At 64.7% G+C, this 53659-nt stretch carries 58 protein-coding genes (2 of these 58 cut by a window edge); 27 read left to right on the top strand and 31 right to left on the bottom strand.

What is annotated here, in order from left to right:
* Positions 1-239, top strand: partial view of a hypothetical protein gene (locus AC5STI_RS01070; RefSeq protein ID WP_495445278.1) — the end only. 346 nt of this gene lie to the left of the window's left edge; 239 of the gene's 585 nt are visible here — the last part of the coding sequence; its start codon lies off the left edge, out of view; it ends in the stop codon at positions 237-239.
* Positions 240-598: 359 nt separating this feature from the next.
* Here the strand turns inward: AC5STI_RS01070 and lepA are convergent, their stop codons facing one another.
* Positions 599-2413 carry a translation elongation factor 4 gene (gene lepA / locus AC5STI_RS01065; protein ID WP_495445277.1) on the bottom strand — a complete coding sequence of 605 codons (1815 nt, stop codon included), beginning with the start codon at positions 2411-2413 and terminating at the stop codon, positions 599-601.
* A 539-nt stretch (positions 2414-2952) separates the two neighbouring features.
* Between lepA and AC5STI_RS01060 the strand changes: the two genes are divergently transcribed.
* The 5 genes from AC5STI_RS01060 (at position 2953) to AC5STI_RS01040 (ending at position 6275) form a co-directional block, all read left to right on the top strand.
* A complete protein-coding gene (locus AC5STI_RS01060; RefSeq protein ID WP_495445276.1) occupies positions 2953-4047 on the top strand; it encodes a hypothetical protein in 1095 nt (364 codons plus the stop codon).
* 257 nt (positions 4048-4304) lie between these two features.
* Complete coding sequence (locus AC5STI_RS01055) at positions 4305-4487, top strand: hypothetical protein (protein WP_475050810.1); 183 nt, start codon at positions 4305-4307, stop codon at positions 4485-4487.
* A gap of 161 nt (positions 4488-4648) precedes the next feature.
* Entirely contained in the window at positions 4649-4960 is a 312-nt protein-coding gene (locus tag AC5STI_RS01050) for a hypothetical protein (RefSeq protein ID WP_495445275.1), read from the top strand.
* 18 nt (positions 4961-4978) lie between these two features.
* On the top strand, positions 4979-5140 hold the full coding sequence (locus AC5STI_RS01045; protein WP_495445274.1) for a hypothetical protein: 162 nt from the start codon (positions 4979-4981) through the stop codon (positions 5138-5140).
* Positions 5141-5309: 169 nt separating this feature from the next.
* Positions 5310-6275: a LysR family transcriptional regulator gene (locus AC5STI_RS01040; RefSeq protein WP_490398125.1), complete on the top strand. Its 966-nt coding sequence runs from the start codon at positions 5310-5312 to the stop codon at positions 6273-6275.
* A 1-nt stretch (position 6276) separates the two neighbouring features.
* Here AC5STI_RS01040 and AC5STI_RS01035 read toward each other — a convergent pair whose 3' ends face one another.
* Complete coding sequence (locus AC5STI_RS01035; RefSeq protein WP_495445273.1) at positions 6277-6714, bottom strand: low molecular weight protein-tyrosine-phosphatase; 438 nt, start codon at positions 6712-6714, stop codon at positions 6277-6279.
* A 71-nt stretch (positions 6715-6785) separates the two neighbouring features.
* Between AC5STI_RS01035 and AC5STI_RS01030 the strand changes: the two genes are divergently transcribed.
* On the top strand, positions 6786-7484 hold the full coding sequence (locus AC5STI_RS01030) for an NAD-dependent deacylase (protein WP_495445272.1): 699 nt from the start codon (positions 6786-6788) through the stop codon (positions 7482-7484).
* Between the two features lie 95 nt (positions 7485-7579).
* Here AC5STI_RS01030 and AC5STI_RS01025 read toward each other — a convergent pair whose 3' ends face one another.
* The 4 genes from AC5STI_RS01025 to meaB form a co-directional block, all read right to left on the bottom strand.
* Positions 7580-8068 carry a copper chaperone PCu(A)C gene (locus AC5STI_RS01025; protein WP_495445271.1) on the bottom strand — a complete coding sequence of 163 codons (489 nt, stop codon included), beginning with the start codon at positions 8066-8068 and terminating at the stop codon, positions 7580-7582.
* 57 nt (positions 8069-8125) lie between these two features.
* Positions 8126-8476 carry a DUF2946 family protein gene (locus tag AC5STI_RS01020; RefSeq protein WP_495445270.1) on the bottom strand — a complete coding sequence of 117 codons (351 nt, stop codon included), beginning with the start codon at positions 8474-8476 and terminating at the stop codon, positions 8126-8128.
* 138 nt (positions 8477-8614) lie between these two features.
* Positions 8615-8905, bottom strand: a complete 291-nt coding sequence (gene rpmB, locus AC5STI_RS01015; protein WP_019296104.1) for a 50S ribosomal protein L28 — start codon at positions 8903-8905, stop codon at positions 8615-8617.
* A 215-nt stretch (positions 8906-9120) separates the two neighbouring features.
* Positions 9121-10098 (bottom strand): methylmalonyl Co-A mutase-associated GTPase MeaB, encoded by a 978-nt coding sequence (gene meaB, locus AC5STI_RS01010; RefSeq protein ID WP_495445269.1) that lies wholly within the window; start codon positions 10096-10098, stop codon positions 9121-9123.
* Between the two features lie 355 nt (positions 10099-10453).
* Between meaB and hrpB the strand changes: the two genes are divergently transcribed.
* The 3 genes from hrpB (at position 10454) to AC5STI_RS00995 (ending at position 15242) form a co-directional block, all read left to right on the top strand.
* Complete coding sequence (gene hrpB / locus AC5STI_RS01005; RefSeq protein ID WP_495445268.1) at positions 10454-12901, top strand: ATP-dependent helicase HrpB; 2448 nt, start codon at positions 10454-10456, stop codon at positions 12899-12901.
* A gap of 310 nt (positions 12902-13211) precedes the next feature.
* Entirely contained in the window at positions 13212-13670 is a 459-nt protein-coding gene (locus AC5STI_RS01000) for an NUDIX hydrolase (protein ID WP_475050795.1), read from the top strand.
* 90 nt (positions 13671-13760) lie between these two features.
* Positions 13761-15242: an inorganic phosphate transporter gene (locus AC5STI_RS00995; RefSeq protein ID WP_490398131.1), complete on the top strand. Its 1482-nt coding sequence runs from the start codon at positions 13761-13763 to the stop codon at positions 15240-15242.
* Between the two features lie 65 nt (positions 15243-15307).
* On the opposite strand, the gene AC5STI_RS00990 is transcribed toward AC5STI_RS00995, so the two are convergent.
* The 3 genes from AC5STI_RS00990 to AC5STI_RS00980 all read right to left on the bottom strand — a co-directional run bounded on the left by AC5STI_RS00990 (position 15308) and on the right by AC5STI_RS00980 (position 18472).
* The gene (locus AC5STI_RS00990) at positions 15308-16027 is read right to left on the bottom strand and encodes an SDR family NAD(P)-dependent oxidoreductase (protein WP_495445267.1); all 720 of its coding nucleotides are present in this window, start codon (positions 16025-16027) and stop codon (positions 15308-15310) included.
* 265 nt (positions 16028-16292) lie between these two features.
* A complete protein-coding gene (gene argF, locus AC5STI_RS00985) occupies positions 16293-17219 on the bottom strand; it encodes an ornithine carbamoyltransferase (RefSeq protein ID WP_495445266.1) in 927 nt (308 codons plus the stop codon).
* 77 nt (positions 17220-17296) lie between these two features.
* A complete protein-coding gene (locus AC5STI_RS00980; protein WP_495445265.1) occupies positions 17297-18472 on the bottom strand; it encodes an aspartate aminotransferase family protein in 1176 nt (391 codons plus the stop codon).
* Positions 18473-18911: 439 nt separating this feature from the next.
* Here AC5STI_RS00980 and AC5STI_RS00975 point away from each other — a divergent pair, with 439 nt between their 5' ends.
* Positions 18912-19823: a DMT family transporter gene (locus AC5STI_RS00975; RefSeq protein ID WP_495445264.1), complete on the top strand. Its 912-nt coding sequence runs from the start codon at positions 18912-18914 to the stop codon at positions 19821-19823.
* 36 nt (positions 19824-19859) lie between these two features.
* Here the strand turns inward: AC5STI_RS00975 and AC5STI_RS00970 are convergent, their stop codons facing one another.
* Positions 19860-20672, bottom strand: a complete 813-nt coding sequence (locus tag AC5STI_RS00970) for an ABC transporter permease (protein WP_495445263.1) — start codon at positions 20670-20672, stop codon at positions 19860-19862.
* A 162-nt stretch (positions 20673-20834) separates the two neighbouring features.
* Between AC5STI_RS00970 and AC5STI_RS00965 the strand changes: the two genes are divergently transcribed.
* Positions 20835-21431: a GcrA family cell cycle regulator gene (locus AC5STI_RS00965; protein WP_027234793.1), complete on the top strand. Its 597-nt coding sequence runs from the start codon at positions 20835-20837 to the stop codon at positions 21429-21431.
* A gap of 298 nt (positions 21432-21729) precedes the next feature.
* Here the strand turns inward: AC5STI_RS00965 and AC5STI_RS00960 are convergent, their stop codons facing one another.
* The 5 genes from AC5STI_RS00960 to AC5STI_RS00940 all read right to left on the bottom strand — a co-directional run bounded on the left by AC5STI_RS00960 (position 21730) and on the right by AC5STI_RS00940 (position 27084).
* Complete coding sequence (locus AC5STI_RS00960; protein ID WP_495445262.1) at positions 21730-22560, bottom strand: metallophosphoesterase; 831 nt, start codon at positions 22558-22560, stop codon at positions 21730-21732.
* A gap of 64 nt (positions 22561-22624) precedes the next feature.
* Positions 22625-23872, bottom strand: a complete 1248-nt coding sequence (locus tag AC5STI_RS00955) for an ABC transporter substrate-binding protein (RefSeq protein WP_495445261.1) — start codon at positions 23870-23872, stop codon at positions 22625-22627.
* A gap of 110 nt (positions 23873-23982) precedes the next feature.
* Complete coding sequence (locus tag AC5STI_RS00950; RefSeq protein WP_495445260.1) at positions 23983-24945, bottom strand: carbohydrate ABC transporter permease; 963 nt, start codon at positions 24943-24945, stop codon at positions 23983-23985.
* Positions 24942-25904: a carbohydrate ABC transporter permease gene (locus tag AC5STI_RS00945; protein ID WP_495447714.1), complete on the bottom strand. Its 963-nt coding sequence runs from the start codon at positions 25902-25904 to the stop codon at positions 24942-24944. Before AC5STI_RS00945 ends, AC5STI_RS00950 begins: the two co-directional genes overlap by 4 nt.
* Positions 25905-25926: 22 nt before the next feature.
* Entirely contained in the window at positions 25927-27084 is a 1158-nt protein-coding gene (locus tag AC5STI_RS00940) for an ABC transporter ATP-binding protein (RefSeq protein WP_495445259.1), read from the bottom strand.
* Positions 27085-27194: 110 nt separating this feature from the next.
* On the opposite strand from AC5STI_RS00940, the gene AC5STI_RS00935 reads away from it, so the two are divergent.
* Positions 27195-28058, top strand: coding sequence for a LysR family transcriptional regulator (locus AC5STI_RS00935; protein ID WP_495445258.1), 864 nt, complete (start codon positions 27195-27197; stop codon positions 28056-28058).
* Between the two features lie 149 nt (positions 28059-28207).
* On the opposite strand, the gene AC5STI_RS00930 is transcribed toward AC5STI_RS00935, so the two are convergent.
* The gene (locus AC5STI_RS00930; protein ID WP_495445257.1) at positions 28208-28726 is read right to left on the bottom strand and encodes a YHS domain-containing (seleno)protein; all 519 of its coding nucleotides are present in this window, start codon (positions 28724-28726) and stop codon (positions 28208-28210) included.
* 286 nt (positions 28727-29012) lie between these two features.
* Between AC5STI_RS00930 and yghU the strand changes: the two genes are divergently transcribed.
* Positions 29013-29888 carry a glutathione-dependent disulfide-bond oxidoreductase gene (yghU, locus tag AC5STI_RS00925; protein ID WP_495447713.1) on the top strand — a complete coding sequence of 292 codons (876 nt, stop codon included), beginning with the start codon at positions 29013-29015 and terminating at the stop codon, positions 29886-29888.
* A 65-nt stretch (positions 29889-29953) separates the two neighbouring features.
* Here yghU and AC5STI_RS00920 read toward each other — a convergent pair whose 3' ends face one another.
* The 3 genes from AC5STI_RS00920 to AC5STI_RS00910 all read right to left on the bottom strand — a co-directional run bounded on the left by AC5STI_RS00920 (position 29954) and on the right by AC5STI_RS00910 (position 31867).
* Entirely contained in the window at positions 29954-30367 is a 414-nt protein-coding gene (locus tag AC5STI_RS00920; RefSeq protein ID WP_495445256.1) for an ester cyclase, read from the bottom strand.
* Between the two features lie 94 nt (positions 30368-30461).
* A complete protein-coding gene (locus AC5STI_RS00915; protein ID WP_495445255.1) occupies positions 30462-31253 on the bottom strand; it encodes an SseB family protein in 792 nt (263 codons plus the stop codon).
* Positions 31250-31867, bottom strand: a complete 618-nt coding sequence (locus AC5STI_RS00910; RefSeq protein WP_495445254.1) for a uracil-DNA glycosylase family protein — start codon at positions 31865-31867, stop codon at positions 31250-31252. The genes AC5STI_RS00915 and AC5STI_RS00910 overlap by 4 nt, the downstream gene beginning before the upstream one ends.
* A gap of 240 nt (positions 31868-32107) precedes the next feature.
* Here AC5STI_RS00910 and AC5STI_RS00905 point away from each other — a divergent pair, with 240 nt between their 5' ends.
* The 4 genes from AC5STI_RS00905 to AC5STI_RS00890 are packed head-to-tail and all read left to right on the top strand — an operon-like array spanning position 32108 to position 36803.
* A complete protein-coding gene (locus tag AC5STI_RS00905) occupies positions 32108-32767 on the top strand; it encodes an ABC transporter ATP-binding protein (protein WP_475050764.1) in 660 nt (219 codons plus the stop codon).
* Positions 32745-34436, top strand: a complete 1692-nt coding sequence (locus tag AC5STI_RS00900; RefSeq protein WP_495445253.1) for a KpsE/RkpR family capsule polysaccharide export protein — start codon at positions 32745-32747, stop codon at positions 34434-34436. The genes AC5STI_RS00905 and AC5STI_RS00900 overlap by 23 nt, the downstream gene beginning before the upstream one ends.
* 15 nt (positions 34437-34451) lie before the next feature.
* Positions 34452-35285, top strand: coding sequence for a 3-deoxy-8-phosphooctulonate synthase (gene kdsA / locus AC5STI_RS00895; RefSeq protein ID WP_490398148.1), 834 nt, complete (start codon positions 34452-34454; stop codon positions 35283-35285).
* Between the two features lie 21 nt (positions 35286-35306).
* Positions 35307-36803 (top strand): phosphomannomutase/phosphoglucomutase, encoded by a 1497-nt coding sequence (locus AC5STI_RS00890; RefSeq protein ID WP_495445252.1) that lies wholly within the window; start codon positions 35307-35309, stop codon positions 36801-36803.
* A gap of 213 nt (positions 36804-37016) precedes the next feature.
* On the opposite strand, the gene AC5STI_RS00885 is transcribed toward AC5STI_RS00890, so the two are convergent.
* Positions 37017-38933, bottom strand: coding sequence for an AsmA family protein (locus AC5STI_RS00885; protein ID WP_495445251.1), 1917 nt, complete (start codon positions 38931-38933; stop codon positions 37017-37019).
* Positions 38934-39396: 463 nt separating this feature from the next.
* Between AC5STI_RS00885 and rimO the strand changes: the two genes are divergently transcribed.
* From rimO to AC5STI_RS00865, 4 genes are all read left to right on the top strand, one after another.
* Positions 39397-40815, top strand: a complete 1419-nt coding sequence (gene rimO, locus AC5STI_RS00880; protein ID WP_495445250.1) for a 30S ribosomal protein S12 methylthiotransferase RimO — start codon at positions 39397-39399, stop codon at positions 40813-40815.
* 512 nt (positions 40816-41327) lie between these two features.
* Positions 41328-41528, top strand: coding sequence for a hypothetical protein (locus AC5STI_RS00875; protein WP_495445249.1), 201 nt, complete (start codon positions 41328-41330; stop codon positions 41526-41528).
* Positions 41525-41731, top strand: coding sequence for a DUF3892 domain-containing protein (locus tag AC5STI_RS00870; protein ID WP_495445248.1), 207 nt, complete (start codon positions 41525-41527; stop codon positions 41729-41731). Before AC5STI_RS00875 ends, AC5STI_RS00870 begins: the two co-directional genes overlap by 4 nt.
* A 163-nt stretch (positions 41732-41894) precedes the next feature.
* Entirely contained in the window at positions 41895-42137 is a 243-nt protein-coding gene (locus AC5STI_RS00865; protein WP_495445247.1) for a CDGSH iron-sulfur domain-containing protein, read from the top strand.
* Positions 42138-42212: 75 nt separating this feature from the next.
* Here AC5STI_RS00865 and AC5STI_RS00860 read toward each other — a convergent pair whose 3' ends face one another.
* The 5 genes from AC5STI_RS00860 to AC5STI_RS00840 all read right to left on the bottom strand — a co-directional run bounded on the left by AC5STI_RS00860 (position 42213) and on the right by AC5STI_RS00840 (position 44247).
* Positions 42213-42488, bottom strand: coding sequence for a DUF6455 family protein (locus AC5STI_RS00860; protein ID WP_495445246.1), 276 nt, complete (start codon positions 42486-42488; stop codon positions 42213-42215).
* Complete coding sequence (locus tag AC5STI_RS00855; protein WP_495445245.1) at positions 42488-42745, bottom strand: DUF6455 family protein; 258 nt, start codon at positions 42743-42745, stop codon at positions 42488-42490. The genes AC5STI_RS00860 and AC5STI_RS00855 overlap by 1 nt, the downstream gene beginning before the upstream one ends.
* A 43-nt stretch (positions 42746-42788) precedes the next feature.
* Entirely contained in the window at positions 42789-43052 is a 264-nt protein-coding gene (locus AC5STI_RS00850) for a DUF6455 family protein (RefSeq protein ID WP_475050741.1), read from the bottom strand.
* Positions 43053-43138: 86 nt separating this feature from the next.
* Positions 43139-43531, bottom strand: coding sequence for a YigZ family protein (locus tag AC5STI_RS00845; RefSeq protein ID WP_495445244.1), 393 nt, complete (start codon positions 43529-43531; stop codon positions 43139-43141).
* 2 nt (positions 43532-43533) lie between these two features.
* Complete coding sequence (locus AC5STI_RS00840) at positions 43534-44247, bottom strand: M48 family metalloprotease (protein ID WP_495445243.1); 714 nt, start codon at positions 44245-44247, stop codon at positions 43534-43536.
* A 151-nt stretch (positions 44248-44398) separates the two neighbouring features.
* Between AC5STI_RS00840 and AC5STI_RS00835 the strand changes: the two genes are divergently transcribed.
* Positions 44399-44647, top strand: a complete 249-nt coding sequence (locus tag AC5STI_RS00835) for a DUF8831 family protein (RefSeq protein WP_421054140.1) — start codon at positions 44399-44401, stop codon at positions 44645-44647.
* A 3-nt stretch (positions 44648-44650) separates the two neighbouring features.
* Here the strand turns inward: AC5STI_RS00835 and AC5STI_RS00830 are convergent, their stop codons facing one another.
* Positions 44651-44932: a DUF167 domain-containing protein gene (locus tag AC5STI_RS00830; protein WP_495445242.1), complete on the bottom strand. Its 282-nt coding sequence runs from the start codon at positions 44930-44932 to the stop codon at positions 44651-44653.
* 191 nt (positions 44933-45123) lie between these two features.
* On the opposite strand from AC5STI_RS00830, the gene AC5STI_RS00825 reads away from it, so the two are divergent.
* Positions 45124-45702, top strand: a complete 579-nt coding sequence (locus AC5STI_RS00825; RefSeq protein WP_495445241.1) for a nitroreductase family protein — start codon at positions 45124-45126, stop codon at positions 45700-45702.
* Complete coding sequence (locus AC5STI_RS00820; protein ID WP_495445240.1) at positions 45699-46388, top strand: EI24 domain-containing protein; 690 nt, start codon at positions 45699-45701, stop codon at positions 46386-46388. The genes AC5STI_RS00825 and AC5STI_RS00820 overlap by 4 nt, the downstream gene beginning before the upstream one ends.
* 318 nt (positions 46389-46706) lie before the next feature.
* On the opposite strand, the gene AC5STI_RS00815 is transcribed toward AC5STI_RS00820, so the two are convergent.
* Positions 46707-46982 (bottom strand): DUF1467 family protein, encoded by a 276-nt coding sequence (locus AC5STI_RS00815; protein ID WP_495445239.1) that lies wholly within the window; start codon positions 46980-46982, stop codon positions 46707-46709.
* A gap of 56 nt (positions 46983-47038) precedes the next feature.
* Positions 47039-47443: a methylmalonyl-CoA epimerase gene (gene mce / locus AC5STI_RS00810; protein WP_008557322.1), complete on the bottom strand. Its 405-nt coding sequence runs from the start codon at positions 47441-47443 to the stop codon at positions 47039-47041.
* 176 nt (positions 47444-47619) lie between these two features.
* Here mce and AC5STI_RS00805 point away from each other — a divergent pair, with 176 nt between their 5' ends.
* Together AC5STI_RS00805 and AC5STI_RS00800 are read left to right on the top strand one after the other, a co-directional pair.
* Positions 47620-48339 carry a response regulator gene (locus AC5STI_RS00805; RefSeq protein ID WP_475050716.1) on the top strand — a complete coding sequence of 240 codons (720 nt, stop codon included), beginning with the start codon at positions 47620-47622 and terminating at the stop codon, positions 48337-48339.
* 1 nt (position 48340) lies between these two features.
* Positions 48341-48481 carry a hypothetical protein gene (locus tag AC5STI_RS00800; protein WP_495445238.1) on the top strand — a complete coding sequence of 47 codons (141 nt, stop codon included), beginning with the start codon at positions 48341-48343 and terminating at the stop codon, positions 48479-48481.
* 608 nt (positions 48482-49089) lie between these two features.
* On the opposite strand, the gene AC5STI_RS00795 is transcribed toward AC5STI_RS00800, so the two are convergent.
* From AC5STI_RS00795 to aspS, 3 genes are all read right to left on the bottom strand, one after another.
* Positions 49090-50307, bottom strand: coding sequence for a DUF1501 domain-containing protein (locus tag AC5STI_RS00795; protein ID WP_495445237.1), 1218 nt, complete (start codon positions 50305-50307; stop codon positions 49090-49092).
* A gap of 14 nt (positions 50308-50321) precedes the next feature.
* The gene (locus tag AC5STI_RS00790; protein WP_495445236.1) at positions 50322-51707 is read right to left on the bottom strand and encodes a DUF1800 domain-containing protein; all 1386 of its coding nucleotides are present in this window, start codon (positions 51705-51707) and stop codon (positions 50322-50324) included.
* 259 nt (positions 51708-51966) lie between these two features.
* Positions 51967-53659, bottom strand: partial view of an aspartate--tRNA ligase gene (gene aspS / locus AC5STI_RS00785; RefSeq protein ID WP_495445235.1) — the 3' portion only. 86 nt of this gene lie beyond the right edge of the window; the window shows 1693 of its 1779 coding nt (coding positions 87-1779); its start codon lies beyond the right edge, outside the window; it ends in the stop codon at positions 51967-51969.

The raw sequence follows: 53659 nt of genomic DNA, 5'->3' as shown, positions 1-53659 counted from the left end.
CACTCATTCAACACAAGTTTGATGGAAGAGTAACGTCTATCAACCGGGAATCGGTTAACAATGCGGGTCTATTCTTCGAAGTTTTTGAAATTGCAAAACGCAATGAAAGAACTCTAACGATCGCTCCGGGTAAAAAGTGGCTTCTGAAGGCCGCGTTCACCCCATTTGAACAAATCATTGCCGAGGCGTCAGGAGGCTATGGGGGCTACGGTTCATATGACGACGAGATACCCTTCTAGGATTGCTTAAAAGCCCTATGCGGTACTCCTCGCTGATCAAAGCATCACCGTAACTTCGATTTTGTGATAGGGCCTTCGCTGAACGCCCATGCGCGGGCGCGGAATCGGTTGCGCCAGCCGTTGCCGACTAGCTTTTCCTCATCCCAAAGGACAGCGCCCGCCCGTGGGGGCGGATCGGGCGTTGCCCGGCCTTTCGGCCGGGCGGGACAGTGGCAATCGCCGGAAACAGAAAACGGGGCCGAGGCCCCGTCTTGCAACCGTTTGAATAGGTCTCGTTTCCGCCGCAGAACGCTGGGGAGCGGGCACGCAATTGGCTGCGCCAACCGCTTTCGCCCGCGCGCCCTCGAAAATGGCCAGCCTCAGCTGTCCATTTTGAGGGCGGAAATGAACGCCTCTTGCGGGATGTCCACCTTGCCGAACTGGCGCATCTTCTTCTTGCCCGCTTTCTGCTTGTCGAGGAGCTTGCGCTTCCGGGTGGCGTCGCCGCCGTAGCATTTGGCGGTCACGTCCTTGCGCAGGGCAGACAGGGTCTCGCGGGCGATCACCTTGCCGCCGATGGCGGCCTGGATCGGGATCTTGAACATGTGGCGCGGGATCAGCTCCTTGAGCTTCTCGCACATCGCGCGGCCGCGCATCTCTGCCCGGTCGCGGTGGACCATGGTGGAGAGCGCATCGACCGGCTCGTCATTCACCAAGACCGACATCTTGACCAGGTTGTCCTGGCGGTAGCCGGTCATCTGGTAGTCGAAGGAGGCATAGCCCTTGGTGACCGATTTCAGGCGGTCGTAGAAGTCGAAGACCACCTCGTTGAGCGGCAGGTCATAGACCACCATGGCGCGGGAGCCGGCGTAGGAGAGGTCCATCTGGATGCCGCGGCGGTCCTGGCAGAGCTTCAGCACGTCGCCAAGGTATTCGTCGGGCACCAGGATGGTCGCCTTGATGCGCGGCTCCTGAATGTGGTCGACCTTGGACGGATCGGGCATGTCGGCGGGGTTGTGCAGCTCGATCATCTCGCCGGGCACATTGTCCTTGCCCTTCATGTAGACGTGGTAGATCACCGATGGCGCCGTGGTGATCAGCTCGATGTTGTATTCGCGTTCGATCCGGTCGCGGATCACCTCCAGGTGCAACAGGCCCAGGAAGCCGCAGCGGAAGCCGAAGCCGAGGGCGGCGGAGGTCTCCATTTCAAAGCTGAAGGACGCGTCGTTCAGCGCCAGCTTGTCGATGGCGTCGCGCAGGTCCTCGAATTCGGCTGAATCGACCGGGAACAACCCGCAGAACACCACCGGCTGCGCGGGTTTGAAGCCCGGCAGGGCTTTTTCAGTGCCGTTGCGGTCGTTGGTGATGGTGTCGCCGACGCGGGTGTCGCGCACCTGCTTGATCGAGGCGGTGAGGAAGCCGATCTCGCCCGGGCCCAGTTCGTCCACCACCTGCATGGCGGGGCGGAACACGCCGATGCGGTCGACGTGGTGCAGGGTGTTGTTCGACATGAACTTGACCCGCATGCCTTTCTTCAGCACGCCGTCCATGATGCGCACCAGGACGATCACGCCGAGGTAGCTGTCGTACCAGGAGTCGACCAGCATCGCCTTGAGCGGCGCGTCGCGGGTGCCCTGCGGTGCCGGCAGGTGCTGGACAATGCTTTCCAGCGTTTCGCGGATGCCCTGGCCGGTCTTGGCCGAAACCTGGATGGCGCCGGTGGCGTCAATGCCGATCACATCCTCGATCTGCTCCGCCACCCGGTCGCAGTCGGAGGCCGGCAGGTCGATCTTGTTCAGGACGGGGACGATCTCATGATCCGCATCAATCGCCTGGTAGACGTTGGCCAGCGTCTGCGCCTCCACCCCTTGGGTCGAGTCGACCACCAGCAGCGAGCCCTCAACCGCGCGCATGGAGCGGGAGACCTCATAGGCAAAGTCGACATGGCCGGGGGTGTCGATCAGGTTCAGGACATAGGTCTCGCCGTCATCGGCCACATAGTCGATGCGGACGGTGTTGGCCTTGATGGTGATCCCGCGCTCGCGCTCGATGTCCATGGCGTCGAGCAGCTGTTCCTTCATATCGCGGTCCTTCACCGTTCCGGTCTCCTGGATGAGCCGGTCAGCGAGGGTGGATTTGCCATGGTCGATGTGGGCGACGATGGAGAAATTGCGGATGTGAGCGAGGTCAGTCATGCTCAGGCATATGATTTGGATTCGGGGTTTGGTCAAGGTGGATTGGAGAGAGTTAATTGACTGAAGACAATCTACGTAGTTGGCTACAAGACTTACCAATACTCGGCGGTGACCTTATTGCTGTTAGGAAATTTCTCGCCCTTCGCACAGCTTTGCGCGCTCTACCGGTCTTAGCATCTTCCGCTTCAGGCACAGATAGCGTTCTGTTGGAGGGGCTTCGAACTGTTCTAACAGCACTAGTCCTCGCCACCGATACCAACATTCCGTCAAAGTCAAAAGGTCTAAGACTTCAAAACTACATCTCAGGCGCCCACGAACTAAGCCAGCGCATCGACCTAAAGACCGTAGGTGCAAGTCGAGTAGAATGTGCGATGCTGGCGATAAGGAGCTGTGCACTTCAGATTTCCAACTCAGCGAAACACTTTGGCAGCTGGCACCAAACTATCCTTTGGGCATCGCGAAGCCTAACTTCCGAACCGGAAGTGCCGCAAAGCTCTCCTGACAGCTACTTAATCAAGGAGGTCGCATCGGACACCGAGATGTACCGCAAGTTTGACCGCCTAATTCACAATGTTGAATATGAGAACTTCGAGAGTGCCCTCTGGCAATTTCGCGAGAACAAAAGACACGAAGTATTCTTGCAGTTCCTTTTTGAGCCGTTTCTTGTCGCGGAATTTGGACCGTTTTGGTCGTCCTGGTACCAAGGCTTCCTTGATGGACGGCCTCTCGACTGGGACCTCCAGCGTAGAGTAGCCCTGATAGACGACCAAATCTGGGAAGCCGGCCCCGAAGCCGTCGCCGCCGAAATCGAGCGCATCAAGGCAGAGTTCCTCTCCGAAAAGCTGCCGATGGCCGAGACCATCGAGCTGAACCCGGAGACGGGCAAGTTCCGCACGGTTCCCATCCCGGTGGAGAACGCACCCTATATGTCCGCCCTGCTGTCGCAGATCAGCGACGCGCTGGAGGATTGCTTGGGCGGTCACAACGGGCTGTCTGAACGCTCGGGCGATGTGAAGAAGCTCAACCGGGTGCTGACCAAATACAGGGACGACCCGCAGAATGCGGAGCTGACCCTGACCCGGGTGGCGGGCAGCCTGCGGGCGCAGCTTCATGACAGCCGGGAGCTGCCGGACAATGAGGACAACCTCGCTCTGCTGAACGCGGTGGAGGAAGGCGTGCGGGGCATCCGGGCCAATCATCCGGAGGTGGCTGCCAACCGCGAACAGCTTGCCCAGCAGGCGTTTAAGGCGCTTGCGCCTGAAGACAAGCAGTTGCTGGAAGAGGCCCTGCCCTTGCTGACAGCCATCAGCGAGCCGGAGCTGGCAGATGATTTCGCGCAGGACATTCCCGAGTTGACAAACGATGCCCGGCTGCCACTGCCAGACGGAGCGCCACCCTTGCCGGGGGCTGATGCGGCTACGCGGGTTTTCAGCCGCCTGTCCAAGATGGCTTTGCTGCAGGAACAATACGGCAAGCTCACACGCAAAGGCGCCGAATGGTTTGACAGCGATACACGCAAGACCGTGCAGCTAGCTGGTTTGGTTGGTGGCGGAGCGATTGCAGCAGGGGTTAACTTCGGACCCAAACTGCTTGAACTTGTACAAATCGGCCTTCGCCTGCTCGGCGTCCTCTAGTTTAACTCCCGCCCGGCGGCACCGCCGGGCAGCGCCCGATCCGCCCCCACGGGCGGGCGCTTCGCACCCACCCTCGGATCGGACGCTGCCCTCCGTTTTGCTGCACGGCCTTTGGTCCCTGCCCTCCGCGCTTCATCTCCCGAACCCCTCAAATTCGCCCCGTTCCCTGCACGCCGCCCCGAAATGCGCTATACTCCATGCGTACCGCGAGACGCGCGACCCTCTGGTGGGTGACACAGCAAAGGAGGACGACCCGCATGGATGCAATCAAAGCCGCTGAGTATGCCCGCGCGCTCTACAGCGCGCATGGCGACAAGGCCGAGGCCGAAGCCGCGCAGAAAATGCGCCAATGCGAAGAGGCCGGCAAGGACGCCGAGGCCGCAGACTGGAAAGCCGTGCGCCAGGCCGTGCGCGCCATGCGCGGGCCGAACCAGGCTTGAGCACCAAGCAGCTGGAGGGCCGCAGCACGCGGCGCTCCAGCCCCCCAGCCCTCCCCTGAAACGTCCCGTTTACCACGATTGAAACGGATCCCGGCTTGCGGCATAGTAGTGTCAATTCCGCGGGCGGCAGACCCGCTTGCCAAAAACGGGGCACGAGCCAGATGAAACACCTCCTGACAGCCGCGCTTTGCGCAGGATTTTTCGCTACCCTGGCCCCCTCCGGGGCCGAAGCGGGCGCCATTGAGCGCGCCTGCCGCCAGTCGGACCGCACCGCCGCGACGCCGTCGTTGTGCAACTGCATCCAGAAGGTGGCCAACCGCAGCCTGACGCGCTCGGAGCGCAAGACCGTCTCCAAGTGGTTCGGCGACCCGCACCAGGCCCAGGTGGTGCGCCAGTCCAGCAACCGCAGCGATGAGCGCCTGTGGCAGCGCTACAAGGCGTTTGGCGATCACGCCGCCCGCAGCTGCGGCTGAGCCGATCCGCTTCCGGACTTGAGCGAAGGCGCCCCCCTCGGGCGCCTTTTTGCTGTTTTCAAGTGGTTCGGCGACCCGCACCAGGCCCAGGTGGTGCGCCAGTCCAGCAACCGCAGCGATGAGCGCCTGTGGCAGCGCTACAAGGCGTTTGGCGATCACGCCGCGCGCAGCTGCGGCTGAGCCGTTCCGCTTCCGGACTTGAGCGAAGGCGCCCCCTCGGGCGCCTTGTTGCTGTTTTGATGCATTGCCGCTGCGGCATTTCCGCTGGGGGCGAAAGACCTCTCTCCTGCCCCCCTTGACCGGACCGCGGCAACGCGGAACAAACGGCGCAAGGTATTGGAGCAGTTAGATGTTGATCAAAGGTGTTACCCTGCGCGGGCTGGAAGTGTTTGAGGCCTTGGCCAAGACCGGCTCAGTGGCGCAGGCGGCGGAGCTGACCGGCCTCAGCCAGCCTGCCGTCAGCCAGCAGATGCGCAACCTGGAAAAGGCGCTGGACAGCGAGCTGATCGACCATGGCCGCCGCCCGATGGTGCTGACCGCGGCAGGGCGCAGCTTTCTGGCGCGGACCGAGGCGGTGCTGGGCGAGCTGCGGCTGGCCCAAAGCGAGCTGACGGTGATGGACCTGACGCACCTGCAGGCGCTGTCGATCGGGCTGATTGATGACTTCGACAATGACCTGACGCCGCGGCTGGCCACCATCCTGGCCGACAGCCTGACCCAGTGCCGGTTCAAGATGATCACCGCCTCCAGCCACGACATCATCCGCGCGCTGGAGGCCCGCGAGCTGCATATCGCCGTCGCCGCCACCGCGGGGGGCTTGCACGAGGGGCTGGTGGAATACCCGCTGGTGCGCGACCCCTTCATCCTGGCGGCACCGCGCGGCGCGGTGTCGGACGCGGCGCAGGCGGCGGAGCAGCTGCGGGACCTGCCGTTCCTGCGCTATGCCCGCGAGCAGCTGATCTCGCAGCAGATCGAGGGGCTGCTGGCGCGTCAGAAACTGGAATTCGAGGACCGGTTCGAGGTCGGCTCGCACCTGGCGCTGATGGCGATGGTGGCGCGGCGGATCGGCTGGGCGATCACCACGCCGCTGGGCTACATGCGCGCGGGCCGCTTCCACGACCAGATCGACGCCTTCCCGCTGCCGTTCGGGGAGATGTCGCGGACGATCTCTCTGTTCACCGCCGCCGACTGGGCCGACCGGGTGCCGCGCGACGTGGCTGAGACCGTCCGCCGCCTGGTGCAAAGCCAGATGATCGACCCGGCGGTGCAGCAGCTGCCGTTCCTGGCGGGCGGCTTCCGGGTGATCGCGGAGTGAATTAAAGCGCCGCCTTGAGGCCCTTGGCGGCCTGTTCGATCAGGTCCAGACAGCCATCGAAATCGCGTGTGTAATAGGGGTCCGGCACATGGTCCGCGCCGGTTTCCGGCGCGTAGCCGGTAAACAGGCGCACCGGGGTTTCATTGCCTGCCGGGCGCAGCGCTTCGATATTGTCCAGATTGCTGGCGTCCATCGCGATGATCAGGTCGAATGCCTCGAAATCCGCGCCCCGGAACTGCCGCGCGCGCAGGTCCGAGATATCCAGCCCGCGCGCCCGCGCCGCCGCCTGCATCGGGCCGTAGGGCGGCTCCCCCACGTGATATGAGGCGGTGCCGGCACTGTCGGTCTCCGCGTCCGGGCACAGCGCGCGGAACACGCCTTCGGCCGCCGGGGAGCGGCAGATGTTTCCTAGGCAGACGAACAGAATACGGGTAGGCATGGGCAAGCATACGGGTAGGCATGGGCAAGCGGCTCCTTTGAATGGACGCAGTGATAGGAGGTTCCGGGACAATGGGAAAGAGGGCGAAGATTGTCATCCTGACTGGCGCCGGGATTTCCGCCGAAAGCGGGCTGGGCACCTTCCGCGACGAGGGCGGGCTCTGGGCGCAGCACCGGATCGAGGACGTGGCGACGCCGGAAGGCTTCGCGCGCAATCCGGATCTGGTGCACGGCTTCTACAATGCGCGGCGGGCGCAGGCTGCAGAGGCGCAGCCCAACCCGGCGCATCAGGCTCTGGCGCAGCTGCAGGCGGAGCATAAGGGCGAGGTGATGATCGTCACCCAGAACGTGGACGGGCTGCATGAGGCCGGCGGGGCCGCGCAAGTGCTGCATATGCATGGCACGCTGTCAGGCGCGCTTTGCGCCGCCTGCGGCCACCGCTGGCTGGCGCCGCTGGAGATGCGGACTGGCCAGCCGTGCCCCGCCTGCGCCGCGCCTGCGGGCCGCCCGGATGTGGTCTGGTTCGGCGAGATGCCGTATTTCATGGAAGAGATTTACGCGCATCTGGCAGAGGCGGATGTGTTCGCCGCCATCGGCACCTCGGGCGAGGTCTACCCGGCGGCGGCCTTTGTCGACGAGGCACGGGCGGCGGCGGCCCATACGGTGGAGCTGAACCTGGAACCTTCTGCCACCGGCTCCCGCTTCGCCGAGCGCCGCTTTGGCCCGGCCAGCGAGATTGTCCCCGCTTGGGTGGCGGAGCTGCTGGGCTAGCCGCAGGCGGAAAAAAGCCCGCCGCAAGGGCGGGCTTTGGGCGCGAAGGAGGGCTGCAGCGCGGCCTGACGCCGCGCCCGCCCTGCCTTAGCGGATCAGTTGGAATGGCCGGAGTGATCCATGCTTCCGTGGCCCTCGGCCTTGCGCTCCAGATCGACCGGCACGTCGATCTCGATCTCGCCGGCCTTCTCGAACACCAGCGTGACCTTCACCACGTCGCCATGGTTCAGCGGCTGGTTCAGGCCCATGAACATCACATGGTCGCCGCCGCGCTTCAGCATGTGGGTTTCGCCTGCGGGCACGGCAAAGCCTTCCTCCACGTGCATCATCTTCATGACGCCGTCATCGCCTTCCTTATGGGTGTGCAGCTGCACTTTGGCGGCCACGTCCGAGCGCACGCCGATCAGCTGGTCGTCGGCTTCGCCCTTGTTCATGATCTCCATGAAGGCCGCGCCGGCCTTGGCGGTGGGCGAGGACACCCGCGCGTACTGGTCGTGCACCATGATCATGGCGTCGCCTGCAAAGGCGGAGGTGGCAAAGGCAGCGGCAGCGGCGGCTGCAAAGACAGCAGACTTCAGGGACATTTTCAGTCTCCTCATACTTGGGTTTTCAAATTTCAGATGGGTAAAGGGGGTGGCCGGTCAGGCGGCGGCCGGCGGCGCCCGGGCGCTGGCGCGCAGGAATTTCTGAACCGATGCCAGTGCAGCCACCTGCCCCGCAACCGCTTCGCTGCAGGCGATGACCGGCAGCATCAGCCCGGTGTGCTGCGTGACCGCGTCCAGAACATGCATGACGCAGTCGGGGCAATTGTGCGGCGGTTTTACCGGCTGGCCGTCGCTGTCCACATAAATGGTGGCAGGACCGGTGCCGGTGCAGATCACCATTTGGCCTGCAGCATCGCGCTCCCCCTGCCGGGCGGCAGCGCTGTGCGCCGTCAGGGCAACCGTCAGGGCCAGAAACAGGCCAAGCCATATGCGCAGAATGCGTGTCATCTCCGCATGGTATGCCCGCTGGCCCAGCGGCCTGCAAGGCCCGGCTCTGCGGCAGATTGCGCAAACGCAAACACCGCGCAGGGTTGCCCTTGCGCGGTGTCCGTAATCCGATCCGGTAAAGGGATCAGGCCAGGGAAATCAAGCCTGAGCGGCTTGTGCCTTGGCGATCTCTTTCTTCACTTTCAGCGCGTTTGCCGACAGCTCTTCGTCCTTGGCTTTGGCCAGGAACGCGTCCAGGCCGCCGCGGTGGTCGACCGAGCGCAGGGCAGCTGCGGAGATGCGCAGCTTGACGCCACGGCCCAGAACTTCGGACTGCAGGGTCACGTCGTTCAGGTTGGGCAGAAAGCGGCGCTTGGTTTTGTTGTTGGCGTGGCTGACATTGTTGCCAGTCATCGGGCCTTTTCCGGTCAGTTCGCAACGGCGCGACATATCTTCATCCTTCGTTTTTGGAGGCGCTGGCAGTCCGGCGCCAAATCACAAGGGGCGCGGCCATTGGCTGCGCCCGAAAACTGGTCCGCTGCTCTTACGCTCAACCGGCAACAGCGTCAAGTGATTCAACTCAGCTTTCTTGCCGGGCTTACTGCACCTATTTCCGGCCTGCCGCAACCCCTTGCGGCCGCCCGTTTCCGGCCCGGCAACCGGCGTCAGGCGGCGCCCAGCGCCCGCAGCATGATCCGGGCCGCCTCGCCCGGGCTTTTGCCGCCCCCGGCAACTGTTCCCGCCAGTTCCGCCATCTGCGCCTTGGCCTCCGGCGTCTCCAGCCGTGCCAAGAGCGCCTGGCGCACTTCCTGATCGAACCAGTAACAGGCCTGATCGGCCCGGCGGCGGTCCCAGTGGCCGTTCTCCTGGCGCCAGGCGGTCAGCGCCTGCATTTCTTCCCAGGCCTTGTCCAGCCCGTGCTCCTCGACGGCGGAAACCATCAGCGCCTTGGGAAAGCCCTCGGGGTCCTGAGGGCGCTTGCGCAGCAGCCGCAATGCGCCGGCGTAGTCGGCGCAGGTGCGGGTCGCCACTGGTTTCAGCGGCCCGTCCGCCTTGTTCACCAGAATGAGGTCGGCCATTTCCATGATGCCCCGCTTGACGCCCTGCAGCTCATCGCCTCCCGCAGGCGCCAGCAAGAGCAGGAACAGGTCCGACATCTCCGCCACCACGGTTTCCGACTGGCCGACACCAACGGTTTCAATCAATACCACGTCAAAGCCTGCCGCCTCGCACAAGGCCACCGCCTCGCGGGAGCGGCGGGCGACGCCGCCAAGGTGGCTCTGGCTGGGGGACGGGCGGATGAAGGCGTTACGCTCGCGGCTGAGGCGCTCCATCCGGGTCTTGTCTCCCAGGATCGAGCCGCCGGAGCGCGCCGAGCTGGGATCAACCGCCAGCACCGCCACCCGCAGCCCCAGCCCGGTCAGCATCATGCCGAAGCTTTCGATGAAGGTGGATTTGCCGACGCCGGGCGTGCCCGACAGGCCGATGCGCAGGGATTGGCGTTTGTGCTTGGCCAGTTCCGACAGCAGTTCCCCCGCCCTGGCGCGGTGATCCTCGCGGCCGCTCTCCACCAGAGTAATGGCCCGGGCCAGCGCCCGGCGGTCGCCATCAAGGATTTTCTGCGTCAGTTGTCCGGTATCCATGCGTGCCTTCCTGTCGTAATGGGCGGACCTTGGCGCAAGCCATGCCGCAAAGTCCAGCCCCTGCCGTCTGCCGGGCACCCTACATCAGCAGGTGCCGCAGGAAAGGCGGCAAATCCGCCGCGCCTGGTGCGGTTTGCGCAGTGCAGGCAGCGCCCCGCCCCCACCCCTGCCTCGAAAAACAATCATGCAAAAGCAGACTGTCCCGCCCGGCTGAAGGCCGGGCTGCGCCGGCCCGCCCCCATGGGGCGGCGCATTCGCACCACCCCGCGGGCCTCTGCAACCCTCAGCGCTTCACCCATGACGTCCTGCCCACGACACCGCTAGACCTCCCCCTTGGCTTTGGCGATAAGGCGACATGACCAGATTGCCGATCGAAGACGCCCTCCCCGAATTGCTGGACGCCCTGCGCGCCCGCGGCCGTGCCGTCCTGCAAGCGCCGCCCGGTGCGGGCAAGACCACGCGGGTGCCGCTGGCGATTCTGGAGGCCGGCCTCACCCGGAGCCGCATCGTGATGCTGGAACCGCGCCGCCTGGCTGCCCGCGCCGCCGCCGAACGGATGGCGGAAACGCTGGGAGAGAAGCCGGGCCAGACCGTCGGCTACCGGGTGCGCGGCGATGCCAAGGTCTCCAAGGCGACGCGGATCGAGGTGGTGACCGAGGGCATCCTGACCCGGATGCTGCAATCGGACCCGGACCTGCCCGGCGTCGGCGCGGTGATCTTTGACGAATTCCACGAACGCTCCCTGAACGCCGATCTGGGCCTCGCCCTGTGCCTGGAGGTGGCGGGCGCGCTGCGCGATGACCTCATTCTGCTGGCGATGTCCGCGACGCTGGACGCCGGGCCGGTGGCGGCGCTGATGGAGGCGCCGATGGTGACCTCCGAGGGCCGCAGCTACCCGGTGGAGACCCGCTGGCTGGAGCGCCCCCTGCCCGCGCAGGCCCGGCGTGTCGATGCGCTAACCGATCTGGTGGTTCAGGCGGAGAGAGACACAAAGGCCACCGGCGGCGGCATTCTGGTATTCCTGCCCGGCGAGGGCGAGATCCGCCGCGCCGCCGGTGCGCTGGAGAAGCGGCTGCCCGGCCACTGCCATATCCGCCCGCTGTTCGGCGCCCTGCCCTTTGCCGAGCAGCGCGCAGCGATCCAGCCCGAGGCGCAGGGCCGCAAGGTGGTGCTGGCGACCTCGATCGCCGAGACCTCGCTGACCATTCAGGACATCCGTGTGGTGGTGGACATGGGCCAGGCGCGGCGGGCGCGGTTTGATCCCGGCTCCGGCATGTCGCGGCTGGTGACGGAAAAAGTGACCCACGCCGAGGCCACCCAGCGCCAGGGCCGCGCGGGCCGGGTGGCGGAGGGCGTCTGCTACCGCCTGTGGACCAAGGGCGAGGAAGGCGCGCTGATGGCGTTTCCACCCGCTGAGATCGAAAGCGCCGACCTGACCGCGCTGGCTCTGGAACTGGCGCTGTGGGGGGCCGCTCCTGACGATCTGATGTTCCTGACCCAGCCGCCCGCGGGCGCGTTGGCGGAGGCGCAGGCACTGCTGCACATGCTGGGGGCGCTCGATACGCAGGGGCGGATCACGGAGCATGGCAAGGCGCTGGCCGCCCTGCCGCTGCATCCGCGGCTTGGGCATATGCTGCTGCAGGCGGGCCCCGAAGCCGCACCGCTGGCGGCCCTGCTGGGCGAACGCGACCCGCTGCGCGGCGCGCCTGCGGATCTGTCCCTGCGGCTGAAGGCGCTGAGGGACCCCAAAGGGTTTGTACGCAATCACCCCTATCAGCTGAACCGTCCCGTCGTGGAACGGATCAAGAGCGAGGCGAGGCGTCTGGAGAAACAGGCCGGCCGCCGGGATGCAGGGCTGTCTGCCGCGATGATGGCGGCCCTCGCCTATCCCGACCGCATCGGCCAGCGCCGCAAGGGCGACGCGCCGCGGTTCGTGCTGTCCGGCGGCAAAGGTGCCATTCTGGATGGCGGCGACACGCTGGCAGGCGCGCCGTTCATCGTGGCGCTCGATACCGACGGCAACCCGCGCGAGGCCAGGATCCGGATGGCCGCACAGATATCGCTGGCTGAGATCCGCGAGCTGTTTGCCGGTCAGATCGCCTGGGCAGATACCTGCGAGTGGTCAAAGCGCGACCGCCGGGTGGTGGCGCGCCAGCAGGAGCGGTTCGGCGCCGTGGTGCTGGACGACCGGATCTGGAAGGACGTGCCGCCAGACGCCGTGGCACGGGCGATGCTGGACGGGGTGCGCGACCTGGGCCTGCGGCTGACGGGCGCTGCGGCGCGGCTGGCGGCGCGGGTGGAGCTGGTGCGTGCGGAAGGATTTGACCTGCCGGATTTCTCCCTGCCCGGCCTGACGGACACGCTGGAGGACTGGCTGCTGCCGATGCTGGACGGGGTGAAATCGGCCGAGGACTGGAAGCGCTTCGACCTGCTGCCGGCGCTCAAGGCCGCGCTGAGCTGGGAGCAGACGCAAGTGCTGGACCGCGAGGCGCCGGGCAGTTTCGTCACACCGCTGGGGCGCAAGATCCCGATCAGCTATGACGGCGAGATCCCGGAAATCTCGGTCCGCCTGCAGGAGATGTTCGGGGTGACCCGGCATCCGTCCGCGGGCGGCGTGCCGCTGAAAGTCTCGCTCTTGTCGCCCGCCCAGCGCCCGATCCAGATCACCCGCGATCTGCCGGGCTTCTGGGCCGGCTCCTATGCGGATGTGAGGAAGGACATGCGCGCGCAGTACCCCAAGCACCCCTGGCCCGAGGACCCCACGCAGGAAGACCCGACCCTGCGCGCGAAACGGCGGAAATGACCGCCCGCAGCGCGCCGCAGGCGCGCTGCACGGCCCAACGGCTGGCCGTGCATCTGTGATGCGCCGCCAGCGGGCGGGAGCGCCGCCGCAGCAGCCCGCTGTGCCGTCCTGCACGGTATAATCGCTTTCTTCACGGGTTTGCGGCCATACTGCGCAGGATGCCGCAAGCGGACCGTCAATGCGCAGCTGGAAAACCGCGCAGGACGGCTCCGTTCAGGCGGCAGCCTTGAAATTCCGGGCAAGTACGCATACTTTCCCACAACTTCGCACAAGAACACGGGGCAAACCCAACACATAAGGCTGAGCAGAGATGACCCGCACCCTGACCCGCGCCTGGGAGGAAATCCTCAGGCCGATGCTGAAACGACCCAACCGCCTGCAAGTTGCCGCCCTGTGCTACCGCATGGGCGCGGACGGCAAAGAAGTGCTGATGATCACCAGCCGCGGCACCGGCCGCTGGATCATCCCCAAGGGCTGGCCGGTCGAAGGCAAGGACGGTCCCGCCTCTGCCCTGCAGGAAGCCTGGGAGGAAGCCGGCGTCAGATCCGCGAAAGTTTCCAGGCAGCCCATCGGCGAATTCAACTACGTAAAACGCCGCGATCATGGCCTTGATGAACCGGTGACCACGCTGATCTTTGCCGCCGAAGTGGAAACACTTGCCGACGACTACCCCGAGTCCGATCAGCGCAAGCGCCAGTGGATGCGTCCGGAGCAGGCTGCGGAACTGGTGCATGAGCCGCAGCTGCAGGTTCTGTTACGTCAATTGTAAAAGTTATGTGACATTTTCATGTCAGACGCTTGAACCGCTCCCGGAGCGGCGTTAGGCGCGTCCGCAGACCTCAGAATCAGGAATACGACAATGAGCGATGCACCCCAGCGCACGCAATGGACCACGCTGGACAAGGACCTGAACCGGATCTCCCAGCTTGAACTCGCCACCGCCTATGTCTCCCGCCCGCTGGTGGCGCCGGGCATCGCGCTGGCCTTTATCGTGCTGGCAGGCCTCGGGGCCGGCGTCTTCTTCGGCGGCTCCGCCATGAGCATGGTGGTAATCGCCGCCGCCGCATTCGGCGCCTATATGGCGATCAACATCGGCGCCAATGACGTCGCCAACAACATGGGCCCGGCGGTGGGCGCCAACGCGCTGACCATGGGCGGCGCCATCGTGATCGCTGCCATCGCCGAAAGCGCAGGCGCGCTGCTGGCGGGCGGCGATGTGGTTTCGACCATTTCCAAGGGCATCATCGACCCCACCGCGGTGGCCAGCAGCAACGTGTTCATCTGGGCGATGATGGCGGCGCTGATCTCCTCCGCCCTGTGGGTGAACCTGGCCACCTGGGTCGGCGCCCCCGTGTCCACCACCCATTCGGTTGTGGGCGGCGTGCTTGGCGCCGGTGTGGCTGCCGCAGGCACCGCAGCGGTGAACTGGCCCACCATGGGCAAGATCGCCGCCAGCTGGGTAATCTCGCCGGTGCTGGGCGGTATCATCGCCGCGCTGTTCCTCGCCTTCATCAAGGCCAAGATCATCTACCAGGAAGACAAGATTGCCGCCGCGCGCCGCTGGGTGCCGGTTCTGGTCGGCATCATGGCAGGCGCTTTTGCCTCCTACCTGGCGCTGAAGGGCCTCAAGAAGATCGTCAAGATCGACCTCCAGACCGCGCTGCTGATCGGCGCTGCCATTGGCGCGCTGTCCTATGTCATCACCGCGCCGCTGATCAAACGCCAGTCCGAGGGCATGGAGAACCGCAACAAGTCGCTCAAGGCGCTGTTCGGCCTGCCGCTGGTGATCTCCGCGGCACTGCTGTCCTTTGCCCATGGCGCAAATGACGTGGCCAATGCCGTTGGCCCGCTGGCCGCCATCGTGCACGCTACCGAGTTCGGCGATTTCGCCTCCAAGGTCACCATCCCGACCTGGGTGATGGTGATCGGCGCCTTCGGCATCTCCTTCGGCCTGTTCCTGTTCGGCCCCAAGCTGATCCGCATGGTCGGCAGCCAGATCACCAAGCTGAACCCGATGCGCGCCTATTGCGTGTCGCTGTCGGCAGCCATCACCGTGATCGTGGCCAGCTGGCTGGGCCTGCCGGTCTCCTCCACCCACATTGCCGTGGGCGCGGTGTTCGGCGTCGGCTTCTTCCGCGAGTGGCATATGGAGCGCCGCCTGAAGAAATCCGCCGCAGGCCGCCCGGCGGAGAGGCGCATCGCGCCGGAGGAACGCCGCCGCCGCAAGCTGGTGCGCCGCAGCCACTTCATGACCATCGTGGCCGCCTGGGTGATCACCGTGCCCGCCGCAGCACTTCTGTCGGCCGTGATCTACCTGGTGCTCAACACCTTCGTCGGCTGAGCCGTTCAGCCCGGCCAATCACAAAGCCCCCGCAGCATCCGCCCGCGGGGGCTTTTCTTTTGCGCTCAGAAGCGCTCCACCCACGGCCGCAGCACCAGTTCATCGCTCCAGGCAGAGCGGTCCTGCTGGATCAGGTGCATGTATTCCCGGGCAATCGCATCCGGGTCGAGCATGGTGTCCGGATTGTCCGCGCTCTCTACCCTTTCGGGGCGGGAGGCATTGCGGATGCCGCCGTCGATATTGACCCAAGCCACGTGAATGCCTTTGGGATGCAGCTCCCGCGCCATTGATTGCGCCAGCCCGCGCTGTGCAAACTTTCCCATGGCAAAGGGCGCCGAGTGGGCAAAGCCCTTCACCCCTGCCGAGGCGCCGGTGAACAGGATGGTGCCGAGACGGCCGTTCTCCGGCTGCTGCGCCAGCATCCGTTTGGCCGCTGCCTGCCCCAGCAGGAACGCCCCATGTGCGGTCACCTCCACCGCCTTGCGGACCTGCTCCGGGTCCAGTTCCGTCAAGGAGCCGCGAACCCGGGCCGACGGGTTATAGCAGGCCACCCGCAATGCGCCCTGCACGCCCCGGACAAGCTGCTGGATCCCCTCTGCATCGGTGCCATCCAGCGCATGCACCTGCGCCCCGGTTTCCGCCGCCAGCCCTTCCAGCTTGTCCGTGCTGCGCGCCGTCAGATGCAGGGCATAGCCGTCCCGGGACAGCGCCCGGGCCAGGGAGGCCGACAGGCCCGCCCCTGCCCCCACGATCAGTGCCACCGGTTTTTCTGATGTATCTGCCATCGCTGGACCTCCCCGTATGTGATGGAGAGATGCTGGGGGCAATTCACCCGCCGCACAAGAGCTGACAGCGCGGCACGGGCCTGGGTACTCCGACGCAAAGCCGGTGCAATAAGCGCAATGCCTGCGCTTTATGGGCCGCGCCGGGCCGCAGGCCCGGCGCCACGCCCAACGGTCAAGGCGCATTCCGGGGAATGTGCCGCGGCGGGCGGGAGTGCCCCATCCCCGCAGGCCGGGAGTTCAGGAACCTGACGGTGCCCCGGAAGCCTTAGCCGCCGGCGCACCAGCGCATGATGGCCTTTTGCGCGTGCAGCCGGTTTTCGGCCTCGTCAAAAATCACCGAGTTCGGACCGTCCATCACCTGGCTGGTCGCCTCCTCCTCGCGGTGGGCCGGCAGGCAGTGCATGAACAGCGCGTCCGGCTTGGCGTGGGACATCAGTTCGGCATTGACCTGATAGGGCCGCAGCATGTTGTGGCGGCGCTCTTTGGAGGACTGGCTGTCATGCATCGACACCCAGGTATCCGTGACCACCAGGTCCGCGCCTGCGACCGCCTTGGCCGCGTCGCGCTCGATCACCACCTTGGAGCCCGCCTGGCGCGCCAGACCGACAAACTCGTCTTCCGGGTCCAGCTGCGCCGGACCCGCAAAGGTGAGGTCAAAGCCGAACTGGCCGGCGGCGTGCAGGAAGGACGCGCAGACGTTGTTGCCGTCACCGCACCAGACCACCTTCTTGCCCTGGATCGGGCCGCGGTGCTCCTCATAGGTGAGGATATCGGCCATGATCTGGCAGGGGTGGGTGCGGTCGGTCAGGCCGTTGATCACCGGCACGTCCGAGTATTCCGCCATCTCGGTCAGCACGGTCTCATCAAAGGTGCGGATCATGATCATGTCGACATAGCGGCTGAGCACCCGGGCAGTGTCGGCAATGGTCTCACCATGGCCCAGCTGCATGTCCTTGCCCGACAGCACCATCGTCTCGCCGCCCATCTGGCGCACGCCGACGTCAAAGGAGACACGGGTGCGGGTCGAGGGTTTCTCAAAAATCAGCGCCACCATCTTGTCTTTCAGAGGCAGCTCATCATCCAGCGCCGCCTTAGGGCGGCCAAGGCGCGCCTGCTTGGTGGCCTTGGCCTGGTCGATGATCGCGCGCAGATCGGCGGGGCCGGTTTTGTGGATGTCGAGGAAATGGTTCATGTCGGTATCGCTTTGTTCTGGCGAAGGCCGGGGCGCCTGCCCCCGGACCCCCGGGAGTATTTCTCCAAAGGTGAAAATCAGGCAGCTTCGACCTGGGCGGCGGTTTTTTCCAGGCGGCTGACGGCCTCGGCGATGTCCTCATCGGTCAGGGTCAGCGGCGGCAGCAGGCGGATCACATTGTCGGCTGCCGGAACGGTGATCAGTTCGTTGTCGTAGCCTGCCTTGACCACGTCGGCGTTCACCGCCTTGCACTTGAGGCCCAGCATCAGGCCGGAGCCGCGCACCTCTTCGAACACCTCCGGGTGATCGGCCACCAGCCCTTCCAGCTTCTGCCGCAAGAGGCCCGCCTTGCGGTTCACCTCGGCCAGGAAGGCCTCATCCGCGATGTGGTCCATCACCGCGCAGCCCACCGCACAGCCCAGCGGATTGCCGCCATAGGTGGAGCCATGGGTGCCCGCGGTCATGCCGCTGGCCGCGTCCTCAGAGGCCAGCACCGCGCCCAGCGGGAAGCCGCCGCCGATGCCCTTGGCCACCATCATGATGTCGGGCGCGATGCCCGCCCATTCATGGGCAAACAGCTTGCCGGTCCGCCCGACGCCGCATTGCACCTCATCCAGGATCAGCAACAGGCCGTTGTCATCGCAGATCTGGCGCAGCGCCTTCAGCTCAGCGTCGGGAACCGGGCGGATCCCGCCCTCGCCCTGCACCGGTTCGATCATGATCGCGGCAGTGCTTTCGCTGATCGCATCAGTCACACCGTCCAGATCGCCGAAGGTCAGATGCACGAAACCGGGCAGCAGCGGGCCGAAGCCCTTGACCATCTTCTCGGAGCCCGCCGCCGCGATCCCCGCCGAAGACCGGCCATGGAAGGAGCCGTCAAAGGTGATGATCTCCACCCGCTCCGGCTGGCCCTTGTCGTAGAAATACTTGCGCGCCATCTTCACGGCCAGCTCGCAGGCCTCGGTGCCGGAGTTGGTGAAGAACACGGTGTCGGCAAAGGTATGCTCGACCAGCTTGTCCGCCAGCGCCTTCTGCTGGGGGATGTGGTAGAGGTTGGAGACATGCCACAAGGCTTGCGCCTGGGCGGTCAGCGCCTCCACCAGCGCCGGATGCGCATGCCCCAGCGCGTTCACCGCGATGCCGGAGCCCAAATCCAGAAAGCGGCGCCCGTCCGCCGTGGTCAGCCAGGCGCCTTCGCCTTTGACGAATTCCAGCGGTGCACGGTTGTAGGTCGGCAGAACGGACGGGATCATCAGGATCATCCTTTTCACAGGTAGAAGCCAAAGCTGTGACGTAAGCTTGGCCTTGGGTCAACGGGGGATCATAGGATTTCGAAGGGGGGATGTGCCGCATGGCAGGCACAACAGATCAGGGGCCGGTCACGCCAGGCGGCGTCGGCGTCGCGAAATGGTGGTATGTGCGCGTTTGATCATGGGCAGGTTCCATAGTGGAGGTTTCATCGAAAGAAAACCCCTTTTGTGCACCTCGCCCCGCCAAACCGCCGCAGCGCGCCGCCCGGCCCCTTCACCTTTGCTGAAATACTCCGGGGTGAATTGGCCGCCAGGCCAAGAGGGGCAGCGCCCCTCTCCTTCGCAAAACCGCGGGGCAGCGCCCCTTCTGGCCCTTCAGCGTAAGGCAGGCACCGAACCATTTCCCCTTGCATCCCGCCGCGGCTTGCCGCACCGCTTGGCGATGAGCCGCGACACCCCTGAGAACCCGCCCCTGGCCGCTGCCCTGATCCTGGCAGCGACAACCTTCATTGCCGGCACCACGCTGATGGCCAAGGCGCTGGGGACGGATCTGCTGGGAACGCCGCTTCACCCGATGCAGATCAGCCATGGCCGCTTTCTGTTCGCCTTTTTGGTGATCTCAACCGCCGTGCTGGCCCTGCGGCCGCGGTTCTCCCGCCCGCATTGGGGGTATCACATCGGCCGCACGTCCTTTGGCTGGGCGGGGGTCACGCTGATGTTTGCCTCCGTCGCCTATATTCCGCTGGCCGACGCCACCGCGATCACCTTCCTGAACCCGGTCTTCGGGATGCTGCTGGCCATTCCGCTACTGGGTGAGCGGGTCGGCCCCTGGCGCTGGGGCGCTGCGCTGATTGCCATGATCGGCGCGATGATCCTGCTGCGGCCCACGCCCGCCAGTTTTCAGCCTGCCGCGCTGCTGGCGCTGGCAGCGGCGGCGGTGATGGGGCTGGAGCTGATCTTCATCAAGAAGCTGGCGGGCCGCGAGGCGCCCCTGCAGGTGTTGTGGGTCAACAACCTGTTGGGGCTGGCAATTGCCAGCTGCGCGGTGCTGCCTGTCTGGCAGATGCCAAGCCCGGCGCAATGGGCGGCGCTGGCGGGGCTGGGACTGCTGATGGCCTGCGCGCAGGCCTGTTTCATCAACGGGATGGCGCGCGCCGATGCCTCGTTTGTGGCGCCGTTCAGCTATGCCACGCTGGTGTTTGCGGCGCTTTATGACTTTCTGGGTTTTGGCGCGGTGCCGGATGCGGTCTCCGTCCTCGGCGCCGTGATCATCCTGGCCGGAGCCGCCGTGCTTGCCTGGCGGGAGGGACGGCGCAAACCAACCGCCGCCTCAGCCGCCCCCGCCGCGCGGTAAGGCCGGCGCCCGGCAGGACGCCGCCTGGCCACCGGGTCAGGGCTTCAGCCGGTAGCCGGTGCGCAGCATCCCCCAGGCCAGGCCGCTGACCGCCAGGGTCGCGCCGCCGCACACCGCCAGACCCAGCCAGGGCGAGCTGTCCGATGTGCCGATCACCCCGAATCGCACTCCGTCGATCAAGTAGAACACCGGGTTCAGATGCGAGATCGCCTTGAGCACCGGCGGCAGCGCCTCCACCGAATAGAAGGTGCCGGACAGGAACGCCAAGGGCGTCACGATGAAGTTGGTGATCGCCGCCATCTGGTCGAACTTGTCGGCAAAGACCCCGGCGACGATGCCCAAGGCCCCGAGGAAAGCCGCGCCCAGCACGATGAACAAAAGCGCCACCAGCGGATGCGCGGGCACGATCTGCAGCACCGCCATCAGCCCCAGCCCGATGCCCAGCGCCACCAGCGTGCCGCGCGCCACCGCGCCCGCCAGGTAGCCCAGCAAAATCTCCAGCCCCGACAGGGGCGGCATCAGCGTGTCGACGATATTGCCCTGCACCTTGGCGATCACGATGGAGGAGGAGGTATTGGCAAAGGCATTCTGGATCACCGTCATCATCATGATGCCCGGCGCCAGGAAAGTCAGGAACGGCACGCCCATGACGTCGCCGCGCCTGGGGCCGATGGCAATGTTGAAGATCATCAGGAACAGCGCCGCGGTCACCAGCGGCGCCAGCAGGGTCTGGGTCCAGACCACCAGGAACCGCTTCACCTCGCGCCAGGCCAGCGCCTTGAGCCCCAGCCAGTTCACCTGCCCGAACCTGCGCGCGCCCAGTTCGACCTGATATCCCTGATCTGCCATGATGCCCCCTGTGTTTTTGCTGCTTTGCCTGCATAACGGCTGCCGCTTGGGGCGCAAGATGCCTTGTAACTCCGCCCGCAGTGATTAGAATAGAGCGATCACACGGAATATGATGGCGGCCGCAGAACCCCTGGGGCCGCTATTAGCTTGGAAAGGCAACAGATGTCCTGGACAGACGAGCGCGTCGAACTGCTCAAGAAAATGTGGGGCGAAGGCCAGTCGGCCAGCCAGATCGCCAAGGAACTGGGCGGCGTGACCCGCAACGCCGTGATCGGCAAGGTGCACCGGCTCGGCCTGTCCAACCGCAACAGCGGCGGCGCCAAGGCGGCTGAACCCAAGGAAAAGCCCGCGGCAGCCCCGGCCGCTGCCGCGCCGAAACCGGCCGCGGCGCCCAAGCCCAAGCCGCAGCCCAAGACCGAACCGGCCCGCCCGGCCGCGGCCCAGCCTGCAGCCGACGCCAAGCCCGCAACGCCTGCGCGCCGCCAGATCATCCCGGCCGGCCAGCCGCTGCCGCCGCAGCCCTCCGCCAATGAGATCAGCCCCGAGGCGCTGGCCAAGGTGAACGAGGTCGAGAAGAAGGCCAAGAAGCTGGGCCTGATGGAGCTGACCGAGCGCACCTGCAAATGGCCGGTGGGCGACCCGGCGACTGAGGACTTCTGGTTCTGCGGCCTGCCCGCCCAGCAGGGCAAACCCTATTGCGAGGCGCATGTGGGCGTGGCCTTCCAGCCGATGTCCTCCCGCCGCGACCGCCGCCGCTGAGCGCGTCCGGCAGCTTGAGATATCAAAGCCCCGGCAGTGCGTCCGGGGCTTTTTGTTTTTGCGGGGCCTCCCGTCTTCCAGGAAGGTCTGCATGGCAGGATGCATCCGGCACAAGCGCCGGACACGGCTATTTCTCGCCGCATGTGTCGGTGGGCTGGCAAGCGGCGCCCGGTTTGCGCAAATATGGGACCTGGCAATATCCCAATCTATTTGACTTGTGAGCGGGCAGAGCTTCCGTCTGTGCCGCATTGGCCAACGACTGCAAGCAGCCCGTCACGAACTTGCGGAAGACAAGGCTTCATTCCGCTGCCTCGACCGGTTTTGCCCAATCTTCCCATCCTGTTCCGGCTGTCATGACCGGGCCTTCCCAAGCAAAGGGGATCTGATGGATGGTGGTGTCGCGCCCGTCGATCTGAAACACAAAATAAGCCGGATCCATCGGGGCACCTTTCAGCAGTTCAGTTTCACTCAGGTCTGGGATTGACTGGTTGCCTGTCGAAGGCACGCTGGCAAAAGGGACCCCCGCCAGGCACCCGTGGATGGGCGCATGAACATGGCCGAAATGGATGTAGTCAATTTTTTCTGCATGGGCTCTGATCAGGCCCTGAAAAGGGCTGCGATCATCCTTGTTCAGGGCGATCTTGTCTTCGGCGGGCAACCCCAACAGCATCGGGTTGTGATGCAGAAAAACGCGTGCGCGTTCGCAACTTTCAAGCTCGGCCTGCAGCCAAGCCCGGCGGACTGCGCAGAAATGCCCGGCATGAGTGCGCTCGCCCACGCTGTCGAGATAAATGAAGCGCGCACCGTCGACTGTTTCAGCATGATTGACGAAGCCGTTTTCGTCCACGGGATGATCCGCAAAAACGGACCGGAAGGTTGCCCGGTCGTCGTGGTTGCCAATCATCAGCCGCACCGGAACCGGCAGATCGGCGACGGCAGCTTGCAGCGCTTCATAGGCTGCGCGTTCCCCCCAGTGGGCCAGATCGCCAGTTATGATAATGCGTGCGGCATCGGCATGGTTTTCCATCACGTGGGCCAGAGCGCGTGCGAACCGGGCATGGGGGTTCAGCCCGCCCATTTCCTCGCCGGGGACTGTCAGGTGAATGTCTGAAATATGGATGATTTTCATTTTCTTACTCTGCCCGAAGAAGAACCGGCCGCACGCAGGTGCGCGCGCAGCCGGAAAGAAGGCGTTAGCCGTTGGGAAGCAGGTCGGCGACTTCTTCGACCATCTCTTGCTGCAGCGCTTTCATGTCGGTGGCGTCGCCAGTGACAATGCGTTCGATGCCGTCGTAGATCACCTGAGTGACCGCCAGACCATTGTCGCCCGGATAAGCCAGCCAGTCGCGAAGCAGCGGCAGCTGATCCACGGCAGTCTGCTTGTTCGGGTTCTGGTCATAGAAATCAGCCAGGATCACCTCGTTCGCGGCCTTGTTCGGCGGCATGTAACCGGTGGTCTTGGCCACTTCGGCTGCGCCTTCGCCGCTGGTGATGAACTTGAGCCAGGCCCAGGCGGCCTCCTGCACTTTCGGATCATCCGACGTTGAGGTCAGCATGGCGGCGTTGCCGCCCGCAGGCAGGCCTTTGGGAGTTTCGCCCATGCCGGGGAACGGGCCGGTTTTCAGCGCGAACTCACCTTGCGAGCGTTCGACAGCGCCCAGGGCCGAGGTCGACCAGAACATCATGCCGATCTCACCCGCCGAGAAGGAGGCCAGCGCCGCCTTCCACTCGAGGTTCTGCATGTCGCATTTGGTGAAGATCTCCTGCATCTGCTCCATGGCGGCCAGTGCCTCGGGGCTGTCCAGAGTCACACGGCCGTTGTCGACAATCGCCTTGTCCTGTGACCACATCAGCGCCTGCATGAACCAGTTGCCGGTGATGTTCCAACCCCAGAAAATCGGGTTGTCGATGCCGTTGGCCTTCATGGTTTCGCACATGCCGATCACCTCGTCCCAGGTGGTGGGCAGGGTTTCAACTCCGGCTTCTTGCAGGAGGTCCATGTTGTAATAGCCAACCGGCAGCGAGACCGAGAACGGCAGGCCGTGAACGTTTTCGCCAAAGGTCGACAGCGACAGCATGGCCTCGTGGTAGCCATTCTTGGCAAAATCCGCTTCTTTGGCGATGAACGGTTCCAGCGATTTGGCGATGCCCTTGTCGACCAGGATCTGCTGACGGTTCAGACCCTGCATTGTGACATCGGGAAGGTTGCCGGACACTGCTTCGCGCAGGATGGTGTTGGTGCCGTCCTCGTAGGATTCATAGGTGGCGCGGAATTTCACATCAATATTCGGATGCGCTTTCCTGAAGGCCGGCATCATGGCCTCATAGGTGACGTCGAACAGATGGCTGTAGGGATAGGCGAATTCGATGGTCACGGTGTCTTCGGCCATCGCGGCGGCAGCGGTCAGCGCCAGGGCCATTGCAGACAGGGCGGTTTTCATGGAAATCTTCCTCTCATTCCAAACGTGGAGCGCTTGTGTTTGGCGATGCACGCTCCGGGTTGATCCCAGTCGGGATTACGGGAGGGTGCGGGGCAGCCCGCACCCGAAACTCATTTCATTCCGTTCAAGGTGATCCCTTCAATGAAGCGCTTCTGCGCCAGCAGGAACGCAACGATCAGCGGGGTAACGATCACGGTGGCGGTGGCCATCATCGGGCCAAAGAATGACCCGTCGCCATCTCCCTTGAACTCACGCAGGCCCAAAGGCGGCGTAAACAGGTCGCGGTTTCCGGTCACCACAATGCGGGGCCAGAAGTAGTCGTTCCAATGGGCCACGATCGAGAAAATGGCAAAGGCCAGCAGCGCCGGGATTGCGGTAGGCAGCATGACCCGCCAGACGATGGCGAATTCGCCCATCCCGTCCATGCGCGCCGCGTCAATCAGATCATCCGGCACCGTCATGAAGAACTGGCGCATCAGGAAGATGCCAAAGACCGAAATCGTCCAGGGCACAACAAGCGCGGCATAGGTATTGGTCAGCCCCAGCTTGGCCAGCATGATGTAAAGCGGCAGCGCAATGGCGTGAACGGGGATCAAGAGGCAGAACAGCACCAATCCGAAAACCGCATCCCGGCCCCAGAATTTCAGCTTGGCCAGGGCATAGGCCGCAGGCAGCGCGACCACGACCTGGATCAGGAAGATCGACGCCGTCACGATGACCCCGTTCAGCAGATAGCGTAGCAGCGGCGCCTCGGTGAAGGCCTTGGAATAGTTGAAGACGACAGGCCGCATCGAGCAGTCAGCCGTAGCCTCTGCCACCAGCAGCTCCCGGATCGCACTGTCGCTTTGCCCCGGGAAACGGTTCGCTGCGGCGGCGATATCATCACGGCTGGGGTCGCGTAGCTTGACACAGCGCTCATCCACCATCATTTCCTGCCGTCCGAAAAATCCGCCCTCTCCCCGGTCAATCTCACCTGGCGATTTGAACGAATAGCTGACCATCATATAGAACGGCGCAAGGACAACGATCACGCCAAGGATCAGGATCAGGTGCTTCCACCAGTCACGGGTCATTTGTAATGGACCTTTCGTTCCACCAGCCAGCGCTGGATCAGCGTGAGAAACATGACGAAGGCAAGGAACAGCATGGTGATTGCCGAGCCGATCCCGATCAGGTTCTGCTGGATGCCCTTCTCAAAAATGGCAAACATCATCACATAGGTGGACTTGTTCGGCCCGCCGCCCTGCGGCCAGAAGGCCTCGATGGTGTCAAAGACCTGAAAGGCGCGGATGCAGGTGATGGTGACGACAAATACAGTGGTCGGCCCCAGCGCAGGCCAGGTTACCAGCCGGAACCGCTCCCAGGCGGATTTGGCCCCGTCCATCTCTGCGGCGTGATACAGCTCACGGTGGACGCTGGTCAGCCCGGCCAGATACAGCACCATGTTAAAGCCGAACCCCTGCCAGATGCCGATAAAGCATATCACCCAGATCGCATAGCGTTTGTCGCCCAGCCAGACCGGGAAGCGGTCAGCGCAGCCCTGCGCCAGGAAGGGCCAGATCTGTTCCAGAAATGTGCCGCAGCTCATTTCCAGCGTGCGGTTCACCATACCGATTGACGGGTGAAGCATGAACTCCCACGCAATTGCCATCGCCAGAAGCGTCGCCATGACCGGCAGGAAGTAGATCGTCTTGTAGATCTCGCGGAACCGGCCCAGCGAATTGATCAGCAGCGCGGCCCCCAGCCCAAGCCCGACCGAGATCGGCACCACGGTCACCACATAGGTCAACGTCGCCAGAAACATCTTTTCATAGGCCGAACGGGTAAACAGCTTTTCATAGTTGCGGCTGCCGACCCAATCAAAACCGCTGTTTCCAAGCGAATAGCTGGTGAAGGACAGCACCCCCGCGATGACGATTGGCACCAGCAGGACGATCACCATCAATACCAAGGCCGGCGCGGTCAAGACCCATGCGGCGCGTCGTTCTTTGGTTGCGTGACCTGCAACTGCGCTTGGCGCTGTATCAGTCATGGAGGTTTCGATGGCTGACATCTCAGGCCACCTCAGAGGTTGCAGCGTTCGGATGACGAAGCCTGCGTACGCGTGCCCCACCCGCATCGAAAATCAGCGCTTTGTCCGCATCAAACGCCAGGGCGACAGGTGCTCCCAGCGCCAAAGCTGCGCGTTGTTCAGGCTCTGCGCGCAGCGTAACGCGCTCCTCCAGGCCCGCGACTTCGACTTGAACGAACAGCTCTGAACCCAGGTTTTCGCTATGAACAACACGGCCGCGGATCGGACTGTCTCCGCTTGTCAGCCGAAGCGCCTCAGGCCGGATACCCAGTGAGCCGACACCTCTGCCCCCGTCGATAACGGCAAGATCCAAGGCCTGATCCAGCAGGCTCAGCCGTCCGTCAGCTGCGATTTCAAGCGGCAGGATGTTGATTTTTGGAGAGCCGATGAATTCGGCAACCTCGATCCGGTCGGGATCTTCATAGACCACATCAGGGGCTGCACATTGCAGGATGCGCCCGCCCATCATCACCGCGATGCGGTCTGACATCGTCATCGCCTCGACCTGATCATGAGTCACATAGATAAATGTCGCTGCCAGACGGCGGTGCAGCTGCGCGATCTCAGCCCGGGTCTGGACCCGCAGTTTCGCATCGAGATTGGACAGCGGTTCATCCAGCAAGAACGCGGCAGGCTCCCGCACCAGGGCCCGCCCCAGAGCCACCCGCTGGCGCTGGCCACCGGAAAGCTGACCCGGCTTGCGGTCCAGAAGATGCCCGATCTCAAGCATTTCAGCAGCATGGCGGACATCCCGGCCTATACCGCCAGCCACGGTACGTGCGCCGGGCATAAAGCCGCCGACAACCGGCAGCCGCTGCAATCCGTTCATGCGCCGCATCCTGAGCGGCACCGCGATGTTTTCGCCCACGCTCAGATGCGGGTAAAGCGCATAGGACTGGAACACCATCGACAGATTGCGGTCCGCCGCGCGCTGGCCTGCAACGGAATGCCCGCCGATCCGGATGACTCCGTCGCATTGGTCTTCCAGTCCGGCGATGATCCGCAGCAGTGTGGACTTGCCGCAGCCTGACGGACCAACCAGCGAGATAAATTCACCGTCGGCAATATCAAGGGATACCCCTTTGAGCACCTCGGTCTCGCCAAAGCGCTTGGTTACATTTTTGATGCTCAGCCCTGCCATCCGATTCCTCCATCTGACAGGGGCTGTCTAAGCAGCTGAGCCTTCACTTTTGTGACGTCATATTAGTGAGACTAATGGCGGCTATGGCCTCGCTCAAAAGGAGGCCAAACATGCGCGCCAACCATCACCAGTTTGTTGCCTTTGCCTATGTTGTCCGCGAGGGCAGCTTCTCAGCCGCTGCCGTGCGGCTGGGAGTGACGCAGTCAGCCGTGACCCAGCATATCGCCAAATTGGAGAAACAAGTCGGCTCGCAGCTGCTGGTGCGCGGCCGGGATGGCATTTCACTTACCCGGACAGGGCAGGAGTTCTATGGCCTGGCCGACCGTATGGTTGCACTGAATTCCGAAATCAGCGAGCGGCTGGAAGGGTATGAAGCTATGGCCCGCGGCCACATCAGGATTATCGCCAACGCCCCTCTTCCCGCGCTCAAAGCGATCAGCCGGTTCAGGCAAGCCTATCCTGATGTCGAAATCGACTTTGCCCTTTTTGGCTGGACAACCGCAATCAACCTTTTGCAAGAGCGGCGGGCGGATGCCGGCCTGATCACGGATCCGCCGCACTCTGAGGACTGGGAGCGCGTGACGGTGCAAAAGAACCAATACGTGGCCTATCTCCTGCCCGCTTCTCCGCTCGCCGAACGTGACATTCTGAGCTTCGAGGATCTTCAGGGGGAAACCGTCATCCTGCCGGAAACCGGATCTCTGACGGAACGTGTCGTGCGCGAAGCACAACTTAAAAGCGGGGTGCGCTTTCAGCGAACAATAACGATGAGCACATTCCCCTTGATGTGTGAGGCGGTGTTGCAAGGGGCCGGAACAGCGATCTTCCTTGGTAAGAGCGGGTTGATTTCGAGAGGTTTGGCCGAAGTTCCAATCGCTGAACTGACCCAGCAGCACGAAACCGCAATTGTGGCTCCAAAGGACAGAGCAAAACTGCGGCTGGTAAAGGCTTTCATTGGAATTGCCTCCTCCTGACCCCAAGTCGCAATCTGCGCTTCCTGGACGTTCGCCCCACGCGCAGCGTTCGCCGCAATGAGCTCAGTACAGATATTCGCTGCGTTGGCTCTCAATGCCCCCTTTGAGTGTCGTGCAGGCAAAGCCGTCGCCTCGCCTGCAAGCTCAGATCAGTTCGCGACCGGCCCCTCAGACGTGAACTTCGGGATCACGCTGTCCGAGGCCGCCTTGGGCTCAATCCCCGGCCAGTTGCCTTCGGCCAAGTTGATATTGCCGGGAATGTCTTCCTCCCAGAAGCCGACGACCACGTCGGTGATGTTCAGATACAGCTTGTCATCGACGATGCGCCACAGGTTCGGGTTGGCCGGCACCTTGCCGCCCTTGGAGACGCCATAGGCGCAGTGGCCGTCATACTGCGGCGCGTAATAGGCCGGGTTTTCCAGGAACTTGTCGCGGTTTTCCGCAGTGGAGAACGCCCAGGTGGCGCCGTTGTAGTCGGCGGTGAATTCAGTGCTGCCCCGCACCGGCGCGGTCTGCGGCGTGCCCACCGGGTTCATTTCCAGGCTGCGGTAGGCCACCACGTCATAGCCCGAAACGGCATAGCCGGTGCCGTCGACATACTGTTCCCCGGCAAAGGCCGGCAGGGCAAAGGACAGCGCTGCCGCGGCAGCAAATGCAAAACGCTTCATGAAATCATCCCTTTCATCGGTGATCGCTTCAACTGGGGCACCGGTTCGCGGCTCTGGCGCGCGGCTCCGGCTTCGCCATTGACATTACTGCCGCTGCGGCAAATGCGAAGGGGGGCTCACGTCTCTGTGTCCGGGAACGAGAGGATGTGAGCGTTTTGTAAAATTTCCGCGGCCCAGACCTTCCAGTCATTGGAATTTCCGATTTTCCCCTTATCTCTGCCAAAGTCGGCCGCCGCGACCCTGCGGGCGGCCAATGACAGGAAACAATCAGAACAAGGCCCGACAGATGAGCGATACCTCCTACACCCCGCCGAAAGTCTGGAAATGGGAAAAAGGCAACGGCGGCCAGTTTGCCTCCACCAACCGCCCGGTTGCCGGCCCCACCCACGACAAGGAGCTGCCGGTGGGCGAGCACCCCTTCCAGCTCTACTCGCTGGCGACGCCGAACGGGGTCAAGGTCACCGTGATGTTCGAGGAACTGCTGGCCGCAGGCCACAAGGGCGCCGAATACGACGCCTGGCTGATCGACATCGGCGAAGGCGACCAGTTCGGCTCGGGCTTTGTGGAGATCAACCCGAACTCCAAGATCCCGGCGCTGATGGACCGCAGCGGCACTGAGCCGGTGCGGGTGTTCGAGAGCGGCTCGATCCTGGTGCATCTGGCGGAGAAATTCGGGGAATTCCTGCCCCAGGACGGCCCGGCCCGCATCGAGACCCTGAACTGGCTGTTCTGGCAGATGGGCAGCGCGCCCTACCTGGGCGGCGGTTTCGGCCATTTCTACGCCTATGCGCCGGAGAAGTGGCAATACCCGATCGACCGATTTGCAATGGAAACCAAGCGCCAGCTTGACGTGCTGGACCGCCAGCTGGCGGACCGCACCTATATCGCGGGCGAGGACTATACCATTGCCGATATGGCGATCTGGCCGTGGTACGGCCAGTTGGTTCTGGGCCGCCTCTATGATGCCGCCGAATTCCTCGACGCGGAAAGCTATACCAATGTGGTCCGCTGGGCCAAGGCCATCGACGACCGCCCGGCGGTGCAGCGCGGCCGCAAGGTGAACCGCTCCTTCGGCGATCTGCACATGCAGCTGCACGAGCGCCACGACGCCAGCGATTTCGAAACCCGCACGCAGGACAAGCTGGAAGCGGCGGCGGAGTAACCCGCTCCGCCCCTTGAGATGACCCAAGCGCCCGCGGCAACGCGGGCGTTTTTGCTTTTCGCGCCCTACATCCAGCCCAATTGCGTCAGGGCGTGCACATCGTTCCAGACCTTCGTCATATGGCGGATTTTCGGCCCGTCGAAATCCAGCACATAGACATAATCCGAGGCCACTTTCCTGCCGGTCGGCGCACCGTTGCCCGCATCGGCCGTATGGGTGCCGTGAAAGACCGCAAACAGGATCGCACGGCTGGCGTCCTCATCCACCGCCAGGGATTTGAACTCGGCATGGGCGTCCGGCATCGGGGTCAGCAGCCCCTTGGCCCATTCCGTATAGTCTGCCAGCGTCCTGATCTCCGCCAGCGCGTCCGACTGAACCGCGAAGGTGGCGTCCGGCGTGCACCATTCCTGGCACACGTCCCATCCCTTGCCCGCGTCGCAGGCCTCGCAGAAATCATTTGCGGTCTGTTTGATGGACATCGTTCTCTTCCTCCCTGCTGGGTAGCCGGGCATGGCGCTTGGCCACGCCCTTGCAGCAGCAGATAAGGCGAAAACGGCGGCGGGCGAGGCCGGGCTACTTCAGCCGCGGCGGCTTCTCAGGGTCGCTGCCCGGCGTCACGGGCTTGTATTCCTGCGGGGCTTGCGGCTCCGGCAGGTCAAAGCGCAGACCTGCCCGTGCAAGCTTGGCCGCCGCCGGGTCCTCCGCTTCGAAAAACGCCACATCCATCGCCCCGGCCTCGATGCCGGAAAAGGTCAGCGCCTCACCGGCCGCCTTGGCGAGCGAGGCCTGCGCCGCCTCCTTGGCGCCGACAAAGCCCAGGAGATGCCCCTGCCCGCCGCCGGCATAGCGCACACCAGCCAGATAAGCCGCCGCCGCCAGCCCGCCCGCAGTGGCCAGCTTGGCATCCAGCGCCGTCAGCAGCGCCTCCGGCAGGCCCTTGGGCGCGGTGAACATCTCCACCGCGGCCTCCACCTCATCCGGCGCGTGCCCCAGCGTCTGGTGCAGCCAGCTGACCGCCTCCGCCGGGATCAGAATGGCCGAGGGCGCCACCTCCAGGTTCAGCCCCAGGCCAATGCCCTGCCCGGCCAGCATCTGCGCAATCACACGGCCCGACAGCGCCGCGTAAGGCACAGGTTTGCCTGCGAACTGCGCCAGCCGTTCCTCACGGTCGAACACCAGCACAAAGGCCCCGTCCGGCGTCTCGAACAGCTCCGGAGAGATTTGCTCCCCCTCCGCCTCCGCCGCCAGCATCAGGAACAGCTCGCAATCGGCCAGCCGCTCATAGAACCGCAGGCGCGCGGCATCCTCTGCGGGCGCTGCCTCCATCGCGGCGTGGGCCAGATCCAGCGGGGTTTCATCTGTCATTGCATCAGCTCCTTCACCCGGGCCTGCAGCACCGGCAGCAGTTCGGCCTCGAACCAGGGGTTTTTCTTCAGCCACCCGGTATTACGCCATGACGGGTGCGGCAAGGGGAAGACCTGCGGCGCATGATCCCGCCAGCCGCGCACCAGCTCTGTCAGCGGCCCCTTCACCCCCAGGTGATAACGCTGCGCATGGGCCCCGACCAGCACCTTGAGCTGCACATCCGGCAGATGGTCCATCACTTGATGGTGCCAGGTCTTGCCGCAGATGGCAGGCGGCGGCAGGTCGGCTTTCTTGTCACTATAGCCGGGAAAGCAAAAGCCCATCGGAACCACCGCGACGTGGTCCTTGTCATAGAATTCTGCCTCCGTCAGTCCCAGCCAGGCCCGCAGCCGGTCGCCGGAGGGGTCGGTAAACGGCCTGCCGCTTTCATGCACCCGCGCCCCTGGCGCCTGGCCCGCGATCAGGATGCGGGCGGTGGGGCGGAACCAGACCACCGGACGGGGGGCGTGCGCAGTTGCGGTGGCGGCAAAGCGGTCAGCACAGAGCCGGCAGTTGCGAATCTGCGCCTTAAGCTCCCCGCTGCCGCTAATTGTTTCGCACCTGGAAACAGCCATTTACCGCTCCGCTTGTCCGGTTTGCCCTTAAAGACCCGCCCGGAACACCCGCTGACGGCTCAATTCGTTAAAACTTCGTTGAACATCTATGACACAATTCGACATAATAAGGTCAAATTCGCCACCTATGCCATTAACACTCTTTTGATAGGAAGAAGACGCGGGCACGCAAGAAAGCCTGCGCAGGACGAGGCAGATTGAGCCGGCCGCAGGGCCGCACGGGCAGTACCGGAACAAGCAATGCTTGAGTTTGAAAACGTCAGCAAGTCCTTCTGGACGGGAACCCAGCGCAAGGTGATCCTTGACCGCGTGTCGTTCCGCGTCGAGCCGGGCAAATCGCTGGGCGTTCTGGCCCCGAACGGTACTGGCAAGACCACGCTGATCAACATGATGGCCGGGCTGGAAAAGCCGGATGAGGGCGAGATCCGCCGCAACTGCAAGATTTCCTTTCCGCTGGGCTTCATGGGCGGGGTCATCAGCCGCCTTTCGGCGATGGAAAACAGCCGCTACATTGCCAAGCTTTACGGCCTGGACCCGGATTACGTGGAGGCCTATTGCCGCTGGCTGTGCGGCCTCAAGGAGTATTTCGACCAGCCGATCGGCACCTATTCGGCGGGGATGCGGGCGCGGTTCAGCTTCTCGCTGATGCTGGCGCTGGATTTCGACATCTACCTGATCGACGAAGGCATGCCGAGCACCACCGACGTGGAGTTCAACCGCAAGGCCGGCGAGATCCTGCAGGAGCGCTTGCAGACCACCACCATTATCATCGTCTCGCACCAGGCCAAGACGCTGGAGAAATTTGCCCGTTCCGCGGCTGTCCTGCTGCAGGGACAGCTGCATATGTTTGACACTTTGGAAGAAGCGAAACAGCTCTATGACTACGAAACCGAGAGCTAAGAAGTTCCGCATCCGCCGCAGCACTGCGGCGGCCGGGGCCCGCGATGCCGGCACCTCTCCTTCGGCGCCGGGCGCTGCTGCAGCGGCCGGGCAGCCCCAGCCGGGCCAGCAGGCTGCCGCCGCCTCTGCCGTCCGGCCCGCGGCGGCCTCTTCTGCGCCGGCCAAGAACACCGCGACGGGCGGTGCGCCGCTCTCCGGCATGGTCAGCTCCGCCCGCGAGGCCAGCATGGAAACCGATATCGAGGCGATCCGCCGCGAAGGGCTGACCGGCCGCCAGCTGCGCCTGGCCCGGCGTATGGCGCAAAAGCACAATCTGCCCGCCACCTCGGATTTTGAGGCGGTGCGGATGCTGCGCGAGCGCGGCATCGACCCGTTCCAGCGTACCAATATGCTGGAACTGGTGGTCCCCCAGAACAAGTCGCAGCCCTCAGGCACCCCGCCCGCGCCGGGCTCTGTGCAGCTGCCGCAGACCGTGCCCGCCGCCAACACCACCCTGCCCTCGACCGAGCTCAGCCCGGCTGAGCGGCGCAACCGCGAAATTCAGGAAATTCAGCGCGATATCGCGCGGCGCCGCCGCCGCAAGCTGTCGCTGCTGGCGGCGCGGCTGGCGTTCTTCGTGCTGCTGCCGACACTGGCCGCGGGCTATTACTTCTATTCGGTGGCCACGCCGATGTATTCGTCGAAATCGGAATTCCTGGTGCTCAAGGCCGACAGCGCGGCCGGAGGCGTCGGCGGTCTGCTGTCCGGCACCCAGTTCGCCACCAGCCAGGACTCGATTGCGGTGCAAAGCTACCTGATGTCCAAGGAGGCGATGCTGCGGCTCGACCGGGAGGCGGGCTTCAAGGCGCATTTCACGCAAGACTGGCTGGACCCCATCCAGCGGCTGGAGAGCGCCCCCACCAACGAGGAGGCCTATGCCACCTACAGCCGCAACGTGAAAATCGGCTATGACCCGACCGAGGGCGTGGTGCGGATGGAAGTGTCCGCCGCCGACCCCGAAGCTGCAGCGGAGTTTTCGCGCAAGCTGATCTCCTATGCGCAGGAAAAGGTGAACAACCTGTCGCAGCAGAAACGCGCGGACCAGATGTCTGAAGCGGAAACAGCCCTTGCAGATGCAGAGGCCCAGCGCCGCGCCGCGCAGCAGCGGCTGGTGGTGCTGCAGCAGCAAGGTTCCGTGCTGGACCCTGAGGGCGTGGTCGCCTCCCTGCGCCAGCAGATCAGCACCTTTGAAATCCAGCTGGAGGAGAAGCGGCTGGAACTGGCCGCCCTGCAGGACAACGCCCGCCCCAACCGGGCCAAGGTCAGCGGCGCGGAGGCCGACATCCGGCGGCTGGAAGCGGTGATCAGCAGCCTCAACAACCGGATGGTCGATGCCTCGGCCGGCGAAAACTCGCTTGCCAACCTTCGCATCCAGATCCAGATGGCGCAGGCCGACCTCGCCACCCGCGACCTGATGCTGCAATCGGCCTTGCAGCAAGTGGAAACCACCCGGCTGGAGGCCAACCGCCAGGTCCGCTACCTGACCACCGCGGTGGAGCCGGTGCCCAGCGACGAACCCTCCTATCCGCGCAAGTTCGAGAATACCGTTTTGGCATTCCTGATCTTTTCCGGTATCTACCTGATGTGTTCGCTCACCGCGTCCATCCTGCGGGAGCAGGTGTCATCGTAAAGCCATCGGGTACCCATGAAAAACATCGATATCGCCGGCCTCACCATCGGCAATGACCGTCCGCTGACCATCATTGCCGGCCCCTGCCAGCTGGAAACCGCGGACCACGCCCGGATGATTGCAGGCGCCCTCAAGGAGGCCTGCGAGAAGGCAGGCGCCCAATTCGTGTTCAAGGCCTCCTACGACAAGGCCAACCGCACCTCGCTCTCCGGCAAGCGCGGGCTTGGCATCGACGAGGGGCTGAAGGTTCTTGACACCATCCGCAGCGAATTCGGCGTGCCGGTGCTGACCGACGTGCACACCGAGGCGCAATGCGCGGCCGCGGCGGAGGCCGTGGACATCCTGCAGATCCCCGCCTTCCTGTGCCGCCAGACCGACATGCTGCTGGCCGCAGGCAACACAGGCAAGGCGGTGAACATCAAGAAGGGCCAGTTCCTGGCGCCCTGGGACATGGCCAATGTTGTCGCCAAGGTGGAAAGCACCGGCAACCAGAACATCCTGCTGACCGAACGCGGCACCTCCTTTGGCTACAACACGCTTGTGGCCGACATGCGCTCGCTGCCGCAGATGGCGCAGGGCGGCTACCCGGTGGTGATGGACGCCACCCATTCCGTCCAGCAGCCCGGCGGCAAGGGCGGCTCCACCGGCGGCCAGCGCGAGTTTGCCCCGCTGATGGCGCGGGCGGCGGTGTCGCTCGGCATCGCCTCCGTCTTCATCGAGACCCACCAGGACCCCGACAACGCGCCCTCTGACGGGCCGAACATGATTTACCTTGACCAGATGCCGCAGCTGATCGAAAGCCTGATGCGCTTTGATGCGCTGGCCAAGGCCGACCCCATCCGTATTTGATCCAGTAAAGAGATTTCAGACATGACCAAACCGCAGCCTGAGGTGACCCCGAACACCTGGAGCTTTCTGCGTGACGCGATGATCAAGCCCACCGGCTTTCGCGAATATGACGCCCGCTGGAAGTACCCGGAGGAGATCAACCTCCCCGGCATGACCGCCCTGGGCCTCGGCCTTGGCACCCAGATGCGCAAGCGCGGCATCGAACCGGTGATTGCCGTCGGCAACGACTACCGCGACTATTCGCTGGCGATCAAGAACGCCCTGATCCTGGGCCTGATGCAGGCCGGTATCCAGGTCAAGGACATTGGCCCGGCGCTGTCGCCGATGGCCTATTTCGCCCAGTTCCATCTGGATGTGCCCGCGGTCGCCATGGTCACCGCCTCGCACAACCCCAACGGCTGGACCGGCGTCAAGATGGGCTTTGACCGCCCGCTGACCCACGGCCCCGACGAGATGGGCGAGCTGCGCGACATCGTTCTGAACGGCGAAGGCCAGCCCGCGCCCGGCGGCTCCTACGAGTTCGTGGAGGGCGTCAAGGAAGCCTATCTCGACGACCTCGTCGGCGACTTCAAGATGTCCCGCCCGCTCAAGGTGGTCTGCGCTACCGGCAACGGCACCGCATCGGCCTTTGCGCCGGAGCTGTTCAAGCGCATCGGCGTCGAGGTGGTCGAGAGCCACAACGAGCTGGACTACACCTTCCCGCACTACAACCCGAACCCCGAAGCCATGGAGATGCTGCACGACATGTCGGCCTCGGTGAAGGCCTCCGGCGCTGACCTGGCGCTTGGCTTTGACGGCGACGGCGACCGCTGCGGCGTGGTCGATGACGAGGGCGAGGAGATCTTTGCCGACAAGGTGGGCGTGATCATGGCCCGCGACCTGTCGAAACTGTACCCGAACTCCACCTTTGTGGCGGATGTGAAATCCACCGGCCTGTTTGCCTCCGATCCCGAACTGCAGAAAAACGGCGTCACCGCCGACTACTGGAAGACCGGCCACAGCCACATGAAGCGGCGGGTCAAGGAAATCGGCGCCCTGGCAGGGTTCGAGAAGTCCGGCCACTACTTCCTGGCCGAACCGGTGGGCCGCGGCTACGACTGCGGTATGCGGGTGGCGGTTGAGGTCTGCAAGATGCTGGACCGCAACCCGGATCAGTCGATGTCCGATCTGCGCAAGGCGCTGCCCAAGACCTGGTCCACCCCGACCATGTCGCCCTACTGTGCCGACACCGAGAAATACGCAGTGCTGGAGCGGCTGGTGCAGAAGCTGGTGGCCAAGCACGAAGCGGGCGAACAGCTGGCAGGCCGCGCAATCAAGGAAGTCGTCACTGTGAACGGCGCCCGGGTGATCCTGGACAACGGCTCCTGGGGTCTGGTGCGGGCGTCATCCAACACCCCGAACCTGGTGGTGGTCTGCGAAAGCTCCGAGAGCGAAGCCGAGATGCGGGCGATCTTTGCCGACATCGACGCGGTGATCCGCACCGAGCCGCTGGTGGGCGATTACGACCAGACCATCTGAGTTCGGCGCAAATGAGAGGTTTCGCCTGCTTCGCAGGCGATCCGCGCCCGCCTTCGGCGGGCGCTTTTTCTTTTTACTGAGAAGCGATTTAAGCGCAGGTCTGCCCTTGAATGCGCCCATTCGAGTGCAAGGCGCCTGCAGCCGCGTCAAGGACACGCCGGGCTGTGCCCGGGGGCCTTCGGCCCACCTTGACCCGGCGTCCGGCTGGGGCGCTCAGTTGCCGCCGAGCAGTTTCAGCAGCTGGTCGCGGGCTTCCTGCTCGATGCGCTGTTTCAGCAGGTCGTTGATGTCCTGTTCCGGAGCGGCTTCCGTGTTGAGGTTCAGCTCCTCGCTGATCTTCTGGCGCACCCGGTCCTTGGCGGTCTGCTCCACCTCATCCAATCGCGTCTGCAGCGCCTGGCTCAGATCCGGGCGAATGTGCGGATCTTCCCACGGACCGGTGATCCGGACCGGAATGGTCAGCACCTGATCGCTCCCCGCCCGCACCAGCTGCGGTGTGAACAGATAGTCGATGTCGCGCGCACCCAGCCCGATCCGCCCCTTGCCGTCGGCGCGGAAACCCTTGAGCAGCACCAGCAGGTCCTGGTTTCTGAGATTTCCGCCCTCGATCGTGTAGCTTGCGGTCAGCTGATCAAACACGGTGCTGCCGCCATTGCCGCCGGAGCGCATCAGCTGTTCCAGGTCAAAGCCGGTAAAGAACCCCTTGCCCGCTTCCAGCCAGCCCTTGCCGCTCAGCGACCGCATGATCGCGTCCACCGAATTGCCGGAGCCGAGGAACTCCAGCCCGCCCAGCGCCTCGCCGTTCAGGCGGCTGTAGCCCGCGGTCTCGCCCAGAGCGCGCTCCAGCCGGATACCGGTGAACGTGAGGTTTCCGCCCACCGACAGGCCGTCGCGGTTGTTCGCCACCACCTGCCCCTGTACCTGGCCGCCGAACATTGATGCCGGCAGGAATTTCACCACCGCACGCTCGCGCTCGAGGCTCAGGTTCAGCTGGCTCGGCCCCAGCTTGACACTGCCGGTATCAAGGCTGTCAAAGGTCAGATCCACCCCGGCATCAGCCAGCCCCAGCGCCGAGGCGTCGATGCGCTGCTTCGGCCACCCATCCGCCGCCGCGCCGCGGCTGTCCGGCCCGCCAGCCCCCTCGAGGCCGGCGAAATCGAGCGCCCCGCCCTGCAACTGGGCAGTGATCTGCGGGCGCCCGGCAAACTCCACATCCGCTGCGCCCGTCAGTTTGTTCTTGCCCAGCTCCACCGCCAAATCGCGCATCGAGAGGCGCCCGTCGGCGGTATAGGTCACATCGGCGCCAAGCACCGCCTTCTGCGCCAGCGCGTCGGGCAGGAACACCCCCAGCGCCAGCCCGGCCTGCAAGGCATCCTCAGCCCCGAAAGTCAGCCGCCCGCTGGCCTCGCCATTGATACCCGCGTGGCCATCAAACCGCCCCTTGCCGCCGGGCGCCGTCAGCGTGGCGCCGACCGAGGACACCTCGCCCGCCAGAAACGCCGCAAAGGTGCCGATCTCCGCGTCGATCTCCACCGGCTCGCCTGCCGGGCGCAGCGTGAACTTGGCGTTCACCGTGCCGTCAAGCTCCGGCCACAACAGGCTGAGGTCGGCATTCCTCATCTCAACCGGCTCTTCCCCATGCGCCGTGTAGCGCACGGAGGCCCCCGTCAGCTCCACCGCCTCGATCCGCAAGGGCTGCCCGGCGCTGCCCGCGGACCCGGTGCCGGCCGTGGCCGCCGCCCCGCCGCTGCCAAAGACCCAGTTGCCAACACCGTCCGCGTTGGTGGCCAGGTTCAGATGCGGCAGGATGGCAGAGACCTCGGTGACCCGCACATTGCCCTGCAGCAGATCCGCCGCCGCAACGCCGATGGTCACCCGCTCTGCCCGCAGCATCGGCTCCGGCCCGGCCCAGTCCGCATTGGACAGCGTCACCGCATCCGCCTTGACCCCCAGTGTCGGCCAGAAGGTAAAGCTCACCTTGCCGCCAAGCCCCAGCTGCCGCCCGGTCTGCGCCTCCAGCTGATCGGCGGCCAGCCGCGCGACCTTCTCGCCCGGCAGCAGCAAGACCAGCCCCGCCAGCAGCACCACTGTCAGAACCAGTGCCATCACGACCCGGATTATCAGCTTCATCGGCCCACTCCTCATGCCTTGTCCCCCTGTTTCCCGAGGGTCTTTTCCCCAGCTTACTCTTTGGGGAGAGGGGCGCAATGCAGGAAGCCCCCTGCCACCATAAAGCGTCATCACAATGCAGCAGGGGCCGCGAGGACAGGCTTCAGCCAGGCTTCGGGATGACAAGGGCCAGCGCTTCAACCTCGTCACGCATCAATCGCTCTCGTCATGCAAATCGCTTTTGCCGCAGGCTAAGGGCTTTGGCGCACTGGCTTCCACACCTGACGGAGGGCAGCGCCTGACCTTGGGGAGGTGCAAAGCGCCTTCCCAGGGGGAAGGTCAGGCGCTGCCCGGCCTATCGTCCGGGCAAGGGGAAAATGCAGCCCCTGGTGCACAGGGGGGGCACAGGCGGTGTACAGGGGGTGCACGCCTGGCACCCCCCGTTTTCCTTGCCTCCTGCCGCATTCCTGATATACGCGCGCGCATGACCAGTACCCCGTCCAGCAACCCGCCCAGCCTCCGCCCTGACCTCGCCCCGGAACCGCAGTTCCGCGAGGCGCCCCGTGACGGCCAGCCGACCCTCGGCATGGTCTCGCTCGGCTGCCCCAAGGCGCTGGTCGACAGCGAGCGGATCCTGACCCGGCTGCGCGCGGAAGGGTACGGCATCTCGCCCGATTACGCGGGCGCCGACGCGGTGATCGTCAACACCTGCGGCTTCCTCGACAGCGCCAAGGCGGAGAGCCTCGAGGCGATCGGCGAAGCGCTGAAGGAAAACGGCAAGGTGATCGTGACCGGCTGCCTGGGCGCCGAGCCCGACTACATCCGCGAGCATCACCCGCGCATCCACGCGGTCACCGGCCCGCATCAGTATGAACAGGTTCTGGACGCGGTGCATTCCGCGGTGCCGCCCTCTCCGAACCCCTACGTGGACCTGCTGCCCGCGGCCGGTGTGAAACTCACCCCGCGGCACTTCAGCTATCTCAAGATTTCCGAGGGCTGCAACCACAAGTGCAAGTTCTGCATCATCCCGGACATGCGCGGCAAACTGGCGTCGCGCCCCGTCCACGCAGTGCTGCGCGAGGCGGAGAAACTGGTTGAGGCCGGGGTGCGCGAACTCCTGGTGATTTCGCAGGACACCTCCGCCTATGGTCTGGACCGCAAGTATTCCGCCCACCCGTGGAAGGGGGAGGAGGTGCGCAGCCATATCCAGGACCTCTCCCGCGAGCTGGGCAAGCTGGCCCCGGCTGAGGACCTGTGGGTGCGGCTGCACTATGTCTACCCCTACCCGCATGTGCGCGAGCTGATCCCGCTGATGGCGGACCCAGAGAACGCGCTGCTGCCCTATCTGGACATCCCCTTCCAGCACGCCCACCCCGACGTCCTGCGCCGCATGGCCCGCCCGGCGGCGGCGGCCAAGACGCTGGACGAAATCCGCGCCTGGCGCGAGACCTGCCCGGACATTACCCTGCGCTCCACCTTCATCGTCGGCTTCCCCGGCGAAACCGAGGCGGAGTTCCAGCATCTGCTGGACTGGATGGACGAGGCGCAGCTGGACCGGGTGGGTTGTTTTAAATACGAAAACGTCGACGGCGCGCGCTCCAACGACCTGCCGGACCACGTGCCGGAAGAGGTCAAGCAGGAGCGCTGGGAGCGCTTCATGGAAAAGGCGCAGGCGATCTCCGAAGCCAAGCTGGCGGCCAAGGTCGGCCAGACGATGCAAGTGATCGTCGACGACATCGACGAAGACGGCATCGCCACCTGCCGCACCAAGGCCGACGCGCCGGAGATCGACGGCAACCTGTTCATTGATGAGGGGACAGAGGGGTTGCAAGTGGGGGATCTGGTAACGGTCGGGGTGGACGAAGCCGGGGAATATGACTTGTGGGGGCGCCTGCCTGTGTGAGGTCAACAGTTACATTGGATAGAGATTTTCAGGGCGGAGTGGGAACACTTCGCCCTTTTCATTTTCACGACCTTCCTCTGCAGTAAACAGAAATGAGATGGGACCGCAGCGGAGAGCCGCTTCCCACAGAACGAATCATGATTTATGATCTCAGGCACAGGTGGATACCAAACCTAGTGGCACTCACAACGCTCCGGAATTGTTGAACGCTGCCTATGTTCGGATCCTCTTGACACACCATAAAAATAAGGGCATTACGGCAGTAGGCAGACACCGAGAGCTATCAATAGTTTGATAGGTATCAGTTTATTGCCCGTTAGCGCAAAAAATGTTAGGTTGCCTTTGAACTAAAAAGGCGAGGCCGCCTCCTACAGCAACCCCGCCTTATGAAGAGGTCGCGTCTTGTGCAGCACGCGGCTGAACAAAGGCAAATTCTCTCCCTAGCATTAGAGAGAATACTCCTACTGCCTTTGAAGTTCAATCGCTGCTTCATTTGGCAAAAGGAGGAATCCATGCCGACGAAGAACTCGAGCCCTCGGCTCACGTCTAAACTCGCAGCCCACATCAAATGGCTCTGGCAGAATACACCTCTCAATCAAGCACAGATTGCGGCTCTTCTTGGCGCCTTGAATCAAGGACGTGTTTCTGAAGTTATCAACGGTCATCGCTTTTCTGATGTGACCCCGATTGAATTTGCGGGGTGGAAGGCATGACCAAGATCAAAGGCAAGCAAGATGGTCCGGGTGGCCGCAACGAACATTACGATATTGGACGCCGGAAAGACGTGCCACGCCGTACCGCTGTTAAGGAAGTCAAACAAGGTTTGCACCCAGACACTCATGTAGTGAAGATACGCGGTCGTGAATACGTTCGGGATAACCCTGATCGTTCAAAATCTGACAACGTAAACCGTTAAAAACCCAGCGCCTGACCCTGGGTGGGTGCGAAGCGCCCTCCCGTGGGGAGGGTCGGGCGCTGCCCGCGCTTTGCGCGGGCTTGCGGCTATCTGCCCCTCCTCTCGCGGCAAATCCCTGCTACGCTCTCCCCCAACTGCAACAAGCCAAGGAGAGCCCCCAGCCATGACAGACACACCGGACATCGCCCAGAAAGCCCCCTTCCCCGTCGAGGTGACGGAGGGAAAGACCTATTTCTGGTGCGCCTGCGGCAAGTCCTCTCGGCAGCCGTTCTGCGATGGCTCGCACAAGGACACGGAGTTCGAGCCGGTGAAATACAAGGCAGAGAAAGACGGCAAAGTGTTCTTCTGCGGCTGCAAGCATTCGGGGAAGAAGCCGCTGTGCGACGGCACGCATTCAAAACTGTAGGGGACTTGGCCTGAGCGCCCGAACAGCAGCAGACCGCCCCGCAAGCCGGGCTTGCGGGGCGGGTCTGTTACGGGGTCAGGGCATCAGCCGCTTGAACAGGTCTGCGCTGGGGCAGAAATCCGGCACCGCGGGCGTGTCATCGCGGCGCGACGATATCCACAGGGCGCAGGACTTGCTGCAGCCCGCGCCGCGGCAGGAGGTCACCATCCGGGCATAATCCAGCCCGTTCAGCCGTCCGGCCTTCATTTCCCGGTCCAGGTCGATGCCCGCCGCCTCTGCCACCGCGCGCAGCAGCCACATGTGGCGGAAAATATTGCCCAGGCCCTCGGCCTCCGCTGCCATGTCCTTCATCAGGCGAGGTCCTTCAGCTGCATCAGCGCGTCCGCATTGCGGCAGCCTGGCATCGGCGCGTCCGCGCGCTCATGGGCGGCCAGGAAGGCCTCGCATTGATCCGGCACCGCGCAGCCGCGGCAGCGGGTGATCATGGCGGCCCAGTCCTCGTGGCTGATCTTGCCTGCTGCGAAGGCGCCGGTCAGATCGGCACCTGCGGTGGCGCCCATCCGGGTCATCAGCCGCAGATGGTAAAGGGGATCCCCCAATGGCTGCATCTCTTGAACTCCTATTGGATTCCGGGCCGGGCGCAGGTGCGCGTCACGCCTGCTGCTCGGTCAGATAACCAAGCAGGTCGCGGTTGCGGCAAAAATCCGGGGCATCTGCCCCGGGGCGCAGGCCTTCGGCCAGCCATTTGCGGCAGGCGCCGACGCCGCCGCAACGCGTGCAGCGCAGCACCGCCTCGGCGATCTCGTCGAACCGCAGGGTGCCCGCCACCGCCTCTTCTTCCAGATCCAGGCCGACGGTTTCGGCCATCCGGTCAAACAGCTCGGCGTGCGTCTTCAGGTCGGCATGGGTGGTCATCGCGCTCTCCCGGAATCATTTATTCCGGGTGCAGCTTAGCCGCAGGGGCGGAGGGAGAATTTGACTCAGGTCAAACGGGATAGAAATTATAACGTTTTCGCGCCAAGGTGGTCGAGATAGGCCCGCACCGCATCCTGCACCCGGCGGAAGCGGTCGCCGCCCAGCTTCTTGCCGCCGTACCAGCGTGTTACGATGATAACGTGATCCTTGAGGCCCTCGCGCTCCATCATCCGCAGGATCACCATCCCCGCCCCGGACTCGCCGTCATCGGCCTTGAGCCCGCCCGCGGGCAGGATCGCCGCCCAGGTGTTATGGGTCGCCTTGGCATAGGCCCGGTCGGATTTCAGCTCTGCCAGAACGGCATCCACCTCCTCGCGCGAGGCGGCCGGCGCGCCGGTCACCGCATAGCGCGAGCCGCGGTCGGTCAGGACCACGCCAAGCATCGTCAGCTCAGGCGCGGCCTGGTCCCTGGCAGCCATGCTCAGTTCAGCCCATAGCGGTCGATGGTTGCCTGCACCACCCGCACCCGGTCGGGGTTGGCGGGGTGCGTGCCCAGGAAACGGTCGCCCGGATCCGGCAGCCGGTTGAAGAAGCGCACACCGATGCTGGGGCGGTAACCGGATTTATGGGTGATGATGGTGCCCAGTTCATCCGCCTCCAGCTCAAAATCCTTGGAATAGGTGCGCGCGCCGACAAAGCCGCCAAGGTCCTGCGCTGTCGAGACGCTGGACGATCCGCCCCCTGCCAGTGCGGTGATCAGACCGGCGCCGGCGCTCACCAGTGCAGAGTTCTGCGCCTGCCGCGCCAGGTGGCCGCGGATGTGGTGGGCGGCCTCATGCGACATGACAAAGGCCAGCTCGTCATGGTTGGCGATCTGCCCCAGCATCCGCTGGGTGAAGGTGATCACCGGGCGGCCACTGCGGTCGAGGCTCTGGTAGGCGTTGGGCGCTGCGTTCGGGTTGGGGTCAATGCGGATCAGGAAATCGCAGTTCAGCCCCTGGGTGCGGCTGCGGCACTCGCGCTCGGCCACCGGCTCCACCCGCCGCGACACGGAGGCAAATGCGTTGCGCGCCTCGCCGGGAGCCATCCCCTGCACCCGCGGCGCCTGAACGACCGGCGCGGACTGCGAGGCAGGCTCAATCGCCACATTACAGGCGCTGACAGCAAGGGCAAACAGACACAGAAAACGGCGCATGGCAGATCCTTTTGCAATTCGCCGCCAACATACCGCGCAAGCCCGGGGGATAGCAATTGCGGCGGCGGCGGAAGATTGCCGTTACATTGGTACGATAGCGAATGTTTGCAAGGTCTTGCCAGCAGGCAGGCCGCAGTGGCAGGCTGGTGTCATGTTTACAATCGAACATGAATTCGACTCGACGGTTATCACCCTGGTGGATGAGGGCGGCGCGCCCCTTGCCGAGGATGTGACCATCAATTCCTTTGCAGAATGCGTCACGGTCGAACAATACGACCCGCGCACCGACAGCGTGCAGAAAATCACCCTGTCGCATCTTCAGGTGCGCGACCTGGCGGCGGCGCTGGACCTGCCCGAAGGGGTCTACCGCCTGGTGGGCGGCGAAGACGGGGAAGACTAGGCGTCAGCCCGCTCCCTGATAGACAAAGACCTTGTCGCGCGCGGTTGCGCCGCGGCGCAGCTCCAGATCCGAGGGGGCCGTTCCCATGGCCGTTGCCAGCAGCTGGCGGATGGCCTCATTCGCCTTGCCGTTCTCAGGGGCTGCGGTGACGGAGATCTTCAGCACACCCTCAGCCTGCACGATTGCATTGCGCGCCGCCTTCGGCGCGGCCCGCACCGCAATTTCCGTTCCCGCCACGCAGAGATGGCTCAGATCCGGCAGGTCCTTTTTCTTTGGCTTCCCCATATGGCCACACATGCCCTGTGCAGGCGGCAAAAGCCATAGACTTTGCCCGCCCGGCGCAGCTATCACCCCAGCAGCGAAACCCAGCCCCGCTGCTCCCAAAGCACAGATGCAGCGCGCAAGGCCCATTGGCTCTTGAAAAAACGCCCATGCCTGCCGAGATAGGCAGCAACAGATGTAAAAAGGTTTCACATATGCCCGCACGCAATGACGCTGCCCTTGAATTCCTGCTGTCGCGCCGCTCGCGCCCGGCCAAAACGCTGGTCGCCCCGGCCCCCACGCGCGAGGAGCTGCGGCCGATCCTGACCGCCGCCGCCCGCACGCCGGATCACGGCAAGCTGGAGCCCTGGCGCTTTATCGTGGTGGAGAAACCCGCCATGGCACGGCTGGCCGCCCTGTGCGAGGACACCGGCACCCGGCTGGGCAAAAGCCCCGAGGACATCGCCAAGGGCCGCAGCCAGTTCGACCTGGGCCAGCTTGCCGTGGCCGTGGTCGAGGTGCAGACCGACAGCCCCAAGGTGCCCGCCATCGAGCAAAGCTACTCCGCCGGCGCGGTGTGCCTGTCGCTGCTCAACGCGGCGCTGGCGGCCGGCTGGGGCGCCAACTGGCTCAGCGGCTGGGCCAGCCATGACCGCGGCTTCTGCGAGGCCGCCTTTGGCCTGGCAGAGAATGAGCGCATTGCCGGCCTCATCCACATCGCCACCGAAAGCTCCGCCCCGCCCGAGCGCCCGCGCCCGGACCTTGACGCAATCACCACCTGGATGAGCGCATGATCTTCACCGCCTTTTTCAAGACCCTCGGCCAGACCGGCGACCCGCGCTTCCGCAAGGTGCTGTTTCTGGGGCTGGGCCTGACCGTCGCCCTGCTGATCGCCGCCTATGCTGGGTTTCTAGTGCTGATCCAGTGGCTGGTCGGCCCCGAAGCGACGGTGCCGGTTCTGGGCGAGATCACCTGGCTCGATGATCTCCTGTCCATCGGCTCGCTGTTCCTCATGCTGCTGCTGTCGGTCTTCCTGATGGTGCCGGTAGCCTCGGCGATCACCTCGATGTTCCTGGACGAGGTGGCGCAGGCAGTGGAGGACAAGCACTACCCCGCCCTGCCGCCCGCGGCCAAGGTGCCGTTCTGGGATGCGGTCAAGGACACGGTGAACTTCCTCGGCCTGCTGATCGGGGCCAATATCCTGGCGCTGTTCCTCTATGTGCTGTTTCCGCCTGCGGCGGTGTTCATCTTCTGGGGGCTGAACGGCTTTTTGCTGGGGCGTGAATATTTCACCCTCGCCGCCGCCCGCCGGGTGGGCACGGCGGAGGCAAAGAAGCTGCGCCGCCGCCATGCCACCACGATCTGGGCGGCCGGCACGCTGATGGCGATGCCGCTGTCGGTGCCGCTGGTGAACCTGGTGGTCCCGATCCTTGGGGCCGCAACCTTCACCCACCTCTACCACGCGCTGGCCCGCAGATAAGACGGGCCGCGCGCCCCGGCCGCAGCCGGGTCAAGGCCGGCTTGAGCCGCCGCGCGGCACGCGCGGTTCAGCCTTGACGCGGCGGAGGACGGAATACACTGGAAATGGCGCCTTGAGGGGCAGACCTGCCCCTTAAGCGCTTTTCAGCAAGCTTTCCATCATCAAAACCGGAACCCTGCCCCGCCCCAGCCCGCCTGGGCTGGCCGCAACCGCGCCGCGCGCCAGCGCGGCGCCACGCCCAACCGGCACGCAGGCATGCCAATGCCTCCCGGCCGGGCGGGAGATCTTCTTCCATTTTAGAAAAGGAAAACCGCGGCCTCACTCCCGCTCGGGCAGCATGCCCATCCAGTCGAAGTCCCGCACCGAGATCACGCCGGAAAAGATGACGCCGGCAACAATCGCCCAGATCACCGCAGCCACCCCGGTGGTGATCCAGGCTTTCTGCTTCAGGTAATGGTTCTCGGGCGCGCCCGCATGGGTGCCAGGCACCACGTCGCCCTTGTCGCCCTGGGTTTCCAGCCGGATCGGAATGACCACCAGAAAGGTCATGAACCAGATCACCGCATACAATACGATCGCTGATGTAATGCCCATGGCTCCGGCTCCTCTGGTTTGCCCTGCCCCGCAGCCGGGGCAGGACGCTCATAGCGTCAAACTTCCTCGAGTTCCACCAGGCAGCCGTTGAAATCCTTGGGATGCAGGAACAGCACCGGCTTGCCATGGGCACCGATCTTCGGCTCGCCCGTGCCCAGCACCCGCGCGCCTTGCGCTTTCAGATGGTCACGCGCCGCCAGGATGTCCTCCACCTCATAGCATACATGGTGGATGCCGCCTGCCGGGTTCTTCTCCAGGAAGCCGTTGATCGGCGAGTTCTCCCCCAGGGGATACAGCAGCTCGATCTTGGTGTTGGGCAGTTCGATGAACACCACGGTCACCCCGTGGTCCGGCTCATCCTGCGGCTCCCCCACCTTGGCGCCCAGCGCGTTGCGGTACTGGGCCGAGGCTGCCTCCAGGTCCGGGACAGCAATGGCAACATGGTTCAGACGGCCAATCATCTTTGGTGTGCTCCTCTCACAATCTTTCCTCGCATCCGGTTATGCGGCGGATGCTGCGCCGCGGCAAGTGCGCCATTGCGCACGGGGGCCTCCGGACGCGGCAGCGCACGCGCTGTTAACCGGGTGTTAGCCTAGAGTTCCTAGCGTCGGTCCATATCCCGCAAGGAGGATACGTTATGGACGATTCGGAACTGTTTGCTGCCGCTCAACGCCTGCCCACCACCCGGCGCCCGCTGCTGGGGCTGACCATTCTGGTTGTCGAGGACAGCCGCTTTGCCTGCGAGGCGCTGCGGCTCCTCTGCCTGCGCAGCGGTGCCCGCATCCGCCGGGCCGATTGCCTGAAATCCGCCCGCCGCCACCTGCAGGTCTACCGCCCCTCCGTGCTGATTGCCGATGTCGGGCTGCCGGACGGCTCCGGTCTCGACCTCATCCGCGAACTGGCGGGGGCCAGCCCGCGCCCCAGCGTGATCCTGGCCACCTCCGGCGACCCCACGCTGGAAGCCGCTGCGATTGAGGCCGGCGCTGCCGGCTTCCTGGAAAAGCCGATCACATCGCTGGCCGCCTTCCAGCAGGCGATCCTGTCGAACCTTCCCGCCGACCGCCAGCTGGCCGGCCCGCGCGCCCTGGATGACGAGACGGTAGAGCCAGACTTGCTAGCTTACCGGGACGACATGGCGCACGCCGCGGACGTGCTCAGCATGTCGCAGGAAGAAAAAACCCTGGCCTATCTGGCGCAGTTCCTGGGCGGCGTCGCCCGCAGCGCCGGCGACCGGCCGCTTGCGGATGCGGCAGACCGGCTGGACAGCGCCCGGCAAAAAGGCAAGCCGCTTTCGCAGGATACCGCCACACTGGCCGGCCTGGTTCAGGAACGGCTCGACCGCCGCGCGGCGATCTGACATGGCAGAGGTTTTCCTGATCACGCTCGCCACGCTGGTCATCGTGCTGTACGGGCAGACCCGGCTCGACGCGCGGGCAATCCGCCGCAACCGCGGTCAGACGGACAACCGCCCGCTGATCATCAGTCAGCCAAAACGCTGACCGGGATCCGCCCGCCGGGCTTTCTCTGGCTCTGCCGGCCGCGGTTTAAATTGCCATGCAGTTGCCGATGCAACAAAGCGCCCCTGGCGCTGGCGTCCCGGTTTTCCCCCTGCGCCGCCTTGGTCCCCAGCAAACCCCGGATCGTCAGCCCAGACGTCCCGTTCCATGCACCGCCCCTGCAGCAACGCAGGCGAACCGGCAGTTCGATTCCCCGGCAGCATGGTGACGTCCTGAGACCCTAAGTCCAGCCAAACGCCCGCTACGCCGCCGCTTCCACCGATTGGATTGCGCGCAGGTTGTTGCGGCCCCGCGTCCGCCGCCCATTTCTGCCAGCAGATCATGCGCCGACTGAGCGATCTTTCTACCAGCCCTTTCCGGTCCTCTCCCGCGCCCGCAGCTGCGCGGCCAAGGCCGCACCGCTTGGCGGCCTTGGGCCCGGCACCGCCTTCGGGCGGTGCCGGGCCCAACGGCTCAGGTCATTCCGCGAATGATCTGAGCGGGCGGGAGCAGCCGGCTGCTATGCCGGACGCACCGGGCAGCGGAGTACACGCCCGCAGCCGGAGCGGGTCACCTATGTCAGCGGCGCGGGAAGACCCGGCAACCGGCCGCTACAGCAGCAGTCCCGGATCGTCCTCCATCGCAAGCCCCGGGAACACTGCCGCTTCAAGCCCGCTTCTCTGCGCGCCTGCAAGCCCGTGCAGCAGCCAGGCGAGGTAGCGGCGCACGTCCGCGGTCGGCATCAGGTCGCGCCGGTCATAAAGGTCGGCCTCCGCCAGCCCCGGCCAGCGCCCCAGCACCCGGCCGCCGCGGACAGCGCCGCCCGCCAGCAGCATCGCGCCGCCAGTGCCGTGGTCGGTGCCGCCGGTGCCGTTCTCCCGCACGGTGCGCCCGAATTCTGTCACCGCCGCAACAGCGGTCTTGCCCCATATCTCCGGCCCTACGCCGTTTTGCAGCTCCAGAACCGTATCGGCCAGCCGCCCCAGCGCTGCCTTCAGACCGCCCGCCTGGCGGTAATGCGTGTCCCAGCCGTTTATCGAGAACGCCGCAATCCGGCTGTCGCCCCGCAGCTGTTCGGCGGCATAGGCGGCAACGGCGGTGTGCGCCTTGCCCTTCGGCGTCTTCATCATCTCCATCATGCCGCTGTCCGCGCTGCCGCCGCCATCTTCAAGACCCAGGGACATGTCCTGACGGGTCAGCTCCAGCGCCTCATTCAGCGCCGCGTGGAACAGCGGGTCGTCCTCCATCAAAAGCGCTGCCAGCCGCTCCGCCTGCGGGCTCATCGCCAGCCCGGCCCCGGGCGCCCATTGCGACACCGGCGCGGCGCCCTCCAGCAGCAGCATCCGCTCCTGGCCGATGGCAAAGGCGGTGCGCGCATCTGTCCCCGGCGTCTGCTGCAGCAGCCGGTTCAGCCAGCCGTCCCGCGCCTCGCCCAGCCCGGCGGTGCCCGCCTCCAGCAAGTCCTGCCCGTCGAAGTGGCTGCGCCGGTCGCGATAGGGTGTGGAGACCGCGTGCACAAATCCAAGCTCACCCTTGCGCCACAGCGGCAGCAGCGGCGCCAGCGCCGGGTGCAGGGCGTAAAAGCCGTCAAGATCGGCAGCCCCGGCGGCGGGCCCGCCTGACAGGGTCTGCCGCAGCCCGGCAAACTGCGGGTCGCCATAGGGCTGCACCACGTCCAGCGCGTCCATGCCGCCGCGCAGGATAATCACCACCAGCCGCGTGTCCCAAGGGGCGGCTGCAAAACTGACTGGCGTGACCAGCGGGCTGGCCGCCAGCGAACAGCCCAGCAGGGCGGAGCGGGTCAGGAGAGATCGGCGGGTCAGCTGCATCGGATGGCCTCCTGCTAGCGGCGCTGAAAGGCGGGAGAGGACAGGATGAGCCCGACCGCCTCGGCTTCGGTTTCAGCGGCGCGGGCGGCAAAAATCACCCGCTCATTGGCAAAGCCGCCCAGTGCCGCAGAGGCAAAGCCGCGCGGATCGGGCAGCGGCTGCGCAAGCCGCCGCGGGGCCGCCATCGCCCAGCGCAGACGGGCGGCCAGAGCCTGCGGCGTCACCCAGGCGGCGTCATCCTCCGGCCAGCCGTCCGGCCCGCCGGAAAACTCCCAGCGCTGTCCCATCGGCGTCAGCGGCGCCAGCAGCAAACGGTTCACCTGTCCCGGCCTGAATCCCGCAATCCGCGCTTCAGGCACCGCCAGCGCCCGGCAGGCCGATGCCACATAATCAAACGGCGGCTTCACGTTGCGCAGCTGCGGCTCCCAGGCGGCCGGATGCTCCAGCAGCGCCGCATAGACCTGCATGAGGTCGCCGCCGCTGTCCTGAAACCGCGCTGCCACATGGGACACCAGCGCCGGATCCGGCGTGTCGGAGACGAAATGCACAGCCAGCTTGCGGGCGATATGCTGCGCGGTGACGGGATGGCGGGCCAGATCGCGCAGCGCGCTCAGAACCTGCTCCAGCTGCGGCTTGCCGCCGCCGTAGGTGTTCCCCAGCACGGTTTCCGCCCCCGGCTCCGCCATCCCTGGGTGAAAGACAAACTGGGCTTCCTTGGACACGGTCAGACCGGTGAACAGTTCCGCAAGCTGGCGCACATCGGTCTGGCTGTAGGGTCCGTCCACCCCCAGCGTGTGCAGTTCCAGCACCTCCCGGGCCAGGTTTTCATTCAGCCCGCTCAGCCGCTTGCGCCGCGCGGCGGCCCGGCTGCCCGGCCCGGCAGAGCGGTTCTGGTCCAGGTACATCAGCATCAGCGGGCTGGTGGCAGCGGCGATCAGCAAATCCTCGAAACGGCCGCTGAGATGCGGCCGGATCACGCTCTCGGCATAGGGCGCGGCCAGCACCCGGGTCGCTCCCGATTTCCCTTGCGCGGTGAAATGGTCGGCCCAGAACAGCACCAGCCGTTCGCGGAACCCGTCGCGGGTATGGACATGGCGCAGCAGCCGCTGGCCGTGCCATCCGAACCGGGTGTGGTTCTGCAACCGGCGGAAGTCCTTGAACGCCTTGTCCGCGGCCTCATAGCCAGGCTTGCCGTCTTGCCGCTTGCGCTTCCGCCGCAGCCGCCGGTAAGTCGCAGCGCCCGAGACCGCGTCTTCCAAAGGGGTGACCGGAAACCGCTGCGCCATTTCGTCAGGGCCCCGCAGGCGGCTGAGCATCTCATCCGCCGATGCCGGAGGCGCAACCGCCGGCGACAGCCCGGCGCCAAAGCGGATCTCGGCCAAGTCTCCGTCAAATTGCATCGCCCTGCTCTCTCCTTGCACTGCCGGCCCTGCACAGCCGCCCTGCCCGCAGGTTAGAGCATTGCCGCCCTGCCCCACAGCTGATTTTCAGGTGATACGCGGTTCATCGCGGTTTCCGTCGCCTGCCCGGCGGAATTCCGGCAGAGCGATTCCCCGCGCATCGCGCACGCCGGATTTCCCGGAAAACTCTGCACCAGCACGGCGGCAAAAGAAAAGGCCCGGGCAAAAACCCGGGCCTCCGTCAAACAGTGAAAGCTGTTTACTGATCCTGCGGGATCACGCGCAGGCCCAGTTCCATCAGCTGTTCGGCCATCGGCTCAGACGGCGCAGCCATCATCAGGTCTTCGGCGCGCTGGTTCATCGGGAACATGATGACCTCGCGGATGTTGGCCTCATCGGCCAGCAGCATCACCATGCGGTCGATACCGGCCGCACAGCCGCCGTGCGGCGGGGCGCCGTACTGGAAGGCGTTGACCATGCCGCCAAAGCGCTTGCGCACTTCTTCCTCGCCGTAACCGGCGATTTCAAAGGCCTTGAACATGATTTCCGGCTTGTGGTTCCGGATCGCGCCGGAGACCAGCTCATAGCCGTTGCAGGCCAGGTCGTACTGATAGCCGGTCACGGCCAGCGGATCGCCTTGCAGCGCGTCCATCCCGCCCTTCGGCATCGAGAACGGGTTGTGGTCGAAGTCCAGCTTGCCGCTCTCCTCGTCCTCCTGGTAGATCGGGAAATCCACGATCCAGGCAAAGGCAAAGCGGTCCTGCTCGGTCAGGCCCAGCTCCTCGCCGATCACGTTGCGCGCCTTGCCCGCCACGGTCTGGAAGGTCTTGGGCTTGCCGCCCAGGAAGAAGGCGGCATCGCCCACGCCCAGTTCCAGCTGCTGGCGGATCGCCTCGGTGCGCTCGGGGCCGATGTTCTTGGCCAGCGGGCCCGCGGCTTCCATGCCGTCCGCGCCCTCGCGCCAGAAGATGTAGCCCATGCCCGGCAGGCCCTCTTTCTGGGCGAATGCGTTCATCCGGTCGCAGAACTTGCGGGAGCCGCCGGTGGGCGCCGGGATGGCGCGGATTTCGGTGCCTTCCTGCTCCAGCAGCTTGGCGAAGATCGCAAAGCCCGAGCCGCGGAAGTGGTCGGAGACCACCTGCATCTTGATCGGGTTACGCAGGTCCGGCTTGTCGGTGCCATACCACAGCGCCGCGTCCTTATAGGAGATCTGCGGCCAGGTCTGATCCACCTTGCGGCCGCCGCCGAACTCCTCGAATACGCCTTTCATCACCGGCTCGATGGTGTCGAACACGTCCTGCTGGGTGACAAAGGACATCTCCATGTCGAGCTGGTAGAAGTCGGTCGGCGAGCGGTCGGCGCGCGGGTCCTCGTCGCGGAAGCAGGGCGCGATCTGGAAATACTTGTCAAAGCCCGAGACCATCATCAGCTGCTTGAACTGCTGCGGCGCCTGCGGCAAGGCGTAGAACTTGCCCGGGTGCAGACGCGACGGCACCAGGAAGTCGCGCGCGCCCTCAGGCGAAGAGGCGGTGATGATCGGGGTCTGGTATTCGTTGAAGCCGATGTCCCACATGCGGCGGCGGATCGAGGCCACCATGTTGGAGCGCAGCAGCATGTTCTTCTGCATCTTCTCGCGGCGCAGGTCCAGATAGCGGTAGCGCAGGCGGGTTTCCTCCGGGTATTCCTGATCGCCGAACACCATCAGCGGCAGTTCCTCGGATTTGCCCAGCACTTCGATGTCGCGGATGAAGACCTCAACCTCGCCGGTCGGGATCTTGGGGTTCACCAGGCTTTCGTCGCGTGCCTTCACTTCGCCGTCGATGCGGATGCACCATTCGCTGCGGACCTTTTCGATTTCGGCAAACACCGGGCTGTCCGGATCGGCCATGACCTGGGTCATGCCGTAATGGTCGCGCAGGTCGATGAACAGCAGGCCGCCGTGGTCGCGGACG

This window comes from Leisingera sp. CC-HEC096 (assembly GCF_059429235.1).
The sequence above is the reverse complement of the archived record's forward strand: the minus strand, read 5'-3'. Positions and strand labels throughout refer to the sequence as shown.

What these genes read in the sequence shown, in the direction of transcription:
- lepA (WP_495445277.1), bottom strand. Translation starts at nt 2,413, where the DNA reads ATGACTGACCTCGCTCACATCCGCAATTTCTCCATCGTCGCCCACATC.
- AC5STI_RS01060 (WP_495445276.1), top strand. Translation starts at nt 2,953, where the DNA reads ATGTACCGCAAGTTTGACCGCCTAATTCACAATGTTGAATATGAGAAC.
- AC5STI_RS01055 (WP_475050810.1), top strand. Translation starts at nt 4,305, where the DNA reads ATGGATGCAATCAAAGCCGCTGAGTATGCCCGCGCGCTCTACAGCGCG.
- AC5STI_RS01050 (WP_495445275.1), top strand. Translation starts at nt 4,649, where the DNA reads ATGAAACACCTCCTGACAGCCGCGCTTTGCGCAGGATTTTTCGCTACC.
- AC5STI_RS01040 (WP_490398125.1), top strand. Translation starts at nt 5,310, where the DNA reads ATGTTGATCAAAGGTGTTACCCTGCGCGGGCTGGAAGTGTTTGAGGCC.
- AC5STI_RS01035 (WP_495445273.1), bottom strand. Translation starts at nt 6,714, where the DNA reads ATGCCTACCCGTATTCTGTTCGTCTGCCTAGGAAACATCTGCCGCTCC.
- AC5STI_RS01030 (WP_495445272.1), top strand. Translation starts at nt 6,786, where the DNA reads ATGGGAAAGAGGGCGAAGATTGTCATCCTGACTGGCGCCGGGATTTCC.
- AC5STI_RS01025 (WP_495445271.1), bottom strand. Translation starts at nt 8,068, where the DNA reads ATGTCCCTGAAGTCTGCTGTCTTTGCAGCCGCCGCTGCCGCTGCCTTT.
- AC5STI_RS01020 (WP_495445270.1), bottom strand. Translation starts at nt 8,476, where the DNA reads ATGACACGCATTCTGCGCATATGGCTTGGCCTGTTTCTGGCCCTGACG.
- rpmB (WP_019296104.1), bottom strand. Translation starts at nt 8,905, where the DNA reads ATGTCGCGCCGTTGCGAACTGACCGGAAAAGGCCCGATGACTGGCAAC.
- meaB (WP_495445269.1), bottom strand. Translation starts at nt 10,098, where the DNA reads ATGGATACCGGACAACTGACGCAGAAAATCCTTGATGGCGACCGCCGG.
- hrpB (WP_495445268.1), top strand. Translation starts at nt 10,454, where the DNA reads ATGACCAGATTGCCGATCGAAGACGCCCTCCCCGAATTGCTGGACGCC.
- AC5STI_RS01000 (WP_475050795.1), top strand. Translation starts at nt 13,212, where the DNA reads ATGACCCGCACCCTGACCCGCGCCTGGGAGGAAATCCTCAGGCCGATG.
- AC5STI_RS00995 (WP_490398131.1), top strand. Translation starts at nt 13,761, where the DNA reads ATGAGCGATGCACCCCAGCGCACGCAATGGACCACGCTGGACAAGGAC.
- AC5STI_RS00990 (WP_495445267.1), bottom strand. Translation starts at nt 16,027, where the DNA reads ATGGCAGATACATCAGAAAAACCGGTGGCACTGATCGTGGGGGCAGGG.
- argF (WP_495445266.1), bottom strand. Translation starts at nt 17,219, where the DNA reads ATGAACCATTTCCTCGACATCCACAAAACCGGCCCCGCCGATCTGCGC.
- AC5STI_RS00980 (WP_495445265.1), bottom strand. Translation starts at nt 18,472, where the DNA reads ATGATCCCGTCCGTTCTGCCGACCTACAACCGTGCACCGCTGGAATTC.
- AC5STI_RS00975 (WP_495445264.1), top strand. Translation starts at nt 18,912, where the DNA reads ATGAGCCGCGACACCCCTGAGAACCCGCCCCTGGCCGCTGCCCTGATC.
- AC5STI_RS00970 (WP_495445263.1), bottom strand. Translation starts at nt 20,672, where the DNA reads ATGGCAGATCAGGGATATCAGGTCGAACTGGGCGCGCGCAGGTTCGGG.
- AC5STI_RS00965 (WP_027234793.1), top strand. Translation starts at nt 20,835, where the DNA reads ATGTCCTGGACAGACGAGCGCGTCGAACTGCTCAAGAAAATGTGGGGC.
- AC5STI_RS00960 (WP_495445262.1), bottom strand. Translation starts at nt 22,560, where the DNA reads ATGAAAATCATCCATATTTCAGACATTCACCTGACAGTCCCCGGCGAG.
- AC5STI_RS00955 (WP_495445261.1), bottom strand. Translation starts at nt 23,872, where the DNA reads ATGAAAACCGCCCTGTCTGCAATGGCCCTGGCGCTGACCGCTGCCGCC.
- AC5STI_RS00950 (WP_495445260.1), bottom strand. Translation starts at nt 24,945, where the DNA reads ATGACCCGTGACTGGTGGAAGCACCTGATCCTGATCCTTGGCGTGATC.
- AC5STI_RS00945 (WP_495447714.1), bottom strand. Translation starts at nt 25,904, where the DNA reads ATGACTGATACAGCGCCAAGCGCAGTTGCAGGTCACGCAACCAAAGAA.
- AC5STI_RS00940 (WP_495445259.1), bottom strand. Translation starts at nt 27,084, where the DNA reads ATGGCAGGGCTGAGCATCAAAAATGTAACCAAGCGCTTTGGCGAGACC.
- AC5STI_RS00935 (WP_495445258.1), top strand. Translation starts at nt 27,195, where the DNA reads ATGCGCGCCAACCATCACCAGTTTGTTGCCTTTGCCTATGTTGTCCGC.
- AC5STI_RS00930 (WP_495445257.1), bottom strand. Translation starts at nt 28,726, where the DNA reads ATGAAGCGTTTTGCATTTGCTGCCGCGGCAGCGCTGTCCTTTGCCCTG.
- yghU (WP_495447713.1), top strand. Translation starts at nt 29,013, where the DNA reads ATGAGCGATACCTCCTACACCCCGCCGAAAGTCTGGAAATGGGAAAAA.
- AC5STI_RS00920 (WP_495445256.1), bottom strand. Translation starts at nt 30,367, where the DNA reads ATGTCCATCAAACAGACCGCAAATGATTTCTGCGAGGCCTGCGACGCG.
- AC5STI_RS00915 (WP_495445255.1), bottom strand. Translation starts at nt 31,253, where the DNA reads ATGACAGATGAAACCCCGCTGGATCTGGCCCACGCCGCGATGGAGGCA.
- AC5STI_RS00910 (WP_495445254.1), bottom strand. Translation starts at nt 31,867, where the DNA reads ATGGCTGTTTCCAGGTGCGAAACAATTAGCGGCAGCGGGGAGCTTAAG.
- AC5STI_RS00905 (WP_475050764.1), top strand. Translation starts at nt 32,108, where the DNA reads ATGCTTGAGTTTGAAAACGTCAGCAAGTCCTTCTGGACGGGAACCCAG.
- AC5STI_RS00900 (WP_495445253.1), top strand. Translation starts at nt 32,745, where the DNA reads ATGACTACGAAACCGAGAGCTAAGAAGTTCCGCATCCGCCGCAGCACT.
- kdsA (WP_490398148.1), top strand. Translation starts at nt 34,452, where the DNA reads ATGAAAAACATCGATATCGCCGGCCTCACCATCGGCAATGACCGTCCG.
- AC5STI_RS00890 (WP_495445252.1), top strand. Translation starts at nt 35,307, where the DNA reads ATGACCAAACCGCAGCCTGAGGTGACCCCGAACACCTGGAGCTTTCTG.
- AC5STI_RS00885 (WP_495445251.1), bottom strand. Translation starts at nt 38,933, where the DNA reads ATGAAGCTGATAATCCGGGTCGTGATGGCACTGGTTCTGACAGTGGTG.
- rimO (WP_495445250.1), top strand. Translation starts at nt 39,397, where the DNA reads ATGACCAGTACCCCGTCCAGCAACCCGCCCAGCCTCCGCCCTGACCTC.
- AC5STI_RS00875 (WP_495445249.1), top strand. Translation starts at nt 41,328, where the DNA reads ATGCCGACGAAGAACTCGAGCCCTCGGCTCACGTCTAAACTCGCAGCC.
- AC5STI_RS00870 (WP_495445248.1), top strand. Translation starts at nt 41,525, where the DNA reads ATGACCAAGATCAAAGGCAAGCAAGATGGTCCGGGTGGCCGCAACGAA.
- AC5STI_RS00865 (WP_495445247.1), top strand. Translation starts at nt 41,895, where the DNA reads ATGACAGACACACCGGACATCGCCCAGAAAGCCCCCTTCCCCGTCGAG.
- AC5STI_RS00860 (WP_495445246.1), bottom strand. Translation starts at nt 42,488, where the DNA reads ATGAAGGACATGGCAGCGGAGGCCGAGGGCCTGGGCAATATTTTCCGC.
- AC5STI_RS00855 (WP_495445245.1), bottom strand. Translation starts at nt 42,745, where the DNA reads ATGCAGCCATTGGGGGATCCCCTTTACCATCTGCGGCTGATGACCCGG.
- AC5STI_RS00850 (WP_475050741.1), bottom strand. Translation starts at nt 43,052, where the DNA reads ATGACCACCCATGCCGACCTGAAGACGCACGCCGAGCTGTTTGACCGG.
- AC5STI_RS00845 (WP_495445244.1), bottom strand. Translation starts at nt 43,531, where the DNA reads ATGGCTGCCAGGGACCAGGCCGCGCCTGAGCTGACGATGCTTGGCGTG.
- AC5STI_RS00840 (WP_495445243.1), bottom strand. Translation starts at nt 44,247, where the DNA reads ATGCGCCGTTTTCTGTGTCTGTTTGCCCTTGCTGTCAGCGCCTGTAAT.
- AC5STI_RS00835 (WP_421054140.1), top strand. Translation starts at nt 44,399, where the DNA reads ATGTTTACAATCGAACATGAATTCGACTCGACGGTTATCACCCTGGTG.
- AC5STI_RS00830 (WP_495445242.1), bottom strand. Translation starts at nt 44,932, where the DNA reads ATGGGGAAGCCAAAGAAAAAGGACCTGCCGGATCTGAGCCATCTCTGC.
- AC5STI_RS00825 (WP_495445241.1), top strand. Translation starts at nt 45,124, where the DNA reads ATGCCCGCACGCAATGACGCTGCCCTTGAATTCCTGCTGTCGCGCCGC.
- AC5STI_RS00820 (WP_495445240.1), top strand. Translation starts at nt 45,699, where the DNA reads ATGATCTTCACCGCCTTTTTCAAGACCCTCGGCCAGACCGGCGACCCG.
- AC5STI_RS00815 (WP_495445239.1), bottom strand. Translation starts at nt 46,982, where the DNA reads ATGGGCATTACATCAGCGATCGTATTGTATGCGGTGATCTGGTTCATG.
- mce (WP_008557322.1), bottom strand. Translation starts at nt 47,443, where the DNA reads ATGATTGGCCGTCTGAACCATGTTGCCATTGCTGTCCCGGACCTGGAG.
- AC5STI_RS00805 (WP_475050716.1), top strand. Translation starts at nt 47,620, where the DNA reads ATGGACGATTCGGAACTGTTTGCTGCCGCTCAACGCCTGCCCACCACC.
- AC5STI_RS00800 (WP_495445238.1), top strand. Translation starts at nt 48,341, where the DNA reads ATGGCAGAGGTTTTCCTGATCACGCTCGCCACGCTGGTCATCGTGCTG.
- AC5STI_RS00795 (WP_495445237.1), bottom strand. Translation starts at nt 50,307, where the DNA reads ATGCAGCTGACCCGCCGATCTCTCCTGACCCGCTCCGCCCTGCTGGGC.
- AC5STI_RS00790 (WP_495445236.1), bottom strand. Translation starts at nt 51,707, where the DNA reads ATGCAATTTGACGGAGACTTGGCCGAGATCCGCTTTGGCGCCGGGCTG.